The organism is Pseudoxanthobacter sp. M-2 (genome assembly GCF_046156265.1).
Classification (GTDB): Bacteria; Pseudomonadota; Alphaproteobacteria; order Rhizobiales; family Segnochrobactraceae; genus CAMDHY01.
Window position 1 is genome coordinate 1 of the sequence record NZ_JAWDIR010000005.1, and the last position, 56,946, is coordinate 56,946.

The 56,946-nt window shown below is 71.0% G+C and carries 50 protein-coding genes (1 of these 50 only partly in view); 23 read left to right on the plus strand and 27 right to left on the minus strand.

From position 1 onward, the window contains the following. Positions 1-17: 17 nt before the first annotated feature. Entirely contained in the window at positions 18-1,070 is a 1,053-nt protein-coding gene (locus RUR49_RS03375; RefSeq protein ID WP_409144877.1) for an ABC transporter substrate-binding protein, read from the minus strand. Positions 1,071-1,198: 128 nt separating this feature from the next. Beyond that, complete coding sequence (locus RUR49_RS03380; RefSeq protein ID WP_409144878.1) at positions 1,199-1,747, minus strand: cupin domain-containing protein; 549 nt, start codon at positions 1,745-1,747, stop codon at positions 1,199-1,201. 152 nt (positions 1,748-1,899) lie between these two features. On the opposite strand from RUR49_RS03380, the gene hisD reads away from it, so the two are divergent. Further along, positions 1,900-3,198 carry a histidinol dehydrogenase gene (gene hisD / locus RUR49_RS03385; protein WP_409144879.1) on the plus strand — a complete coding sequence of 433 codons (1,299 nt, stop codon included), beginning with the start codon at positions 1,900-1,902 and terminating at the stop codon, positions 3,196-3,198. A gap of 44 nt (positions 3,199-3,242) precedes the next feature. Here the strand turns inward: hisD and RUR49_RS03390 are convergent, their stop codons facing one another. From RUR49_RS03390 to RUR49_RS03405, 4 genes are all read right to left on the minus strand, one after another. Continuing rightward, positions 3,243-4,202, minus strand: coding sequence for a helix-turn-helix domain-containing protein (locus tag RUR49_RS03390; RefSeq protein WP_409144880.1), 960 nt, complete (start codon positions 4,200-4,202; stop codon positions 3,243-3,245). 130 nt (positions 4,203-4,332) lie between these two features. Next, positions 4,333-5,226, minus strand: a complete 894-nt coding sequence (locus RUR49_RS03395) for a DeoR/GlpR family DNA-binding transcription regulator (RefSeq protein WP_409144881.1) — start codon at positions 5,224-5,226, stop codon at positions 4,333-4,335. 488 nt (positions 5,227-5,714) lie between these two features. After that, positions 5,715-6,659, minus strand: a complete 945-nt coding sequence (locus tag RUR49_RS03400) for a phosphotransferase (protein WP_409144882.1) — start codon at positions 6,657-6,659, stop codon at positions 5,715-5,717. Continuing rightward, a complete protein-coding gene (locus RUR49_RS03405; RefSeq protein ID WP_409144883.1) occupies positions 6,659-7,615 on the minus strand; it encodes a phosphotransferase family protein in 957 nt (318 codons plus the stop codon). Before RUR49_RS03405 ends, RUR49_RS03400 begins: the two co-directional genes overlap by 1 nt. 310 nt (positions 7,616-7,925) lie before the next feature. Between RUR49_RS03405 and RUR49_RS03410 the strand changes: the two genes are divergently transcribed. From RUR49_RS03410 to RUR49_RS03420, 3 genes are read left to right on the plus strand one after another with little or no spacing between them, the layout of a single operon-like run. Then, on the plus strand, positions 7,926-9,326 hold the full coding sequence (locus RUR49_RS03410) for an amidase (protein WP_409144884.1): 1,401 nt from the start codon (positions 7,926-7,928) through the stop codon (positions 9,324-9,326). A gap of 35 nt (positions 9,327-9,361) precedes the next feature. Further along, positions 9,362-10,606 (plus strand): allantoate amidohydrolase, encoded by a 1,245-nt coding sequence (locus tag RUR49_RS03415; RefSeq protein ID WP_409144947.1) that lies wholly within the window; start codon positions 9,362-9,364, stop codon positions 10,604-10,606. 30 nt (positions 10,607-10,636) lie between these two features. Beyond that, positions 10,637-12,781, plus strand: coding sequence for a N,N-dimethylformamidase beta subunit family domain-containing protein (locus RUR49_RS03420; protein ID WP_409144885.1), 2,145 nt, complete (start codon positions 10,637-10,639; stop codon positions 12,779-12,781). Positions 12,782-12,815: 34 nt separating this feature from the next. On the opposite strand, the gene RUR49_RS03425 is transcribed toward RUR49_RS03420, so the two are convergent. Continuing rightward, on the minus strand, positions 12,816-13,826 hold the full coding sequence (locus RUR49_RS03425; RefSeq protein ID WP_409144886.1) for a fumarylacetoacetate hydrolase family protein: 1,011 nt from the start codon (positions 13,824-13,826) through the stop codon (positions 12,816-12,818). After that, positions 13,823-15,139 carry a homogentisate 1,2-dioxygenase gene (hmgA, locus tag RUR49_RS03430; protein WP_409144887.1) on the minus strand — a complete coding sequence of 439 codons (1,317 nt, stop codon included), beginning with the start codon at positions 15,137-15,139 and terminating at the stop codon, positions 13,823-13,825. Before hmgA ends, RUR49_RS03425 begins: the two co-directional genes overlap by 4 nt. 127 nt (positions 15,140-15,266) lie before the next feature. Here hmgA and RUR49_RS03435 point away from each other — a divergent pair, with 127 nt between their 5' ends. After that, positions 15,267-15,746 (plus strand): MarR family winged helix-turn-helix transcriptional regulator, encoded by a 480-nt coding sequence (locus tag RUR49_RS03435; protein WP_409144888.1) that lies wholly within the window; start codon positions 15,267-15,269, stop codon positions 15,744-15,746. Between the two features lie 70 nt (positions 15,747-15,816). Here RUR49_RS03435 and hemN read toward each other — a convergent pair whose 3' ends face one another. After that, positions 15,817-17,196 (minus strand): oxygen-independent coproporphyrinogen III oxidase, encoded by a 1,380-nt coding sequence (gene hemN / locus RUR49_RS03440; RefSeq protein ID WP_409144889.1) that lies wholly within the window; start codon positions 17,194-17,196, stop codon positions 15,817-15,819. A 315-nt stretch (positions 17,197-17,511) separates the two neighbouring features. On the opposite strand from hemN, the gene ccoN reads away from it, so the two are divergent. The 9 genes from ccoN (at position 17,512) to RUR49_RS03485 (ending at position 26,750) form a co-directional block, all read left to right on the plus strand. Next, the gene (gene ccoN / locus RUR49_RS03445) at positions 17,512-19,167 is read left to right on the plus strand and encodes a cytochrome-c oxidase, cbb3-type subunit I (protein WP_409144890.1); all 1,656 of its coding nucleotides are present in this window, start codon (positions 17,512-17,514) and stop codon (positions 19,165-19,167) included. 12 nt (positions 19,168-19,179) lie between these two features. After that, entirely contained in the window at positions 19,180-19,911 is a 732-nt protein-coding gene (gene ccoO / locus RUR49_RS03450) for a cytochrome-c oxidase, cbb3-type subunit II (protein ID WP_409144891.1), read from the plus strand. Positions 19,912-19,923: 12 nt separating this feature from the next. Beyond that, the gene (locus tag RUR49_RS03455) at positions 19,924-20,079 is read left to right on the plus strand and encodes a cbb3-type cytochrome c oxidase subunit 3 (RefSeq protein ID WP_409144892.1); all 156 of its coding nucleotides are present in this window, start codon (positions 19,924-19,926) and stop codon (positions 20,077-20,079) included. Between the two features lie 4 nt (positions 20,080-20,083). Further along, positions 20,084-20,962, plus strand: a complete 879-nt coding sequence (gene ccoP, locus RUR49_RS03460; RefSeq protein WP_409144893.1) for a cytochrome-c oxidase, cbb3-type subunit III — start codon at positions 20,084-20,086, stop codon at positions 20,960-20,962. Between the two features lie 75 nt (positions 20,963-21,037). Continuing rightward, a complete protein-coding gene (ccoG, locus tag RUR49_RS03465; protein ID WP_409144894.1) occupies positions 21,038-22,525 on the plus strand; it encodes a cytochrome c oxidase accessory protein CcoG in 1,488 nt (495 codons plus the stop codon). Positions 22,526-22,533: 8 nt separating this feature from the next. After that, positions 22,534-23,073 (plus strand): FixH family protein, encoded by a 540-nt coding sequence (locus RUR49_RS03470; protein ID WP_409144895.1) that lies wholly within the window; start codon positions 22,534-22,536, stop codon positions 23,071-23,073. Then, positions 23,070-25,352, plus strand: coding sequence for a copper-translocating P-type ATPase (locus RUR49_RS03475; RefSeq protein ID WP_409144896.1), 2,283 nt, complete (start codon positions 23,070-23,072; stop codon positions 25,350-25,352). Before RUR49_RS03470 ends, RUR49_RS03475 begins: the two co-directional genes overlap by 4 nt. Before the next feature lie 28 nt (positions 25,353-25,380). Further along, entirely contained in the window at positions 25,381-25,593 is a 213-nt protein-coding gene (gene ccoS / locus RUR49_RS03480; protein ID WP_409144897.1) for a cbb3-type cytochrome oxidase assembly protein CcoS, read from the plus strand. Further along, positions 25,590-26,750, plus strand: coding sequence for a hypothetical protein (locus RUR49_RS03485; RefSeq protein ID WP_409144898.1), 1,161 nt, complete (start codon positions 25,590-25,592; stop codon positions 26,748-26,750). The genes ccoS and RUR49_RS03485 overlap by 4 nt, the downstream gene beginning before the upstream one ends. 36 nt (positions 26,751-26,786) lie before the next feature. Here the strand turns inward: RUR49_RS03485 and RUR49_RS03490 are convergent, their stop codons facing one another. The 3 genes from RUR49_RS03490 to RUR49_RS03500 all read right to left on the minus strand — a co-directional run bounded on the left by RUR49_RS03490 (position 26,787) and on the right by RUR49_RS03500 (position 29,309). Then, positions 26,787-27,170, minus strand: a complete 384-nt coding sequence (locus tag RUR49_RS03490) for a response regulator (RefSeq protein ID WP_409144899.1) — start codon at positions 27,168-27,170, stop codon at positions 26,787-26,789. Between the two features lie 113 nt (positions 27,171-27,283). Further along, positions 27,284-27,934, minus strand: coding sequence for a response regulator FixJ (gene fixJ / locus RUR49_RS03495; protein WP_409144900.1), 651 nt, complete (start codon positions 27,932-27,934; stop codon positions 27,284-27,286). Further along, the gene (locus RUR49_RS03500; RefSeq protein ID WP_409144901.1) at positions 27,924-29,309 is read right to left on the minus strand and encodes a sensor histidine kinase; all 1,386 of its coding nucleotides are present in this window, start codon (positions 29,307-29,309) and stop codon (positions 27,924-27,926) included. Before RUR49_RS03500 ends, fixJ begins: the two co-directional genes overlap by 11 nt. A gap of 353 nt (positions 29,310-29,662) precedes the next feature. Between RUR49_RS03500 and RUR49_RS03505 the strand changes: the two genes are divergently transcribed. Both RUR49_RS03505 and RUR49_RS03510 read left to right on the plus strand, forming a co-directional pair. Continuing rightward, positions 29,663-30,346 carry a helix-turn-helix domain-containing protein gene (locus RUR49_RS03505; RefSeq protein ID WP_409144902.1) on the plus strand — a complete coding sequence of 228 codons (684 nt, stop codon included), beginning with the start codon at positions 29,663-29,665 and terminating at the stop codon, positions 30,344-30,346. 125 nt (positions 30,347-30,471) lie between these two features. Next, positions 30,472-33,090: a GNAT family N-acetyltransferase gene (locus tag RUR49_RS03510; RefSeq protein ID WP_409144948.1), complete on the plus strand. Its 2,619-nt coding sequence runs from the start codon at positions 30,472-30,474 to the stop codon at positions 33,088-33,090. Between the two features lie 11 nt (positions 33,091-33,101). Here RUR49_RS03510 and RUR49_RS03515 read toward each other — a convergent pair whose 3' ends face one another. Continuing rightward, positions 33,102-34,082: an aldose epimerase family protein gene (locus RUR49_RS03515; RefSeq protein WP_409144903.1), complete on the minus strand. Its 981-nt coding sequence runs from the start codon at positions 34,080-34,082 to the stop codon at positions 33,102-33,104. Positions 34,083-34,267: 185 nt separating this feature from the next. On the opposite strand from RUR49_RS03515, the gene RUR49_RS03520 reads away from it, so the two are divergent. Further along, the gene (locus tag RUR49_RS03520; protein ID WP_409144904.1) at positions 34,268-34,822 is read left to right on the plus strand and encodes a GNAT family N-acetyltransferase; all 555 of its coding nucleotides are present in this window, start codon (positions 34,268-34,270) and stop codon (positions 34,820-34,822) included. Positions 34,823-34,839: 17 nt separating this feature from the next. Here RUR49_RS03520 and RUR49_RS03525 read toward each other — a convergent pair whose 3' ends face one another. From RUR49_RS03525 to RUR49_RS03555, 7 genes are all read right to left on the minus strand, one after another. Then, positions 34,840-35,454 carry a LysE family translocator gene (locus RUR49_RS03525; RefSeq protein ID WP_409144905.1) on the minus strand — a complete coding sequence of 205 codons (615 nt, stop codon included), beginning with the start codon at positions 35,452-35,454 and terminating at the stop codon, positions 34,840-34,842. A 146-nt stretch (positions 35,455-35,600) separates the two neighbouring features. Further along, entirely contained in the window at positions 35,601-36,944 is a 1,344-nt protein-coding gene (locus tag RUR49_RS03530; protein ID WP_409144906.1) for a M16 family metallopeptidase, read from the minus strand. A gap of 35 nt (positions 36,945-36,979) precedes the next feature. Continuing rightward, the gene (locus RUR49_RS03535) at positions 36,980-38,443 is read right to left on the minus strand and encodes a M16 family metallopeptidase (protein ID WP_409144907.1); all 1,464 of its coding nucleotides are present in this window, start codon (positions 38,441-38,443) and stop codon (positions 36,980-36,982) included. Positions 38,444-38,796: 353 nt separating this feature from the next. Beyond that, positions 38,797-39,519 (minus strand): hypothetical protein, encoded by a 723-nt coding sequence (locus RUR49_RS03540; protein ID WP_409144908.1) that lies wholly within the window; start codon positions 39,517-39,519, stop codon positions 38,797-38,799. Between the two features lie 130 nt (positions 39,520-39,649). Next, entirely contained in the window at positions 39,650-40,171 is a 522-nt protein-coding gene (lspA, locus tag RUR49_RS03545; protein ID WP_409144949.1) for a signal peptidase II, read from the minus strand. A 5-nt stretch (positions 40,172-40,176) separates the two neighbouring features. Further along, positions 40,177-41,577, minus strand: coding sequence for a leucyl aminopeptidase family protein (locus RUR49_RS03550; protein ID WP_409144909.1), 1,401 nt, complete (start codon positions 41,575-41,577; stop codon positions 40,177-40,179). 205 nt (positions 41,578-41,782) lie between these two features. Beyond that, positions 41,783-41,926 carry a hypothetical protein gene (locus RUR49_RS03555; protein WP_409144910.1) on the minus strand — a complete coding sequence of 48 codons (144 nt, stop codon included), beginning with the start codon at positions 41,924-41,926 and terminating at the stop codon, positions 41,783-41,785. A gap of 186 nt (positions 41,927-42,112) precedes the next feature. On the opposite strand from RUR49_RS03555, the gene RUR49_RS03560 reads away from it, so the two are divergent. Continuing rightward, the gene (locus RUR49_RS03560) at positions 42,113-42,835 is read left to right on the plus strand and encodes an alpha/beta fold hydrolase (RefSeq protein ID WP_409144911.1); all 723 of its coding nucleotides are present in this window, start codon (positions 42,113-42,115) and stop codon (positions 42,833-42,835) included. A 34-nt stretch (positions 42,836-42,869) separates the two neighbouring features. On the opposite strand, the gene RUR49_RS03565 is transcribed toward RUR49_RS03560, so the two are convergent. The 5 genes from RUR49_RS03565 to RUR49_RS03585 form a co-directional block, all read right to left on the minus strand. Then, a complete protein-coding gene (locus RUR49_RS03565) occupies positions 42,870-43,634 on the minus strand; it encodes a hypothetical protein (protein ID WP_409144912.1) in 765 nt (254 codons plus the stop codon). A gap of 139 nt (positions 43,635-43,773) precedes the next feature. After that, positions 43,774-45,273: a phosphomannomutase/phosphoglucomutase gene (locus RUR49_RS03570; RefSeq protein ID WP_409144913.1), complete on the minus strand. Its 1,500-nt coding sequence runs from the start codon at positions 45,271-45,273 to the stop codon at positions 43,774-43,776. Positions 45,274-45,490: 217 nt separating this feature from the next. Next, complete coding sequence (pyk, locus tag RUR49_RS03575; RefSeq protein ID WP_409144914.1) at positions 45,491-46,927, minus strand: pyruvate kinase; 1,437 nt, start codon at positions 46,925-46,927, stop codon at positions 45,491-45,493. Then, positions 46,924-47,400, minus strand: coding sequence for a DUF1036 domain-containing protein (locus tag RUR49_RS03580; protein WP_409144915.1), 477 nt, complete (start codon positions 47,398-47,400; stop codon positions 46,924-46,926). The genes pyk and RUR49_RS03580 overlap by 4 nt, the downstream gene beginning before the upstream one ends. A gap of 215 nt (positions 47,401-47,615) precedes the next feature. Then, on the minus strand, positions 47,616-48,518 hold the full coding sequence (locus RUR49_RS03585) for a DMT family transporter (RefSeq protein ID WP_409144916.1): 903 nt from the start codon (positions 48,516-48,518) through the stop codon (positions 47,616-47,618). A gap of 139 nt (positions 48,519-48,657) precedes the next feature. Here RUR49_RS03585 and RUR49_RS03590 point away from each other — a divergent pair, with 139 nt between their 5' ends. Both RUR49_RS03590 and RUR49_RS03595 read left to right on the plus strand, forming a co-directional pair. After that, positions 48,658-49,470 carry an N-formylglutamate amidohydrolase gene (locus tag RUR49_RS03590; RefSeq protein WP_409144917.1) on the plus strand — a complete coding sequence of 271 codons (813 nt, stop codon included), beginning with the start codon at positions 48,658-48,660 and terminating at the stop codon, positions 49,468-49,470. A 40-nt stretch (positions 49,471-49,510) separates the two neighbouring features. Continuing rightward, positions 49,511-49,819: a DUF1244 domain-containing protein gene (locus tag RUR49_RS03595; protein ID WP_409144918.1), complete on the plus strand. Its 309-nt coding sequence runs from the start codon at positions 49,511-49,513 to the stop codon at positions 49,817-49,819. Between the two features lie 339 nt (positions 49,820-50,158). On the opposite strand, the gene truA is transcribed toward RUR49_RS03595, so the two are convergent. Both truA and RUR49_RS03605 read right to left on the minus strand, forming a co-directional pair. Next, positions 50,159-50,944, minus strand: coding sequence for a tRNA pseudouridine(38-40) synthase TruA (truA, locus tag RUR49_RS03600; protein WP_409144919.1), 786 nt, complete (start codon positions 50,942-50,944; stop codon positions 50,159-50,161). A 128-nt stretch (positions 50,945-51,072) separates the two neighbouring features. Then, a complete protein-coding gene (locus RUR49_RS03605; protein WP_409144920.1) occupies positions 51,073-51,768 on the minus strand; it encodes a TetR/AcrR family transcriptional regulator in 696 nt (231 codons plus the stop codon). Positions 51,769-51,879: 111 nt separating this feature from the next. Here RUR49_RS03605 and RUR49_RS03610 point away from each other — a divergent pair, with 111 nt between their 5' ends. The 3 genes in view from RUR49_RS03610 to RUR49_RS03620 are tightly spaced (at most 52 nt apart) and all read left to right on the plus strand, a layout consistent with a single transcriptional unit that may run on beyond the window. Further along, positions 51,880-53,148 carry an efflux RND transporter periplasmic adaptor subunit gene (locus tag RUR49_RS03610; RefSeq protein WP_409144921.1) on the plus strand — a complete coding sequence of 423 codons (1,269 nt, stop codon included), beginning with the start codon at positions 51,880-51,882 and terminating at the stop codon, positions 53,146-53,148. 8 nt (positions 53,149-53,156) lie between these two features. Next, positions 53,157-56,306: an efflux RND transporter permease subunit gene (locus RUR49_RS03615; protein WP_409144922.1), complete on the plus strand. Its 3,150-nt coding sequence runs from the start codon at positions 53,157-53,159 to the stop codon at positions 56,304-56,306. Positions 56,307-56,358: 52 nt separating this feature from the next. After that, positions 56,359-56,946 carry the 5' end (the start) of an efflux transporter outer membrane subunit gene (locus RUR49_RS03620; RefSeq protein ID WP_409144923.1) on the plus strand. Its footprint extends 1,017 nt past the window's final position, so only the first 588 of its 1,605 coding nucleotides appear in the window; the start codon lies at positions 56,359-56,361; its stop codon lies beyond the right edge, outside the window.

Genomic DNA, 56,946 nt, shown 5'->3' on the forward strand with positions numbered 1-56,946 from the left:
GCCGGGATGCGTCGCCGTTACTGGGCGAGCCAGGCGTTGAAGCGCTCGGTCAGCGCCTCGGAGTTGTCGATCCAGAAGTCGACGTCGAGCGAAACGGCGCCCTCGAGGTTCTTCGGATCGGTCGGCAGCTCGGGCTGCAGGTCGGCCGGCACCATTGCCGCGGCGTCCTTGTTGGGCAGGCCGTAGGCAACGAACGGCGGCAGCTTCGCCTGGTTCTCCGCCTTGCTGGCGAAGGCGATGAAGTCCATGCCGGCGTCCTTGTTCTCGGCGTCCTTGAGGATCACCCAGCTGTCGACGGCATAGATGCTACCCGGCCAGACCACCTTGAAGTTCTTGCCCTCGGTCTTGTTGATGCCGGAGATGCGGCCGTTGTAGGCGGCCGTCATCACCACTTCGCCGGAGGAGAGCAGCTGCAGCGGCTGCGCGCCGGACTCCCACCAGATCATGTGCGGCTTGATCTCGTCGAGCTTCTTGAAGGCGCGGTCGACGCCCTCCGGCGTGCCGAGCACGTCGTAGAGCTCATCGGGCGTCACGCCGTCGGCGAGCAGCGCGAACTCGAGGGCGTACTTGGCGCCCTTGCGCAGGCCGCGCTTGCCAGGGAACTTCTCGACATTCCAGAAGTCGGCCCAGGAGGCGGGAGCCTCCTTCAGCTTGTCGCCGTCATAGGCGAGCGCCGTCGTCCAGACGATCGCGCCGACGCCGCAGTCGCTGACGGCTGACGGCAGATAGAGGTCCTTGCCGCCGAGCTTGTCCCAGTCGAGCTGCTCGTACATGCCGTCGGCGCAGCCGAGCGCGAGCTCTTCGGCCTCCACCTGCACGACGTCCCAGTTCGGCTGGCCGGCCTTCACCTTGGCAGCGATGACGCCGTAGCCGCCGTCCCAGCTCTCGTCGAGCACCGGCTTGCCCGAGAGCTCGGCGAACGGCTTGAAGTAGATCTCGCGCTGGGCGTCCTGGTAGTTGCCGCCCCAGGAGACGACGGTGAGGTCGCGCGCCTCAGCAGCGGCGAGGCCGAAGCCGATCGTGCCGGCGAGCAAGGCGGCGAGCAGTTTGGTGGGTCGGGTGGTCGGCATCGCGGTGTCCCCTTCTTGTCGGCCGTCCGTTGGCGGAGGCCTCTGGTTGGAAGGCAATCATACTTGCAGGGAGAGGAAAGGCGCTCTCTTCGTCATGGTGAGAATTATCACCAGGGTCGTGTCGTGAATCAGTAAGTCGGTGGCGTGATCGCACTCAGGATCTCGCTCCGCCCATCGGCGACATTGCGGAAACGGTGCGGGATGCGGCTGTCGAAGTAGTAGCCGTCGCCCTCCTTCAGCACGCGCGCCTCGCTGCCGACGGTGAGCTCGACGGCGCCCCGCGTCACCATGCCAGCCTCCTGGGCGGCGTGCGAGAACGCCTCCCCCGTGTCGGCGCCGGGGGCGTAGGTCTCGTGCAGGACCAGCAGCTGCCGGTTCGGGTGGTTGACCCCGATCATCCGGTAGGAGATCGCGTCGACCTTGCCGATCTCCACGAATTCCGAAGCCGCGTAGAAGGGCGCATAGGGCAGGGCCGACTGCAGGTCGGAGAAGAAGCCGGTGAGCGTTGTGCCCAGCGCATCGAGGATGGCGGAGAGGGTGTCGATCGAGGGGCTCATGCGGTCGCGCTCGATCATCGAGATCGAGGAGTGCGAGATGCCCGAGCGGGCGGCGAGCTCGCGCACCCCGAGGCCGCGCCGCCGCCGCATCTCCTTCAGCTTCGCTCCGATCTGCGGCACCGCATCCCTCCCGCACCGACGAAGAGACTAGAAGCGGTCGAAATACTAGACAAGCCTCGTCGCGCCGATTGCCGCCCGGCCCGCCTCTCCCGATGCTCCCCGCCACGCGCCGCCGCTTCTCGCGCGGCCAACGGCTGAAAAGAGCACCCCTCATGTCGACCACGTCCTCCCGCCGTCCCGTCGGCGCCACCCACCTCAAGGCTCCCGCTCCCGACGCCGCCGGCGACACCGGCGCCATCGAGGCGACGGTGAAGCGCATCCTCGCCGACGTGAAGGCGCGCGGCGACGCGGCCGTCCGCGAGTACGCGAAGCAGTTCGACAAGGTGGACCTCGAGCGCTTCGAGGTCAGTGACGCCGAGCGCAAGAGCGCCGTCGCCGGCCTCGACCCGCAGACGCGCCGCGACACCGAGTTCGCCATCGAGCGGGTGCGCGCCTTCGCCGAGGCGCAGCGCGCGACGATCCTGCCGCTCGAGGTCGAGACGCTGCCGGGCCTGCACCTCGGTCACCGCGTCATCCCGATCGAGACCGTCGGCGCCTATGTGCCGGGCGGGCGCTACCCGATCCTCTCGGCGCCGGTGATGACGCTGGTGCCGGCGAAGGTGGCGGGCTGCGACACCGTCATCGCCTGCCTGCCGCCGACGGCACACGAGGCGATGATCGCCGGCTGCCACCTCTCGGGTGCCGACCGCATCTTCCGCGTCGGCGGCGCCCAGGCGATCGCCGCGATGGCCTTCGGCACCGAAACGATCCCGGGCGTCGACAAGATCGTCGGCCCCGGCAACGCCTACGTCAACGAGGCGAAGCGCCAGGTGTTCGGCCCCGTTGGCATCGACCAGCTCGCCGGCCCGAGCGAGATCTTCGTCGTCGCCGACGCGACCGCCGACGCCGAGATGATCGCGACCGACCTCCTCGCCCAGGCCGAGCACGACATCCACACCCGCGTCGGGCTGATCACCACCGATCGCGCTCTTGCCGAGGCGACGATCGCCGCCGTCGAGCGCCAGCTCGAGGGCCTTTCGACGGCGAACGTTGCCGGCCCGGCCTGGCGGTCGAACGGCGAAATCGTCGTCTGCGACAGCGAAGAGGCGATGATTGCCTATTCCGACTTCATCGCCGCCGAGCACCTGCAGGTGCACACGGCCGATTCCCACGCCACCGCTGCCAAGCTGCGCAACTACGGCTCGCTGTTCATCGGGCCGCTGTCGAGCGTCGTCTATTCCGACAAGTGCTGCGGCACCAACCATACCCTGCCGACGATGGCGGCCGCCCGCTACACCGGCGGCCTGTGGGTCGGCTCCTACGTGAAGGTGTGCACGCACCAGTGGCTCGACGAGCGCGGCGTTGCCGCCGTCGCGCCGCCGGCGATGCGCCAGTCGGCCACCGAGGGCATGGAGGGCCACCGCCGCGCCGCCGCCTTCCGGCTGTCGCGCGGGCAGCTTCTCGCCCGCTGAGGGGCAGGCGGCCGGACGAGAGCCCGGCCGCATCGCCGTTCGCCTCAGGCGGTGAGCGCCCGCTCGCGCACGTCGACGAGCGGGCGCACGGCGCCCGAGCGCGGCCGCCCGCCGGCCCGGCTCGCGCCGGCGGCGAGGCTGCGCTCCGCCCCGAGGCGCGCCTCGCTCGGCGGCATGCCGAAGTGCTGGTTGAAGCTGCGCGAGAAGTGCGAGGTGTTCTTGAAGCCGACGCGGTAGGCGATCTCCGAGATCGTCAGCGTCCCCTTCGGATCGCCGACCAGAAGCTCGTAGGCGCGCTGCAGCCGCTTGTTCTGGATGAACTGGCTCACCGTCGTCTGGTGGTCGGAGAACAGGCTGTAGAGGTAGCTGAGCGAAATGCGGTTGTCGGCGGCGATGCGGCGCGGGTTGAGGTCGACGTCGCCGAGCCGCGCCTCGATGTAGTCGAAGATGCGCCGCCGCAGCCGGTAGCGGGTCTGGCGCGCCGCGCCCTCGGCGTCGCGGTGCTCCGAGCCGATGACGAGGGCGAACATCGCCACCACTTCGGTCGCCAGCGCCTCCGGGTTCGGCGGGGCGTGCTCGGCGAAGGTGGCGGCGAGGCTGATGACGAGTTCGAGCGCCAGCTGCGCCATCTGCTTGTTGGGGGCGAAGCGGCCGCCGAGGTGCTCGTCGATCGCCGGCAGCCGGCCCCGCAGTTCGCCCGCCGGTAACCGCACCAGCCAGTGGAACAGGCCCTCATCGGCGGCGATCTCGCAGAATTCCGATCGGCTGAGCAGCACGTACTCGCCCGGCTCGACGACGCCGTTGCGGCCGGCATGGCTGAAATAGTGGCGGTGGCCGACCGGGATCACCAGCGCGATGGTGTCGTCCGGCTCGCGCTCGATCTCGGCGCGGTCACGGATGGCGTGGCGCTCGGTGCTGCGCACCAGCGTGATCGAGATGCGTCCGATGCGGCGCTCGTGGGAGACGGCGCGCGCCGGCCAGGGCGAGGTCGAGGCGATCGTCATCGGATGGACCTCCGGGCACGGGTTTGAGGATGGGCATGGCGGCCGCCGGCCGGGACGGCCGCGCACGGCGACCGGTCTCGGGGCCACTGTCCTGCGGTGGTGCGTTTCCCGGTCTTGGTCTTTGCGGTGGTCATGACTGCGCCCCGCGGGTTCCGGCGGCGAGCTCGCCCGCCGCCTCGTCGCCGCTCGCCAGCACCACCTCGACGCTTGCTCGCTCCAGCGTGCGCGCCAGCGTGCCGGCGGGCCGCTGGTCGGTGACGACCTTGTCGATCTCGTCCCAGGGGGCGTAGACCGACAGCGCCGGCTGGTTGAACTTGCTGTGGTCGGCGACGATGATCGATTCCGCCGAGCGGGCGATCATCGCGCGGAACACCGCCGCCGCCTCGTCGTCGGCCTCGTTGGCGCCGTGCAGGCCGATGCCGGTGGCGCCGACGATGGCGCGGTTCGCCTCGAAGCCGGCCAGATGCGCGACTGTCTGCGCGCCATAGACGTAGGCGTCGCGGCCGTTGAAGCGGCCGGGGCAGACGAGCACGCGGATCGCCGGGTTGGTGGCGAGCGTCGTGGCGATGTTGAAGGCGTGGGTGATGACGGTGATGTGGGTCTGGCGCGCCGCCAGGTGCCGGGCGACCTGCAGCGTCGTCGAGCCGGCGCCCATCATCAACACCTCGTCGGCGCCGATCATGTCGGCGACGGCGGCGCCGATGGCGCGCCGCTCGGCCACCAGCATCCGCTCGCGCTCGCCGAGCGCCGGCTCCAGCGCGAAGGGGCGCGCCGCGCCGCCATAGGTGCGGTTGATCAGGCCGCGCTCGCCGAGCTCGACGAGATCGCGCCGGATCGTCTCGCCGGAAACACCGAGATGGGAGGCGAGCTCGGAGGCGCGCAACAGCGGCGAGGCGCTGAGCTCGGCCATGATGCGGGCCTGCCGGGCCGTCTTGCCCAGCCGGTGCGCCGGCCGCTCGTGCCGGCCGAGGACCTCATCCGGGTCGGTCTCGACGATCGTCGGCTTGAATCCGGGCTCGACCACGGGACGGCCTCCTGGCGCAGCACAGGCCCGCCTCGAGGGCTGCTCCGGAACGCGGACGCACGGGATCCCTGTCGCAAGGACGGCGGCGCGAGCCACTCCCTGCGATGCGGAATACCGATCGCGTGCTGAATTCCGAGGCGTGCCGCAAAGGCAGGCACAATGAGTGTGTCGCAAGATGTGGAACTTGTCCACATCGAACGTGGAGGGACGCACGATTTATGTGGGAGATGCGGCAGATGGCGGCGGAGGTTGTGGCGCTGGTCGCCGACTCGCGCATCGGTGGCGGCTTCCACGCGCGCGCGGGCAGCCGTTCAACCCCGATCGACGATGTGTCGTGGGAAAGGTGGTGGCTGAGACTCCGTCGGGGGAGGGGCTATCACCGCCCGACTGGGGCGAACAGTCTGTGGACAGATAGTTGCTCTAAGCTCCACACTTTGTGGAACCTTCCACAGTCTGCTCGGGTCCGCCCCCTCAGCAGGGTGCCACGCTCAGAGCTTCCTGAGCCAGGCGTCCCAGCGGTAGTCGTGGATCATGTCGCGGGCGCGCATGTATTTCCACACGCCATACTTCTGGTAGTCGAAGTCCCAGCTGTTGAGCTTGCGGTTGACGATCGCCCACGACGCCCACTTGATGTCGGCGAGCGCCCGGCAGACCATCACACGGGCGAACATCTGCGGCTTCACCTCGCCGTAGTACTGCTCGATCAGCTGTTCCGTCAGCGCCTCGTCGTAGAACATCTCGGCGAAGAGGACGCCGAGCTCATAGGCGCGCTCGTTGTTGGAAGCGAACTCGTAGTCGATGAGCCGCATCGACTCCCCCGAACGGACGAGGAAGTTGCCGGGCATCGGGTCGTTGAAGCAGGGCACGAGGTCGATGCCCGACGCGAGCATCGCCGCCTTCGCGCGTCGGTACTGGTGGTCGAGCCAGGCGAAGTCCTCGGGCAGGTGGCTGCCGAGTTCGTGCGCCTGCTCGAAGTGCTCCTCGATCATGTCGAAGATCGTCTTCGTCAGCGAGAGCTTCGGGCCGCCGTGCAGGCGGCGGTAGAGGTCCATCACCGCGCCCTGCACGTCCGCCACCTGGAAATCGGCGTTGGTGCAGGTGTGGTAGCCCTCGAGGAACTCCGCCACCTCGACACCGTCGGCCGGGTCGAAGAACACCACCTCCGGCCCGAGCCCCAAGGCGTGGGCGTTGCGCGCCGCCTCGTTGGCGGCGAGCCGGTCGATGAACATCTCGCTGCCCTTGCCGGGCACCTTGACGAAGTAGGCGCGCGGGTCGCCGTCGATGCGCACCCGCCAGTTCTTGTTCATCAGCCCGCCGACCAGCATGGCGTAGCGCACCTCGCGCCCGCGCCAGCCACCGATGCGGCCGACCACCGCCTCGAGATCCATCTCGTCGGGGTTCGTGGCCTCGCCGAGGCGCCGCTCGCTCGCCATCAGACCCTCCTCAGGCGCTCGGCGAAGCGCGTCTCGCGCACGCCGATCCGGCAGCGCACGAAGCGCCAGCTCGCATATTTGTGGAATTCCAGCGTCTTGCGGGGCGACACCGCGGCCGTCAGGCAGCCGAGCAGCCCCCAGCGCAGGTCGTCGGCGATGCCGTAGAGCCAGGCCCGGTTGAACGCCGCCTCGTCGAAACCGCCGGTCAGCCGCGCGAAGGTGTCGCGCGCCTCCGGCTCGAAGGCGTGTGCCTCGATCAGGAACGAGCCGAGGTCTTCCAGCGGATCGGCGTTGGTCGCCCGGTCGAAGTCGACGAGACGAACGGCGCCGCTCTCGTGCAGCATGATGTTGGAGACGTTGCCGTCGCCGTGGATCGGCACCGGCGCGCCGGCGGCGGGCCGGATCGCCTCGGCGGCGAGCCGCAGGCTGTCGACCATCCACTCGGTATCGCTCGGGATCGCCGCATCGCTCTCGCGGCAGCCGGCATAGAAGCGCTCGATCTCCGCGAACACGCCCTCGGTGCGCGGCAGTGCCGGCAGCGCCTGGAAGGCGCGGCGGGTCTCCAGCACCCGGTCGAGCGTGGCGGCGTCGTACATCGCCTCCAAGGTCGCCGTACGCCAGCCCTCGGTGAGGTCCTCCATCACCAGCACGCCGGCCTCGGCGTCGGCGAGCAGCACCTTCGGCCCGAGCCTCGCCTCGCCGGCGGCTGTGGCGGCCGCGAAGGCGCAGTCGAAGTCGATGGTGGCGCGGCCGTCCGGCGCCATCAGCTTGACGAACAGGGTCTCGCCCGCCGCGTCGCGCACGCGCAGCGGCGCGGCGTCGGCGCCGCGCCAGCTCGGCGAGGCGAGCACCGGGATCGCCGCCTCCACCGTCACCGGCCGGTCCGCCCACCCGGGCACCGCGGCCAGCGCCGCCGCGACGCGGGCGGCGTCGCTCGTCTCCTCGCTCAAGTCCATCTCCTCGCCCGTCTCGTTCCGCCGTCGCGCCGGCGCGCGGCCGATGCCCGAGGCACCGGCCGGCGCACCGCGTCATGCCAGTGTCACTGTCGCGAGGAACGCCGGCAAGCGGGATGCCTGCCGCTCCACTTTCTCTTTGCCGAGAGATTTGGCGGCTACCGGCCCTCTCTCGCGCACCGATAATCGCCCGGCACCGAGCGGAGAGGCGGCCCTGCCCGCCGCAGTCGACCCGACGCCCGCCCCGTTTCACGCCCTCGCCGCCGGTCGGGGACGCCACAGCTCCCCGGAGTGTCCCGATGAGTGCCCGCCGATGACCGCCCACGACCTCGCCGCCTTCAGCGCCGGCAGCCTTACGGATGCCTATCAGCGGGGCGCGCTGTCGCCGGTCGAGGTGCTGGAGGCGACGCTCGCCCACACCGAGGCGGTCAACCCGGTCGTCAACGCGCTGTTCTCCGTGCGGCCGGAGGAGGCGAGGGCGGCCGCCCGCGCGTCCGAGACCCGCTGGCGCGCCGGCACGCCGCTCGGCCCCCTCGACGGCGTACCGACGACGGTCAAGGACAGCGTGGCGATGGTCGGCTGGCCCTACTTCCACGGAATCGGCGCCAACCGCGACGCGCCGGCCTCCACCTTCGATTCCCCGCCCGCCGCCCGCCTGAAGGAGGGTGGCGCCGTCATCTTCGCCAAGACGACGATGCCCGACGGCGGCCTGCTCGCCGCCGGCGTCTCCTCGCTGTTCGGCATCACCCGCAATCCCTGGGGCCTCGCCTTCAACACCGGCGGCTCCAGCGCCGGCGCCGGCGCCTCGCTCGCCTGCGGCCTCGGCGTCGTTTCGGTCGGCTCCGACATCGCCGGCTCGGTCCGCCTGCCGGCCGGCCATTGCGGCCTCGCCGCCCTGAAGCCGACGCAGGGCCGCATCGCCCACCTGTCGTCCGACATCATGCGCTCCGCCGGCCCGATGGGGCGCACGATCGGCGACATCGCGGCGATGCTCACCGTCATCGGCCAGCCCGACAGCCGCGACGCCTGGTGCCTGCCGGGCGAGGGCATCGCCTACCAGGACCGCCTCGACCGCGACCTCACCGGCGTGCGCATCGGCGTCCTCACCGACATGGGCTTCGGCCCGAAGGCGGAGGCGGCCGTCATCGCCGTGGTGGAGGCGGCCGGCCGCGCGCTCGCCGGGATGGGCGCCATCGTCGAGCCGATGCCGGCGCTGATGGACTTCGACGCCTATGCCGCCATCGACCGCGTGCTGCAGGTACGCGGCCTCGCCGAATACCGCGCGCTGCCGCCCCACGGCCCGGGCGACGTCACGGCGACCGTGTTCGACTGGTGCAAGCCGGCCGAGCACTACACGGCACTCGATCAGAGCGCCGCCATGCTGGAGATCGCCCGCATCCGCGCCCGCGTCTTCGCTGCCTGCGACGGCTTCGACTACGTCATCTCGCCGACGCTGCCGATGGTGAACTTCGCCGCCGAGGCACCGTGCGTCGATCCGGCGGTGCCGCTCGGCCACGCCACCTTCACCGCCCTGTTCAACCAGACCGGCCAGCCCGCCTCCTCCGTCTGCTTCGGCTTCGACGACCGCCGCCTGCCGATCGGCGTCCAGGTCGTCGGCCAGCGCTTCGACGATCTCGGCGTCCTGCAGGTCAGCCGGGCGCTGGAGACGGCCCGGCCGGCACCGATGGACTGGCCGGTCGAGCCGCGGGCGTGAGCGCGGCGGAAACGGGAGAACGTGCCGTGGCCAAGATGATCGGCGACGACCTCCGGGCCGAGTTCCACCGCCTGTTCGCGGCGATGGCCAAGATCGGCGCGACACCCGCGGGCGGCGTCCGCCGGCTGACCGGCACGCCCGAAGACGGGGTCGCCCGCGATCTCCTCGCCGAAACGTTCACCGCCGCCGGCGCCGAGGCGATCGCAGACACCGTCGGCAACCAGTTCGGCCTGTTCCGGCTGCCCGGCGCCGGCGACACCGCCGTGCTCTGCGGCTCCCATCTCGACAGCCAGCCGACCGGCGGCAAGTTCGACGGCACCTACGGCGTGCTCGCGGCGCTGGTCGCCGCGCAGGCGGTGCAGGCCCGGCTTGCCGCCGAGGGGCGCACCGCGAGCCACCACCTCGCCGTCGTCAACTGGACGAACGAGGAGGGCGCGCGCTTCCAGCCGAGCCTCACCGGCAGTTCCGTCTTCATCGGCTCGCTCACGGCCGAAGCGGCGCTGGCGCTGGCGGACGGCGACGGCGTCACCCTCGGCGCGGCGCTCGACGCGATCGGCTGGCGGCGCCACGGAGCGCTGCCCGTCCGCCCCGTCCGCGCGGTCGAGCTCCACGTCGAGCAGGGCGCCGTGCTGGAGACCGCCGGCGTGCCGATCGGCCTCGTCACCGGCGCCTGGGCGACCCGCAAGCTCTGCCTCGCCTTCATCGGCGAGCCCTCCCACACCGGCCCGACGCCGATGGCGCGCCGCCAGGACGCGCTGCGCGCCGCCGCCCGCGCCATCGAGGCCCTCTACGGCATCGTCGAGGCGGACGGGAAGGGCGCCCACGCCTCCGCCGCGCGCCTGACGATCGCGCCCAACTCGCCGAACGTGGTGGCGAGCGAGGTGCGCGTCTGGTTCGAGCTCCGCCACCCGGAGCAACCGGTTGTCGACGACATGGCGGAGCGCTTCCTCGCCGCCGCCACTGCGGCGGTCGCCCCGCTCGGCGTCGCGGTGGAGACCGCGATCGACGAGCGCCGGCCGGCGCTGCCGTTCGATGCGGCCGGTGTCGAGACGGTCCGCGCCGCCGCGGCGTCCCTCGGCCTCGCCGCCACGGAGATGATGACGGTCGCCGGCCACGACGTGCTGGCGCTGCAGCGCAAGATGCCGGGCACGCTGATCTTCGTGCCGAGCGAGGGCCTCAGCCACAACGAGCGCGAGTTCACCAAGGCCGCCGATCTCGATCGCGGCCTCGACGTGCTCGCCGAGACGCTCTGGCGGATGGTCACTGCCGCCAACGTCTGACCCGCCGAGAACAAACCGAGGAGCGCCACGATGGACTTCCAGGCTTACTTCGAGGAGTGGTCCCGCCGCCCCGGCGACACCGTGCGCATGGCCGTCAGCACGGCCCACCCAGAGGTGAAGGCGCGCTTCGTCCGCGTCGTCACCGGCCCCGGCGCCAAGGGCGAGCAGAAGGTCGGCACGGTCGAATTCCCAGCCGTGCTCGACACCACCTTCGCCGGCCGCGAGCAGACGACCGTCGTCGGCTCCTATGCCCGCCTGCCGCTGCCGCCTGCCGGCTGGACCGACGCCCTCACCATCCACTGCTGGATCTGGCCGACGGTGCCCGAGCGGCCGCAGGCGCAGACGGTGTGGTCGCTTCCCGGCCTCAGCCTCGTCGTCTCCAATGGCGGGCTCACGGTCATCGCCGGCGGCGCCGTCGCCGCCACCGTCACCGGCCTGCGCGGCCGCGCCTGGTATTCGGTCACCGTCTCCGCCGGTCCGGCCGGGATCGCGCTCGACGTGTCCGAGGTCGGCGCGCTCGTCGGCGGCACCTTCTCCGCCAAGGGCGCCGGCGCCGCACCCGCGGCCGCGTCTGAGCTCCTGCTGTCCGCCTCCGACATCGACGCGACCGGCTCGCCCGTCGCCCCCTTCAACGGCAAGATCGACAGCCCGCGCCTCTTCGCGGCCGTCGTCTCGCCGTCGGACCTCGGCGCCGGCGGCGACCCCGTGCCGCCGATCGCCGCCTGGAAGTTCGGCGCCGACTGGGCCTCCCGCACGATCGCGGTCGCCGCCGGCCAGTGCCCGCCCGGCGAGATCGTCAACGGCGCCGAGCGCGGCGTCACCGGCCACAGCTGGGACGGCGAGAGTGACAGTTTCGCCGAGGTGCCCGAGCAGTACGCCGCGCTGCAGTTCCACGACGACGACATGGTCGATTCCAACTGGGATTACGACCTCGAGTTCACGCTTCCCGCCGACCTGAAGAGCGGCCTCTACGCGGTGCGGCTGGAGGCCGGCGGCAAGGTCGACCACTGGCCGCTGTTCGTCATGGGGGCGAAGGGGGAGAAAGCGCCGGTCCTCTTCCTGCTTCCGACCAACACGCTGCTCGCCTACGCCAACGACCACCTGGCGAACCTCGATTTCTCCTCGGTGATGCCGCACGAGAAGGTGGTGCCGGCCGAGGAGGAGTACCTCTTCCACCACAAGGAGCCCGGCCGCTCCTGCTACGACACCCATTCCGACGGCAGCCCGGTGCGCTACTCCTCGCGCCGCCGGCCGATCTTCAACATCCGCCCGGGCTTCCCGAACTGGTTGACCGGCTCCTACCGCCATTTCTCCGTCGACGTCTACTTCGTCGAGTTCCTCGAGAAGCTCGGCGAGGGCTGGCACATCGCCACCGACGAGGACCTCGAGCGCGAGGGCGTCGAGTTTCTTTCGAACTACAAGGTCGTGCTGACCGGCTCCCACCCCGAATACTGGACGCAGATCGGCCGCGCCGCCATGGACGGCTACCTTCGCGCCGGCGGGCGGCTCATGTATCTCGGCGGCAACGGCTTCTACTGGGTGACGAGCCGCGATCCCGAGCGGCCGTGGGTCATCGAGGTGCGCCGCGACAACTCCGGCACGCGCTGCTGGGACGCGCCCTATGGCGAGCGCATGCACGTGATGACGGCGGAGGCCGGCGGCCTCTGGCGCAATCGCGGCAAGGGCCCGAACAAGCTCGTCGGCCTCGGCTTCGCCGCCGAGGGCTGGTCGAAGGCGGCCGGCTACCGCCGCCATCCCGCGAGCTACGAGGGGGTGGGAAAGGTCTTCTTCGCCGGTATCGGGGAGGAGGTGGTCGGCGACTTCGGCCACATCCTCGACGGTGCTGCCGGCGACGAGGTCGACCGCTACGACGTCAAGCTCGGCAGCCCGGCCCACGCCACCGTGCTCGCCACCTCCACTCCCCTCGGCAACGAGTACCAGCTCGTCATCGAGGACCAGATCCTGGCGCTCCCCGAGCAGGGCGGCGCCCAGCGGCCGGACGCGGTCCGCGCCGACATCGTCTACTTCCCCGTCGGCGACAAGGGCGGCGCGGTGTTCTCGGTCGGCTCGATCACCTGGGCCGGCTCGATGGCCTGGAACGACTTCGACAACAACACCGCGAAGCTGACGGAAAACGTCGTTCGGGCCTTCATCAGGGACGACCTGCCGGCCTGAGCGCCCCGAGAGGGCTCGAGGCCGGCAGCCGGCCTCAGCCCCGCTCCACCACCTGCTCGATCGCGCCGAAGATCGAGTGGCCGGCCTTGTCCTTCATCTCGATGCGCACCGTGTCACCGAAGGCGAGGAACGGCGTCTTCGGCGCGCCGGAGAGGATCGTCTCGACCGTGCGCTGCTCGGCGAGGCAGGAGTAGCCGACGCCGCCGTCGGCGATCGGCAGGCCGGGCCCGCCGTCGGCGCCCTTGTTGGAGACGGTGCCGGAGCCGACGATCGCGCCGGCCGACAGCGGCCGCGTCTTCGCCGCGTGGGCGACGAGGGTCGGGAAGTCGAAGGTCATGTCGACGCCCGCCTCGGCCCGGCCGAACGGCTTGTCGTTCAGCGTCACGAGCAGCGGCAGCGACAGCTTCTCGCCGTTCCACGCGCCCTCGAGTTCGTCGGGCGTGACGGCGACCGGCGAGAACGCCGAGGACGGCTTCGACTGGAAGAAGCCGAAGCCCTTGCCGAGCTCGGCCGGGATGAGGTTCCTCAGCGACACGTCGTTGACGAGCATCAAAAGCCGGACGGCGGAGCCCGCCACCGCGCGGTCGGCCCCCATCGGCACGTCGCCGACTACCACCGCCACCTCGGCCTCGAAGTCGATGCCGTAGTCCTCGCTCGCCATGCGGATCGGCTCGCGGGGGCCGAGAAAGGCGTCGGAGCCGCCCTGGTACATCAGGGGGTCGGTCCAGAAGCTTTCCGGCATCTCGGCGCCGCGCGCCTTCCGGACGAGTTCGACGTGATTCACATAGGCCGAGCCGTCCGCCCACTGGTAGGCGCGCGGCAAGGGCGACAGCGCGTCGTGCTCGTGGAAGCGCTCGCTCGGCACGGCGCCGAGTTCGAGATCGTGGGCGAGGTCGGCGAGCCGCGGCGCCGCGTGCTCCCAGTCGTCCAGCGCCGCCTGCAGCGTCGCCGCGATCGGCCGGGCGGAGATGCAGCGGGTGAGGTCCCGCGACACGACGACGAGCATGCCGTCGCGGGTGCGGTCGCGCAGGGTGGCGAGCTTCATGCGGGGTTCCACTCCGGGCGGGCGGGATCGAAGTTGCGGTCGAGGCCGTCCCAGCAGGCGGCGTAGTCGGGCTGCAGGGTCGGCAGGCGGGCGGCGAACTCGGTCAGTTGCTGGGCGTAGCGGGTCTCGAACATGAAGGCCATCGTACCGGAAAGCTTCACCGGCTTCAGGTCCGCTGTGCTCGCTTTCATAAACGCTTCCGTGTCCGGCCCGTGCGGCAGCATGCAGTTGTGCAGGCTCATGCCGCCCGGCACGAAGCCGGTCTCCTTGGCATCGTAGCGGCCGTAGATGAGCCCCATGAACTCGCTCATGATGTTCATGTGGTACCAGGGTGGCCGGAACGAGTGTTCCGCCACCATCCACCGCTCCGGGAAGATGACGAAGTCGATGTTCGCCGTCCCGGCCTCGCCGGATGGCGCCGTCAGCACCGTGAAGATCGACGGGTCGGGGTGGTCGAACAGCAGCGCGCCGACCGGCGAGAAGGTCCTGAGGTCGTATTTGTACGGCGCGTAGTTGCCGTGCCAGGCGATGACGTCGAGCGGCGAGTGGCCGATGTCCGTGACGTGGAAGGCGCCGCACCACTTCACCGTCAGCCGGCAGGGCGTTTCCTTGTCCTCGTAGGCGGCGACCGGCGTCTTGAAGTCGCGCGGGTTGGCGAGGCAGTTGGCACCGATCGGGCCGCGCTCCGGCAGGGTGAACTTCGCCCCGTAGTTCTCGCAGACATAGCCGCGCGACGGGCCGCCGAGGGGCTCCACCTTGAACTTCATGCCGCGCGGGATGATGGCGATGTCGCCGGCGCCGATCTCCATCAGGCCGAGCTCGGTGAACAGCCTGAGCGCCCCCGTCTCCGGCACGATCAGGAGCTCGCCGTCGGCGTTGTAGAAATAGTCGTCCACCATCGGCGCGGTGACGAGGTAGACGTGCGCGGCCATGCCGGTCTGGGTGTAGACGTCGCCGGCCGTCGTCATCGTCCTCATTCCGGTGACGAAGGTGAGCGCCTCGTCGGGCATCGGCACCGGGTCCCAGCGGAACTGCGCGAGCGGCAGGCCGTGGCGGACGATGTGCGGCGCCGTCTTCCAGTGCGGCACCTCGATCTCGCGGAACTGGGTGGCGTGGCGCACCGACGGCCGCATCCGGTAGAGCCAGGAGCGCTCGTTCTGGCCGCGCGGCGCCGTGAACGGCGAGCCCGAGAGCTGCTCGGCATAGAGCCCGTAGGCGCAGCGCTGCGGCGAGTTCTGGCCCTGCGGCAGGGCACCCGCCACCGCCTCCGTCTCGAAGTCGTTGCCGAAGCCCGGCATGTAGCTGAGCGCCATCGCGTCCTCCGTCCCGTCCGTCGAACCGCTCCCGCCGCGACCCTTGCGGGCGGGCGATCCGGCGCGCTATCGTTCCGGAAGATATCATCTCATCTGCAACGATCGTCAAGCCGGGAGGGCGCGCGCGGTGACCGACGGGGAGGGGCCCGGCCTCGATCTCGACCGCTTCCTGCCCTACCAGGTCAGCCTGCTGGCGGCCCGGCTGAGTGCCGCGCTGTCACGCGTCTATGCCGAGCGCTTCGGCATCTCGATCCCGGAGTGGCGGGTGATCGCCCACCTGTCGCAGCACCGCAAGGTGTCGGTGCGCGAGGTGCAGGCGCGCGTCGGCATGGACAAGTCGAAGGTCAGCCGCGCCGCCGCGCGCCTGGAAACCGCCGGCCTCGTCGAGAAGCGCGTCAACCCCGGCGACCGCCGCCTCGTCGAGCTGTCGCTGACCCGCAAGGGCCGCCGGCTGTTTGCCGAGATCGCGCCGCTGGCGCTCGCCTTCGAGGCCGATCTCGTCGCCGCCCTGCCACCGGCGGAGGCCCAGGCCTTCCGCACCGCGGTCGCCGCGCTGCTCGCCCGCACCGAGGGCGTGGCAGTCTCCCCCGAGAGTAGCGAGGGCTAGACAAGGCCGCCGGCTCGACCATTCATTGCATCGTCAACGAACGGTCCCGCGGGCGCCGATTCCTCCCCGCTCACACCGCTGCGGCGTGGCGCTGCGGCACGTCGCGGCGATAGCCGTCGAAGACCGCGCAGACGTGGCGCACGAAGGCGCGCGCCTCCACCGGAATCGCGAGCTTCCAGCCTGTGCGCACCACGAGGCCGTCGGCCGCCAGCCGGTCGATCGCCGGCAGCGAGGGGGCGAACCGCGACGGGCAGCGCCGGTGCGCCACCGCCACCTCGGCGAGGTCGACCGCGAGCGAGCACATCAGCCGCTCGATCACCGCCGCGTCGAGGCGGGTGTCGGCGTCGACCTCGGCGCCGCGCGCAGTGGCGAGATGGCCCTCGCGGATCGCGGTGCGCCACGGTCCGACGGTGGCGTGATTCTGCACATAGCCGCCCGGCCGGCCGACGCCGCCCGGCAGCGAGCCGATCGCCGACGGCCCGAAGGCGACAAGCGCCGAGGCGCGATCGGTTGTGTAGCCCTGGAAGTTGCGGTGCAGGTCGCCCTCGGCCGCGGCCAGCGCCAGCGGGTCGTCCGGGCGGGCGAAGTGGTCGAGACCGACGAGCACGTAGCCGGCAGCCTTCAGCTCCGCGGTGCTGCGCTCGGCGAAGGCGAGCCGCTCCTCCGTCGAGGGCAGGGCCGCCTCGGGGATCAGCGCCTGGTTGCGCTTCATCCACGGCACGTGGGCGTAGCCGAACAGGGCGATGCGGTCCGGCGCCATCGCCACAACCGCGTCCAGCGTGCGCGAGAAGCCGTCCGGCGTCTGGTAGGGCAGGCCGTAGACGAGGTCGACATTGACGCCGGCAACGCCGGCGGCCCGCAGACCCGCGATCGCCCCCCGCGTCTCCTCCACCGTCTGGATGCGCCCGATCGCCTTCTGCACGACGGGATCGAAGTCCTGCACACCGACGCTCGCCCGGTTGACCCCAAGCGCGCGGAAGGCGGCGAGATGCTTTTCGCCGACCCGCCGCGGGTCGATCTCGACCGCGATCTCGGCGTCGGGGCGGATGTCGAAGCGCTCCTTCAGGAGGGATCCGATCCACTCCATGTCGGCGCCCGACAGCGTCGTCGGCGTGCCGCCGCCCCAGTGGATGTGGCTGACCGGGCGCCGAACGCCGCCGCGGCCGGCCAGGCGATCGGCGACCAGGCCGATCTCGAGCGCCAGCACCTCGACGAAATCGGCGACGGGGCCGTAGCGCTTCACCGCCGTCGTCGTGCAGCCGCAGTAGTGGCAGAGCTCGGCGCAAAACGGCACGTGCAGATAGAGCGAAAGATCGGTCTCCGCCGGCAGCGCGTCGAGCCAGGCGCTGTACGTGCCGGCGTCCACATCGGGACCGAACTCGGCGGCCGTCGGGTAGCTCGTGTAGCGGGGCAGCTTCGCGGAGGCGTAGCGGGCGGCGTTGCGGACCATGGGGACCTCCGCGTCGGCGAGGACCGACGGCCCCGGCAGGGCGCCGTCGCAGGCACGGCGCAGGATCGCGCCGTCACCATCCTCGAGAGGCTCCGGCCGCGCGGCACTCCCCGCATTGATGCGGATCAAACCCGTCGCCGCGACGAGGCCGGCCGCGCCGCACCACAGCTGCGTCGGCGCGTCGCGGTCTTCGCATGTGCAGCATGCGGCCGGCTTGACCTGGATCAATGAGAAGGAGGCGCGCCGGGCAGAGGGTGCACGCGAGGGTTCCGGCGCAGCAGCCGGAGCCGCCGTGACGCACGAGGATCACTTGCGATGGCGACTTCCAGCACCGGCCGCAGGGGACTGAGCATCGGCGAAGGCCTCACTATCGCGGCTCTCATCGGGCTCGCGATCCTGTCGCTGTTCGCCGCCGCCAAGGCCCATACCCCCGCCTATGCCTTCCACGCCTATCTGTTCATGGCGGCGAGCGCGTGGGGCATCTTCAAGCTGATCGACCGCTGGTTCTCGAAAGAGGGCGGCGTCGAGCCCCGCGAGATCGGCGGCAAGCCCAACTACAACTTCGGCCCGGTGAAGTTCGCCACGATCGCCGCGATGTTCTGGGGCATCGCCGGCTTCACCGTCGGCGTCTGGGCGGCGCTCGAGCTTGCTTATCCGGCGCTGAACTTCGGCCTCGAGTGGATCTCGTTCGGCCGCATCCGGCCGCTGCACACCTCGGCGGTGATCTTCGCCTTCGGCGGCAACGTCCTGATCGCGACGTCCTTCTATGTCGTGCAGCGCACCTCGCGGGCCCGCCTCGTCGGCGACATCGCCCCCTGGTTCGTCGTCCTCGGCTACAACTTCTTCATCGTCATCGCCGGCACCGGCTACCTCCTCGGCATCACCCAGTCGAAGGAATATGCCGAGCCCGAGTGGTACGCGGATCTCTTCCTCACCGTCGTGTGGGTGACCTATTTCCTCGTCTTCCTCGGCACGATCATGCGGCGCAAGGAGCCGCACATCTACGTCGCCAACTGGTTCTACCTCGCCTTCATCCTCACCATCGCCGTCCTGCATCTCGGCAACAACGCCGCCGTTCCGCTCTCGCTCTATTCGCCGAAGTCCTACATCGTCTGGTCCGGCGTCCAGGATGCGATGGTGCAGTGGTGGTACGGCCACAACGCCGTCGGCTTCTTCCTCACCGCCGGCTTCCTCGCCATCATGTACTACTTCATCCCGAAGCGGGCGGACCGGCCGGTCTATTCTTACCGGCTGTCGATCATACACTTCTGGGCGCTGATCTTCCTCTACATCTGGGCCGGTCCGCACCACCTGCACTACACGGCGCTGCCGGACTGGGCGCAGACCCTCGGCATGACCTTCTCGATCATGCTGTGGATGCCCTCGTGGGGCGGCATGATCAACGGCCTGATGACGCTCTCGGGCGCATGGGACAAGCTCCGCACCGACCCCGTGCTGCGCATGATGGTGGTCTCGGTCGCCTTCTACGGAATGTCGACCTTCGAGGGGCCGCTGATGTCGATCAAGTCGGTCAATGCGCTGTCGCACTATACCGACTGGACCATCGGCCACGTCCACTCCGGGGCGCTCGGCTGGGTCGGCTACATCTCCTTCGGCGCGATCTACTGCCTCGTGCCGTGGCTGTGGCACAAGCGGGAACTCTATTCCTTGAAGCTCGTCAACTGGCACTTCTGGATCTCGACCATCGGCATCGTCCTCTACATCTCGGCGATGTGGGTGTCCGGCATCCTCCAGGGCCTGATGTGGCGCGCCTATACCTCGCTCGGCTTCCTCGAATACTCCTTCATCGAGACCGTCGAGGCGATGCACCCCTTCTACGTCATCCGGGCGATCGGTGGCCTGCTCTTCCTGTCCGGCGCGATCGTGATGGCCTTCAACATCTGGAAGACCATCACCTCCGCCGCGCCGGAAGAGGCCGGCTCCGCCGCCGCCCCGCAGCCCGCCGAGTAAGGAACGAGAGCAATGTCCGTCTGGGTTCGTCACCAGGTTCTCGAGAAGAACTCGATCCTGCTCATCATTGGCGTGCTGATCGTCATCTCCATCGGCGGCCTCGTCGAGATCGTGCCGCTCTTCTATCTGAAGAGCACGATCGAGCGCGTCGCCGGGGTGCGGCCGTGGTCGCCGCTGGAGCTCGCCGGCCGCAACATCTACGTCCGGGAGGGCTGCTACAACTGTCACTCCCAGATGATCCGGCCGCTGCGCGACGAGGTCGAGCGCTACGGCCCGTACTCGCTCGCCGCCGAGAGCATGTACGACCGGCCGTTCCAGTGGGGCTCGAAGCGCACCGGCCCGGATCTCGCCCGCGTCGGTGGCAAGTATTCCGACGCGTGGCACCAGGAGCACCTGCACGCGCCGTCCTCGGTGGTGCCCGGCACCGTGATGCCGGCCTATCCCTGGCTCGCCGAGCGCCGCCTCGATGACCGCTACATCGCCGACGACCTGAAGGTGCAGGCGGCGCTGGGCGTGCCCTACACGCCGGAGATGATCGAGAACGCCCAGAAGGACCTGCGTGCGCAGGCGACGCAGGACGCCGACTCCGAGGCCCTCGCCGAGCGCTATCCGAAAATCCAGGTGCGCGATTTCGACGGCAATCGCGGCCGCATCACCGAGGCCGACGCGCTGATCGCCTACCTGCAGGCCCTCGGCACCTTCGTCGACTTCAAGCTCTACGACGACAAAGCCAACCTCCGCTGAGGCGACCCGGTCATGTCCGACACCTACCGCATGCTTGCCGAGTTCGCCCAGTCCTGGGGACTCGTCTACTTCGTCGTCGTCTTTCTCGCCGTCCTCGCCTACGCGCTCTGGCCTTCCCGCAAGGCCCAGTTCGACGAGGCGGCGCGCCTGCCCCTGAGCGAGGACTGATCCGATGGTCGACCACACCGGTCCCGAAGTCGACGCCGCAACCGGCGTCTCCACCACCGGCCACGAGTGGGACGGCATTCGCGAGCTCAACAATCCGCTGCCGCGCTGGTGGCTGTGGGTCTTCTACGCCACGATCGTCTGGTCGGTCGGCTACTGGGTCGTCTATCCGAGCTGGCCGCTGGTCTCGGGCTATGCCGGTGGCGTGCTCGGCTGGTCGTCGCGGGAGTCCGTCGACGTCGCGCTCGCTGCCCTGCAGACCCAGCGCGGCGCCACCCTGCAGCGGCTCGCCGACACGCCGGTCGAGCAGGCGAACGCCGACCCGGAGCTGCTCGCCTTCTCCCAGGCGCTCGGCCGCGCCGCCTTCGGCGACAACTGCGCGCCCTGCCACGGCGCCGGCGGCGGTGGTGCCCGCGGCTATCCCAACCTCGTCGACGACGAGTGGCTGTGGGGCGGCTCGCTCGAGCAGATCCAGCAGACGATCACCCATGGCGTCCGCAACGCCGACGCCGACAGCCGCCAGGGCGAGATGCCGGCCTTCGTGCGCGACGGCATGCTGCCGGCCGAGGAGGTCCCGGTGGTCATCGAGTACGTCCGCCAGATTGCCGGCCTCGACGTGCTGCCGGAGGCCGATCTCGCCAAGGGCAAGGAGATCTTCGAGGCGAACTGCGCCGCCTGCCACGGCGCCGAGGGTCACGGCAACCAGGAGCTCGGCGCGCCGAGCCTCGTCGATCCGATCTGGCTCTACGGCTACGACCGCAAGGACATGACCGAGACCATCCGCAACGGCCGCGGCGGCGTCATGCCGACGTGGGTCGATAGGCTCGACCCGACCACCATCAAGGCTTTGACGATTTACGTACACGCCCTCGGTGGTGGCGCCTGACGGCGCCGCCGCCGGTGGGCGGTCCGGCCGGGTGCGGGGGTGCCCGGCCGGACACCTCTTCTGGAGACTGGTTTCATGACCGCCATCGTCGTCGACCATCGCAAGGGCAAGGCTGGCCCCGGCCCGGCCGAGCCGCCCCCCGGCGACGACGCGCCCCTCTATGAGGCGCGGCGCAAGATCTATCCGCAGTCCGTCTCCGGCACCTATCGGCGGGTGCGCTGGATCGTCCTGCTCGTCACCCTCGGCATCTACTACCTCTTGCCGTTCGTGCGCTGGGACCGTGGCCCGAACGCCCCCGACCAGGCCGTGCTGATCGACCTGCCGGCCCGGCGCTTCTACTTCTTCTTCATCGAGATCTGGCCGCAGGAGATCTACTTCTTCACCGGCCTGTTGATCCTCGCGTCGATGGCGCTGTTCCTGATGAACGCGCTCGCCGGCCGGGTCTGGTGCGGCTACCTCTGCCCGCAGACGGTGTGGACCGACCTGTTCCTGGCGATCGAGCGGCTCTGCGAGGGGGACCGGCGCGAGCGGATGCTGCGCGATTCCCACCCGCTCACCGCCGGCGGCGTGGCCCGCAAGTCCGCCAAGCACACGCTCTGGCTCATCACCGCCTGGTGGACCGGCGGCGCCTGGGTGCTCTACTTCGCCGATGCGCCGACGCTGGTGGTGGAACTCGCCACCGGCGAGGCGCCGCTGATCGCCTATGCGGCGATCGCCACGCTCACCTTCACCACCTATTCCCTCGCCGGGCTGATGCGCGAGCAGGTCTGCCTCTACATGTGCCCGTGGCCGCGCATCCAGGCGGCGTTGACCGACGAGGACGCCCTCAACGTCACCTACCGCGTCGATCGCGGCGAGCCGCGCGGTTCGCTCAAGAAGGCCGCCGCCCTGCGTGCCGCCGGCCAGCCGGCGGGCGACTGCATCGATTGCGGCCAGTGCGTCGCGGTCTGCCCGACCGGCGTCGACATCCGCGACGGTGCCTCGCTCGGCTGCATCCAGTGCGGTCTCTGCATCGACGCCTGCGACACCGTCATGCGCCGTGTCGGCCAGCCCGAGCGGCTGATCGCCTACGACACCGATCTCAACATCCAGCGGCGCCTGCGCGGCGAGCCCGAGCAGTTCCGGCTCATCCGGCCGCGCACCATCCTCTACAGCGCCATCATCGTCCTCGTCGGCGCCATCATGGTCTACGCGCTCGCGGTACGCAGCCCGGTCGGCGTCGCCGTCCAGCACGACCGCAACCCGGTGGCGGTGATCCTGTCCGACGGCGAGGTCCGCAACGGCTACGCGCTGCGGCTCGTCAACAAGGCGGCGGTCGAGACCACCTTCCTCGTCAGCGTCGCCGGCCCCGCCGGCGCCCGTCTCGACATCGTCGGCGGAACGCTGGAGGAGGGGGGTGCCGTCAGCGTCACCGTCGGTCCCGACCAGACGCGCGAGCTGCGCGCCCTCGTCACCGCCGCGCCGCTGCCCGGCAAGGATACGTCGGCGCCGATCGTCTTCCGGGCCGTCGATGCCGTGACCGGCATCACCGCCGCCGTCGACGACACCTTCCGGATGCCGTGAGGACCATCATGCCCGTCGCCCTTCCCATTGCCGCGCCGCCTCCCGCCCCCCGCGAACGCCGGCTCACCGGCCGCGTCGTGCTTGCGAGCCTCGTCGGCTTCTTCCTCGTCGTCGCAGGCGCCAACGCCGTGATGATCACGGTGGCGCTGACCACCTTCGGCGGGGCGCGCACCGATTCCTCCTACCGCGCCGGCCAGCGCTACGCCGCCGAGCGGGCCGCCATGGAAGCCCAGGACGCCCTCGGCTGGACCGTCGATACGTCCCTGATGACGACGGTCTCGACTGCCGATGCCAGCGCGCCCGAGCGCGTGATCACGGTGACGGCAGTGGACGCCGACGGCCTGCCCCTCGCGGGACTGGTGGCAACGGTCCGGCTCGAGCATCCGGCCGATACGCGCCGCGACATCGTGCTCGACCTGGTCCCCGCGGGCGCCGGCGCCTTCAGTGGGACGGTCAACGCTGCCCACGGCCAGTGGGACCTCGTCGTCGAGCTCGCCCGCGACGGCGCGCCCTCCTTCCGCTCGACCCGTCGGATCTACGCCCCATGACCACGGCCGTCGCCACCGCTCCGTCGCCGCCTGGCGGCGCCGACCCGTCCGCCTTCGTGCGGCGGCGGGCGGACGGTGGCGCACGGCTGGAACTCGTGCTCGAGCACGCCGACTGTGCCGCCTGCGTCGTCGACGTCGAGGCGGTGGCGGCAGCGGTGCCGGGCGTCGCCTCGGCGCGCCTGAACGTCACCGACCGCCGCCTCGCCATCGACTGGCAGGGCGAGGCGGTCAATCCGGCGGAGCTCGTACGCTCCCTCGCCGAGGCCGGCTACGAGGTCCATCCCTTCGAGCCCGGGCGGCCGGAGGCAGCGGAAGCGCGCGAGATGCGCCGCCTCGTGCGCGCGCTCGCCGTCGCCGGCTTCGCGGCGATGAACGTCATGCTGCTGTCGGTGTCAGTCTGGGCCGGCAACGCCTCCGACATCTCGCCCGAGACGCGCGACCTTTTCCACTGGATCTCGGCCCTCATCGCGCTGCCCGCCGCGGCGGTGGCGGGCGAGCCCTTCTTCACGAGCGCGTTCGCGGCGCTGCGCCGCCGCACCACCAACATGGACGTGCCGATCTCGATCGGCGTCGTGCTCGCCCTCGGCGTCTCCGTCTACGAGACCGCCACCTCCGGCCTGCACGCCTATTTCGACAGCGCCTTGATGCTGTTGTTCTTCCTGCTCGCCGGCCGCGTGCTCGATCAGGCGATGCGCCGGCGCACCCGCGCGGCGGCCGCCAACCTCGCCGCGCTGCACGCCGAGACGGCCACCCGCCTCGACGCCGATGGCAGCCTCACCGCCGTGCCGGCGCGCCTGCTCGTGCCGGGCGACGCGGTGCTGGTGCGGCCGGGCGAGCGGGTCCCGGCCGACGGCCTCATCGAGGTCGGCCTCGGGGCGCTGGACGAGAGCGGCCTCACCGGCGAGACGGCACCGCGCCGGGTCGGGCGGGGCGACCGCGTCCACGCCGGTGCCCTCGCCCTCGATGCCGCGCTCACCGTGCGCGTGCGGGCGAGCGGCGCCGACACGCTGCTCGCCGAGATCGAGCGGCTGATGACGGCGGCGGGCGAGCGGCGCGGCGCCTATGTCCGCCTCGCCGACCGTGCCGCCCGCCTCTATGCGCCGGTGGTGCACGCCACCGCCCTCATCGCCTGCCTCGGCTGGCTGGCGCTCGGCGCCTCCCTGCATTTCGCCGTGCTGATCGCGGTGGCCGTCCTCATCATCACCTGCCCGTGCGCGCTGGCGCTCGCCGTGCCGGCCGTGCAGGTGGTCGCCGCCGGTGCCCTGTTCCGCCGCGGCGTGCTGCTCGCGAGCGGCGACGCGCTGGAGCGCCTCGCTGCCGTCGACACCGTCGTCTTCGACAAGACTGGTACGTTGACCGTCCCAGAGCCGCAGCGCCTCGCCGTCGTCGCCGACGGGCCGGACGACGGCCTCGTCGCCCTCGCGGCGCGCCTGGCGCTGTCGAGCCGCCACCCGCTCGCCGCCGCGTTGGCCGGCGCCGCCTCGGGCCTCTCGCCCATCGACGGTGTCACCGAGGAGACCGGCCGCGGCGTCCACGCGCTCGTCGACGGCGTCGACGTCCGCCTCGGCAGCCCCGCCTTCTGCGACGTGGAGGCTCTGGCTGCGACGGCTCGGGCCGCCCATCCGACCGCCTCGCTGATCGCGGTGCGCGCCGGTGGGCGCGCCGCCGTGTTCGCGGTGCCGCAGATGCTGCGCGCCGACGCCCGCAAGACGGTCGCCGACCTCGTCGCCGCAGGTTTCGACGTCCGGATCCTGTCGGGCGACCGGCCGGAAGCGGTGGCGCCGGTCGCCGCCACCCTCGGGCTTGCGGGCGACGTCGCCCAAGGCGGCCTGACGCCGGCCGACAAGGTGGCCGCGATCGCGGCCCTGCGCGCCGCCGGCCGCCGCGTCCTGATGGTCGGCGACGGCCTCAACGACGCGCCGGCGCTCGCCGCCGCCGACGTCTCGCTCGCCCCCGTCACGGCGGTGGACCTCACCCAGGGCATGGCGGATGCCGTCTACCTCGGCCGCGGCCTCGGCCCGGTGGCGGAGACGCTCGCGATCGCCCACCGCGCCCGCCGCCGCATGGTCGAAAACCTCGGCCTCGCCGTCGTCTACAATCTGATCGCCGTGCCGCTCGCCGTCGGCGGCTTCGTGACGCCGCTCGTCGCCGCGCTGGCGATGTCCGGTTCGTCACTGCTGGTGACAGTGAACGCGCTCCGCGACCGCGCCGCCGCGCCGCCGCGGGCCGCATCGCCGGCCCGCCCGGTTGCTCGGATCGCCGGGGAGGCGCTGCCGTGATCAGTCCCGTCATGCTCAAGGTGCTGCCGTGACCGTGCTCCTGGTACTCGTGCCGCTCGCGCTGCTGCTCGGCCTCGCCGGGCTGTTCGCCTTCCTGTGGTCGCTGCGCTCCGACCAGTATTCCGATCTCGACGGCGCTGCCGTGCGGATGCTGGCGGACGACGATCTCGCCGACGGTGAAACACCCGACGCCCGCCGCGCCGTCCCGGTCCGCGTGCCGTCCGAGGAGCGGAAACGGTGAGCATCGCCTCCGAACGGGGCGCCAGCCAACCCGGCGCCGCGGCCGAGCAGAGCCGCCCCGGGCGCCTCGCCTGCCTCTGCCCGCCGCTCGGGGCCTTCACGCGCACCGGTTCCGCCGGGGCGATCGCCCTCGTCGCGGGGGCCGGCTTCGCCTGCCTCGCGCAGGTGCTCGTCTACGGCACGCTGCCGCTCGCCGGCGCGATGTTGTCGCGCGATATCGTCGAGGCGTCGCTGCCGATGGCGGTCTGCCTCGCCGGGGCCGTCGTCGCCAGCCTGCCGGGCGCCTGGCTCCTCGATGCCTTCGGTCGCCGCGCCGCGCTCGCCACCGGTGCGAGCCTCGGCGCCGCTGGCGGCACGACAGTCGCCGTCGGGCTGCTCATCCTGTCGCTGCCGGTGGTCCTCGTCGGCGCTTTCTGGCTCGGCGTCGCCCAGGGCTTCGCCATGCTCTACCGCCACGCCGCGGCCTCCGGTGCCGGCGACCGCCGGCGCCAGGTCGCGGCCGTGCTCGGCGTCGGCGTCGCCGCCGGCCTCGGCGGCCCGGCGCTCGCGACCTTTGCCGAAAGCCTCGTCGAACCGTTCACCCTCGTCGGCGCCGCGCTGGCGGCGGCGCTCGCGAGCGTCGGCGCGCTCGCAGCCGCTTTGGCCGAGCCAGGCGCGCCCGCGGATAGCGTTCCGGCCGCCCCGGCCGCGTCGGCGGCGACCGCCCCCCTCTTCGGCGCCCGCTTCCTCGCCGCGACCGCGATCGGTGTCGTCGCGTGGGCGATGATGGCATCGGCGATGACGCACGCGCCCATGGCGCTGGTCGATTGCGGCGTCACCGCGGCCGCCACCTACGGCATCGTCGCCTGGCACGTCGTCGCCATGTACGGCCCGGCGGCGGCCATCGGCCTCCTCGGCCTGCGCCTCGCGCCGTCGACGGCGGCGGGTGCCGGCCTCGCGCTGCTCGCGGCGGCCTTTGCGGCGATGATGGTGCTCGAGCCGGCTGTCGGCCAGGCGTCCGGCCTGATCCTGGTCGGGGCGGGCTGGTCGCTCGCCACCCTCGGCGCGACGCTGATCCTGCACGCCGGAGCGCCGCCGCGCCGCCTGGCGCTGGCGCTCCACGACGGCGCGCTGTTGTCGGCGGCACTCGTCGCGGCGCTCCTGGGCGGGCTGATCTAGCTCAACGCGCACGCGGGGTCGGCCCGGGCGGCCGGCTCAGACGTCGTCGGCGAAGGCCTGCCGGATGCCGTCGCTCAGGGATGAGCCGAGGAGCGGCTTCTCGACGATCGGCACGCCCGCCGCACTCGCCCGGCGGATCACCGCGGCCGTCGGCGTGCTGGTGATCAGGATCGCCGGCATCTCGACCTGCCGGGCCCGCAGCCGGTCGATGACCGACAGCCCGTCGTCGCCGGGGATGTGGAAGTCGACGACGAGGCAGCCGACGTTCGGCAGCGCCATGTCCGACAGGATCGCCTCACCGTCGGCATAGGTGCGCACCCGGTAGCCCTCGACCTCGAGGGAGAACCTCAGGCTGCCCAGCACGTCCGGATCGTCGTCGACGACCAGGACGGTCAGGGCTGCCGCGTCTGTCTGGCTCACGTTCGTGATCATGCCTGGGACCGGTCGCAGCGAGCCGTGCAGGGTCGACGGTCGCAATCCTAGCTTCCGGGACGGCGCGCCGTCCCGCCTTGATCTCGATCAATCCGCGCGCGTCAGGCCGGAGGCTCGGCGGAGACGACGCCGGCCGCCAGGGCGAGGCGAACGAGGTGGGAGAGGCTGGTCGCCTGTGTCTTCGTCATCAGGTTCGCCCGGTAGACTTCGACCGTGCGGGGGCTGATGCCGAGCTGGCGGGCGATCGCCTTGTTCGAGCTGCCCGCCACCAGCCCGTCCAGCACCTCGCGCTCGCGCGGCGAAAGCCCCGTGAACCGCAGGCAGGCGGCGGTCCGCTCCCCGGCGGTGCGGTCACCGCTTCCGGCCTCCGCATCGCGCTGGACCTCGGCGAGCGCGGTGCGCACCGTCGTGATCAGCGCGTCGTCGCGGTAGGGCTTCTCGAGGAAATCGCGCGCTCCGGCCTTCATCGCCTCCACCGCGAGCGCGATGTCGCCATGACCGGTGATGACGACGATCGGCACCGTCGCTCCGCGCTCGCGCAGCGCCTGCAGGAGCTCGATGCCGCTCATGCCCGGCATGCGCACGTCGGTGATGATACAGCCGCGCAGCTCGCCGGTGTCCGCGTGGGCGAGGAAGGCGTCGGCCGAGGGGTGGCCAGTTGCGGCGATCCCCTCGGTCTCCAGCAGGAACAGCAGCGAGTCGCGCGCGGCATCGTCGTCGTCGATGACGTGGACCAAGCCCTCAGGACCCATCGTCGCGCATCTCCTGTGCCGCTTTGAGGGTGAATCCGAACCGTGTGCCGCCGCTTTCACCCGGCTCAGCCCAGATCGAGCCCCCGTGTGCCTCGACGATAGTACGCGAAATCGACAGGCCGATACCGAGGCCCTGCGTCTTCGTTGTCGCGAACGGCTGGAACAACCGCTGGGCGATCTCCGGAGCGAGGCCGGTGCCCGTGTCGCTCACCGTCACCGCCACCAGCCCGTCGTCGGCGGCGGCTGTCGCGATCGTCAGGTCGCGTCGCGGCGTCGCCTCCATCGCTTCGACCGCGTTGCGTACGAGGTTCAGCAGCACCTGCTGCACCTGCACCTTGTCGGCGATCACCCACTCGCAGGCGGGATCGAGGGCGAACCGGACCCGCACGCCGTGCTCCTTGGCGCCGACGAGGGCGAGCGCGCTCGCCTCCTCGATCAGCTTCGGCAGGTGCTCGATGCGCTGTTCGGTGTCGCCACGCTCGACGAAGCCGCGCAGCCGCCGGATGATCTCGCCGGCCCGCAGCGCCTGGTCGGCCGCCTTGTCGACGGCACCGCGCAGCCGCTCCGCCTGCGGGCTCTCGTCGCCCTCGAGCAGCCGCCGCGAGCCCTTCAGGTAGTTGGCGATGGCCGACAGCGGCTGGTTGAGCTCGTGCGCGAGCGTTGAGGCCATCTCTCCGAGCGCCGTCAGCCGCGAGACGTGGACGAGTTCGGCCTGCAGTTCCTGCAGGCGCGCCTCCGTCCGCTGGCGTTCGGTGAGGTCGCGCACGAAGCCGGTGAAGAATCGGCGGTTGCGCGAGCGCATCTCGCCCACCGCGAGTTCCATCGGGAAGGTCGTGCCGTCGCGTCGCGCCCCGACGACGACGCGCCCGATGCCGATGATGCGTCGCTCACCGGTGTCGAGGTAGTGGCCGATGTAACCGTCGTGAGCGGCGCGGTGCGGCTCCGGCATCAATATCGAGACGTTCTGGCCGATCGCGTCCTTCGCCTGGCGGTCGAACAGCCGCTCCGCCGCGACGGAGAACTCCTGCATGACGCCCTGCTCGTCGATGACGATCATGGCGTCCGGCACCGTCTCGAGGATCGACCGCAAGTGTGCCTCGCGATCCTGCAGGTCTGTGGTCCGCGCCTCGGCGTCGGCGCGCGAGCGCATCAGCCATTCGCCGCCGATGGCGAGGCCGCTGCCGATCGCCGCGAAGGCGATCGCCTCCAGGAGGTCCGGTGTCGCGGCGGGCATCGGCGACATCGCCAGCCCCGCGGCGAGGCTGAGCGCCGTCGCGAGCGCCCCTGGCCAGAGGCCGCCGTAGCCGGCGGCGAGCAGCACCGCCGGAACGAAGAACAGGAACGGCGACCGGCCTTCCAGCACCGGTTCCAGCACGAGGCGGAACGCCGCGGTGCCGGCGACGATGGCGACGGCGCCTCCGAGGGGAACGACGATCGCGCTGAGATCCGGGCGCGGCCGAAGCGCCCCGCCAACCGTGCGACGATCCCCCGGGCGCTCACGCTCGGGTCGTGGGGCCCATCCACCGGATGGAGCACTGCCGTGGGGGCCGTCCGCCTGCTTCACGGATGAACCAATAGCCTTCCGGTACGACGGGCGCCATGCGGCGCGGCGGCCGGGCCGCCTCCGGTAAAACCCTTAAGGGATTTCCCGTTCGGGGAGCCAACGGAATTTCGTCCGCGACGCACAGCCCGTACTCCGTGAACATCCGCTTCACGAGGAGACGAGCGATGCACGGACTGAGCGTCTCGACCCCGCACACCGACATCCGCCCGATGCTGCGGTCGGCCCCGTCGCAACCGCTGGTCCACCTCGCCGACGGCCTCGATCTGCCCGGCGTCGCCATGCCGTTCCTGCGCAACGAGGAAATCTACGGACAGGACGAGCCGGCCGACTTCGTCTACCGCGTCATCTCCGGCACGGTGCGGACCTGCCGCCAGCTCGCCGACGGGCGCCGCCAGGTCGAGGCGTTCCACCTGCCGGGCGACGTCTTCGGCCTCGAGTGCGGCGATGTCCACTACGCCTCCGCCGAGGCCGTGGTCGATTGCGAGGTCGCCCTCGTCCGCCGCTCGGCGGTGGAGAGTGCCGCCCAGCGGGACGGCACCGCCGCCCGCGCCCTCTGGCTGCTCGCCACCGGCGATCTCGAGCGCGTCCGTCGCCTGACGCTTACGCTCGCCCGCAAGGGTGCCACCGAGCGGGTGGCGAGCTTCCTGCTCGCCCTCTCGGCGCGCGGCGACGGCGACGTCGTCGATCTGTCGATGTCGCGCAACGACCTCGCCGACCATCTCGGCCTCACCATCGAGACGGTGTCGCGCACCTTCACCCAGCTCGAGCGCAGCCGGCTGATCGAGCTGCCGTCGCCGCGCCGGGTGGTCCTGCGCGACCGCCGCGCCCTCACGGCGCTGGACGGCTGATCGTCTTCGGACTGCCGCGCGGATCGGCTATCCTTCGCCTTGCGCGCGCCGATCGGGCGCGTGGCTGAGGTTTCGTCCTGAGCATCCGCAACTTCGACGCCCTGTTCGCCCCGAAGACGGTCGCGCTGATCGGCGCGAGCCACGAGCCGCGCACGGCCGGGCGGGTGCTCGCCGACAATCTCTATGCCGGTGGCTTCGCCGGCCCGATCCTCACCGTCAGCGGTGCCGGTCGCGCCATCCGCTCGACGCTCTCCTATCGATCCGTGGCCGAGCTGCCGGTGACGCCGGATCTCGCCGTCATCGCCATGCCGCCGGCAGCCGTGCCCGGCCTCGTCGCCGAACTCGGCGCGCGCGGCTGCCGGGCGGCGATCATCGTCGGCGACGGTCCCAGCAGCGGTGCCGAGGCGGCGGCGCTGCAGGCGGCGATGCTCACGGCCGCCCGCCCGCACCTCATGCGTCTCGTCGGGCCGAACAGCCTCGGCGTCGTCTCGCCCGCAGCGGGCCTCAATGCCAGCCTCGCGCCCGCGGCGCCGGCGGCCGGCGACATCGCCTTCCTCACCCAGTCCGGCACGGTGATGACGTCCGTGCTCGACCGCGCGGCGGCGCACGCGATCGGCTTCTCGCACGTCGTCTCGCTCGGCGGCATGGCCGACGTCGACTTCGGCGACATGCTGGACTTCCTCGCCGGCGACCGCCGCACCCGCGCCGTGCTGATGTATGTCGAGGCGATCACCGACGCGCGCAAGTTCATGTCGGCCGCGCGCGCCGCCGGTCGCCTGAAGCCCGTCGTCGTCGTCAAGGCCGGCCGCAGCAGCGGTGGCGCCCGTGCGGCGCGCTCCCACACCGGCACGCTCGCCGGCACCGATGCCGTCTACGAGGCGGCCTTCCGGCGTGCCGGCCTGCTGCGGGTCGGCGACCTGCGCGAACTCTTCGAGGCCGCCGCGACGCTCGCTGGCGGCCGGGCTGTGGCGGGCGACCGGCTCGTCGTCGTCACCAACGGCGGCGGCGTCGGCGTCCTCGCCACCGATGCACTGGAGGCCCAGGGCGGCCGCCTCGCCGAGCTCACGCCGGAAACTCTGGCTCGCTTCGCCGCTGGCGAACCGAGCGGCGGCGGAAATCCCGTCGACCTCGGTGCACGCGCCGACCGGGCCCGCTACGAGGCGGCGGTGGCGGCCGCGCTGTCGACCCCGGAGGCCGACGCGGTGCTGGTGCTGAACGCCCCCACCGCGCTCGCCGACGGGACCGAGGCGGCGGACGGCGTCGTCGCCGCCCTCGCCGCCGGGCCGCCCCGGCCGACGCTCGCCTGCTGGCTCGGCGAGGCGACGGCGCGTGCGGGGCGGGCGCGCCTTGAGGCGGCGCGGGTGCCGACCTATTCCACGCCCGACGCCGCCGTGCGGGCGTTCATGCACCTCGTCGCCCACCGCCGGAACCGCGCCCTCCTGATGCAGGTGCCCGAAGCCGCCGCGCGCGCCACCGCCGCCGCGATCGAGGCCGCGCGCACCACCGTCGAGGCGGCCATCGCGGCAGGGCGCTCCGTTCTCACCGACGCCGAGGCGATGGCGGTGCTCGCCGGCTTCGGCATCCCGACGGTGGCGACACGCATCGCCGCGGCCGATCCGCTGGCTGCTGCGGAAGAGGCCGCCCGGATCGGCTTCCCCGCCGTCCTGAAGATCCTGTCGCCCGACATCGCCCACAAGTCGGAGGTCGGCGGCGTCCGTCTCGCCCTGGGGGACGCGGCCGCCGTCGAGGCGGCGGCGCGCGAGATGCTCGCGACCGTCGCCGCCCGCGCGCCGGGCGCGCGCGTCGACGGCTTCGTGGTGCAGGCGATGGCGCACCGGCCGCGCGCCCACGAACTCGTCTGCGGCCTCAGCGAGGACGCGACGTTCGGGCCTGTGGTGCTGTTCGGCGCCGGCGGCACTGCCGTCGAGGTGCTCGACGACCACGCGATCGGCCTGCCGCCCCTCGACCTGATGCTGGCACGCGAAATGATCGGCCGCACCCGCGTCGCCCGCCTGCTCGCCGGCTACGGCGACCGCCCGCCGGCCGACCTTGAGGCGGTCGCCGCCGTGCTGGTGGCGCTGTCGGAGCTCGCCGTCGCCCTGCCCAACGTCGTCGAGCTCGACATCAACCCGCTCGTCGCCGACGCTGACGGCGTGCTGGCGCTCGACGCCCGGATCGTCGTCGCCCCCGTCGCCGCCGGCCGCCGGCTCGCCATCCGCCCCTATCCGCGCTCGCTCGAGCGGCGCGTCGGCATCGACGGGAACGAGAGCTTCGAGGTGCGGCCGATCCGGCCGGAGGACGCGCCGGCGCTCGCCGAGATGGTCCGCCTGTCGACGCCGGAGGACCTCAGGCTGCGCTTCTTCGCCCCAGTCATGGAGCTTTCGGCCGAGCGCGCCGCCCGTCTCACCCAGATCGACTACGACCGCGAGATGGCGCTGGTGGCGGTGGCGGCCGACGCCGCCATCGTCGGCGTCGTCCGGCTCATCGCCGATCCGGAGAACGACACGGCCGAATACGCCGTCATGGTGCGCTCGGACATGAAGGGGCGGGGCCTCGGCTCGGCGCTGATGGAGGCGATCCTCGACTATGCCCGCGCCCGCGGCACGGCCCGCGTCGTCGGCTCGGTGCTGCGCGAGAACACCTCGATGCTCAGGCTCTGCACCGATCTCGGTTTCACCATGCGGCCGGATCCCGACGATCCCGGCGTCGTCGCGGTCGAGCACACGCTGCAGCGGGGCGCCTGACGGCTGCCGCGTCAGGTCTCCGGCGCGAAGGCGTACTCCGTCACCTGCCGCCAGGTCTCGCCCGGTCGCAGCACCGGCGAGGGGAAGTGCGGCTTGTTCGGTCCGTCCGGGAAGGTCTGCGGCTCGAGGCAGAGGCCGGCGTGCGGGAAGAACGGCACGCCGAGGCCGCCGCCGTCATAGACCTGCAGGCCCGGCGCCGTCGTCCGACAAGTCAGCACGAGCCCGCCGCCGATGACGGTGGCCGCGGGATGCAGCCCGTCGTCCGCGGGCGTCGCGTCCAGCACGTAGTTGTGGTCGAGGCGCGGACCGTCGGCGAGGCGGCGGGGCTCGCGAAGATCGAAGGGGGTGCCCGCGACCGGGGCGATCTCACCGGTCGGGATGAGGTCGGCATCGACCGGCGTGATGTGTGCTGCGTGCACGGCGAGGCGGTGCTCCAGCACGGCGCGGCCGGGCGCCAGCGTGAAGTAGGAATGGTGGGCGAGGCCGACCATCGTCGGCGCGTCGGTGGTCGCCGTCATCGTCACCCTGAGCGTCGCAGGCGCCGCGAGCGTGTAGGTCACGCGCGCCGTCAGCGTGCCGGGATAGCCCTCCTCGCCATCCGGCGAGACGATCTCGAAGGTCGCGGACGTGGCATCGGAGGCTACCAGCCGCCACGGCCGGTGCGAGAAGCCGCGCAGCCCGCCGTGCAGGTGCGTGCGGCCGCGCTCGTTGAGCCCGAGCTGGTAGGTCCGGCCGTCCAGTGTGAAGCGGCCGCCGCCGATGCGGTTGGCGTGGCGGCCGGCGGTGGTGCCGACATAGCCGGGATTGTGCAGGTAGCCGGCAAGATCCGGGTAGCCGAGCACCACCGGCCGCGGCCCCTCCGGCGCCGGAACCGTCAGCGACTGGACCGACGCACCGAACCCGATCACCGTCGCCGCGGTCCCGTCGGCCAGCGACAGCGCGACTGCGGCGATCTCGACGCCGTCGATGGTTCCGATGGTGGAGACGGTCATGGGCGGGTTCCGTGGCGGCCGGATGGCGGCTGCGCCGTCCGGCCGGATCTTTCCGGGCGGCGCAGCCGGCGCGCAGCCTAGAGCGGCGCCGGCAGCCCCGCCAACGGGATTTTACCAACCGGTGAAGACGGTTCGGCTAACCTTGCGGGACCGCCGCGATGGACGGTGGGTGAGGGGAGCACGCCATGACGCGGGCAGGCGCAGCGCCGGACGAGATCGACCCGAAGATCCGGCGGGCGGAGCCGGGCGATCTCGCCGCCATCGAGCGCATCATCTCGGCCGCGTTCACCCCCTACATCCCGCGTCTCGGCCGACCGCCGGGGGTGATGAAGAACGACTATGCCGCCTTCATCGCCGCCGGCGCCGCGTTCGTGCGGATGGGCGATCCGGTGGGGACTGCGGGCGGCGAGCGGCTGAATGGAGCGAGCGACGGCCCGGCCGCGGAACGGGGCAGTGGCGAAGGCCCCGTCGAAGGCGTCATCGTGCTCGTCGACGAGGAGGACGTCCTCTATGTCGACACCCTCGGTGTCGACCCGGCGGCGCACGGCCGCGGCCATGGCCGCGCCCTACTCGACTTCGCCGCTGCGGAAGCGCGCCGTCGTGGCTTTCCGGCGCTCCGGCTCTGCACCAATCTCGTGATGCACGAGAATCTCACCTTCTACCGCCACCTCGGCTGGCGGGAGACCCACCGCGGTACCCAGGCGGGCTTCGAGCGGGTGTTCTACCGCAAGGAGGTTTGATTGGCGGGGCCACGCCCTCAGCCGCGGCGCGCCAGGGCGAGGCCGAGCCCCGCGCCGATCAGCGCCCCGCCCGTCAGCCGGTTGCGCAGTCGCCCGCGCCCCGCGAGTAGCCGACGGCCGCGTCCCGCGAAGACGGCCCAGAGCGAGTCGCCCGCCGCTGCCACGATCACGAACGTCGCAGCGAGCAGCACGAGCTGCGGTCCGGCGGGCTCGGACGGCTCGACGAACTGCGGCAGCAGGGCGCCGTAGAACAGCAGCGTCTTCGGGTTGGTGAACGACACCAGCACGCCGCGCAGGAACGCCGCGCGGTCAGGACGCGCCGAGGGTCCCACGTCCGCAAGGTCGCCCGCCGGGGCCCGCCAGAGGCGCACGCCGAGGAAGACCAGATAGGCGACACCGATCCAGCGCAGCCATTCGAAGATGTCGGCCAGCACCGTCATCGCCGTCGCCATCCCCGCGACGACCAGCGCCAGTTGCAGGACCATCGCGGCCGAGGTGCCGGCCACGGTCACCAGTCCCGCGCGCGGCCCGCGCGCCAGGGCGTTCGCGACGATGAGCGCGACGTTCGGGCCCGGAATGGCGACCAGCACCAGCACCGCCGCCACGAAGCCGAGATAGAGATCGAGGGACATGCGGCCGCTACCACAAGCATTGCGGCGGCGAGTGTGGGCGCCTCACGGCCAGCGGCGCAAGACGGTCCGTCGACACATCAAAGAAAGGGGCGTCCTCCGGTGGAGACGCCCCTTCACATCACCAGTCTCAGGCGTCTGACGCCCCGTCAGGACGCCTTCGGGCCGACCGTCACCACCGTCAGGTCGCCGGCGTCGAGCAGGCGCTTGGCGACGCGGCGCAGGTCTTCGAGCGTCACCGCCTCGATCAGCGCGTTGCGCTCGTCGATGTAGCTGGCGTCGAGGCCGTCGAGCTGCAGCCCGACGAGCTGCGAGGCGATCTTGCCGGACGAGTCGAAGCGCAGCGGGAACGAGCCGGTGAGGAAGCGCTTGGCGTCGGCGAGCTCCTGCTCGCTCGGGCCGGTGGTGGCCATCCGGCGCACTTCCGTCTCGATCAGCCCGACCACCTCGGCGGTCTTGTCGGCGCTGGTGGAGGTGCCGCCGGCGAACACGCCTGCCTGATCGTAGGGCAGCAGGTAAGTGTAGATCGAGTAGGCGAGGCCGCGCTTCTCGCGCACTTCCTCGAACAGCCAGGAGGTGAAGGTCCCGCCGCCGAGGATGTGGTTCATCACGAAGGCCGGGATGAAGTCCGGGTCGCTGCGCAAGAGCCCCGGGCCGCCGAAGCGGATCACCGTCTGCGGGCTCTCGAAGGTGTCCTCGGCGCGGGCGCCCGACTTCGGCGCCGTCGGCGGCACCGGCGTCAGCTCCGCCGTCTGCGGCAGGCCCCCGAAGGTCTTGTCGAGGAGGGGTGCGAGCGTCGCCGCGTCGATCGCGCCGACGACGCCGATGACGAGGTTGTCGCGGGCGAAGGCGCGGCCATGGAAGGCGGCGAGGTCGTCGCGGCCGAGGGCCGTGACGGTCGCCTCGGTTCCGTTCGCCGGGCGTCCGTAGGGGTGGCCGGCGAAGGCCGTCGACGCCCACAGGCGGCCGGCGATCGAATCAGGGTCCCGCTCGCTGCGGCGCAGCGACGAGATCGCCTGGGTGCGCATCCGCGCGATCGGCTCGGCGTCGAAGCGGGGCGCGGTCAAAGCGAGGCGCAGCAGATCGAAGGCGGCGTCGCGGTTCTCCGACAGCGTCGTCAGCTCGCCGTGGAAGGCGTCGCGTCCGGCGTCGAACGACAGGCGGACGTTGAGGTCGGCGAGGCGGGCCTGGAAGGCGCCGGAATCAAGGTCGCCGGCGCCCTCGTCGAGCATCGTCGACAAGAGGTTGGCGACGCCTTCCTTGCCCTCGGGGTCCTGGACGGAGCCGGCCCCGTCGAAGGCGAAGTCCATGGCGATCAGCGGCACGGTGTCGTCGGAGACGAGCCAGGCCTCGATGCCGCCGGGGCTGACCACCTTCTCGATGGTCATGGCGGCGGCGGGGCCGGCCCACAGGAAGGCGGCGGCCATGACGGGCAGCGCCGCGCGCGTCGCCGGACGGGCGAGACGGGAGACGAGATGCACGATGTTGGACATGAGGATCATCCGATGCGTGCGGAAACGGGATTGCGTCACGACTTCGACGGCGTGGCGGCCGGCGGCGTCGCCGGGCCTTCACCGCCGCCGTCGGCGGCGGTGGCGGCCGCCTTGGGCAGCAGCCGACCGATGACGGCGCGATCCGGGTCGAGGCGCTGCGCCGCGGCCTTCACGGCGTCGGCGTTGACCGCCTCGATGCGCGACGGCCACGTCTTGGCGTCCTCCACCGTGCCGCCGGTCGTCAGCGCGACGCCAAAGATGCGGGCGAGGGTGGACTGGCTGTCCTGGGCATAGACCGCGTCGGCGACGATCGTGCGCTTCGCCCGCGCCAGTTCCTCGTCGGTGACGCCGTTCGCCGCCACGTCGGCGAGCACGGCCAGCAGGCGCGCTTCCATCGCCTCGACCGTCTGGCCATCGCGTGGCACCGCGTAGAGGGTCACCTCGCCATCGTCGAGATTGGAGCCGCGATAATAGGCGCCGGCCGACACCGCCGGGCCGTCGTCGCGGACGAGCTGGCGATAGAGCCGGCTGGTCGAACCGCCGCCGAGGACCTCGGACAGCACCTCGAGCGCCTCCGCCTCGCCAGGCTCGCCGGTCGCGTAGCTCGGGGCGGTCCAGGCCATGCGCGTGCTCGCCTGGGCGACGCGCTCGTCGGAGAGCGTGACGACGCGCTGGGCGGGCAGCGACTGCACCTGCGGCCGGATGCGCGGGCCGGGTTCGGCGCGCCGCGCCACCTTGCCGTAGGTCTCCTCGGCGAGCTTGCGAACCTCGGACGCATCGACGTCGCCGGCGACGACGAGGACGGCATTGTTGGGGGTGTAGTAGCGGTCGTAGAAGGCGATCGCGTCGTCGCGGTTGAGCTGCTCGATCTCCGAGCGCCAGCCGATCACCGGCACGCCGTAGGGATGGTTGACCCAGAGCGCGGCGTCGAGGGCTTCGCCCAGCTGGGCGGAGGGCTCGGAATCGGTGCGGCTCGAGCGCTCCTCCAGCACCACCTGGCGCTCCGGCAGAACCTGCTCGTCGGTGAGCACCAGGTTCGCCATGCGGTCGGCCTCGAAGCCCATGACGAGGGGCAGCTGCTCCTTGGCGATGCGCTGGAAATAGGCGGTGTAGTCGTTCGAGGTGAAGGCGTTCTCCTCGCCGCCGACGTCGGCGACGGCTTTCGAGAACATGCCCTCGGGATGAGTTTTGGTCCCCTTGAACATCAGGTGCTCGAGGAAGTGGGCGATGCCCGACTTGCCCGGCTGCTCGTCTGCCGAGCCGACCTTGTACCAGACCATGTGGGTGACGACGGGGGCGCGGCGGTCGGGGATGACCACCACCTGCAGGCCGTTGTCGAGGGTGAAGCTCTCGGCGGCGGGGGCGATCTCGGCGGCGGCGAAAGCTGCGCTGGTGAACGCGAGCGACGGCACGAAGCCGGGGCCTGACAGGCCGGAAAAGGCGAACGGCGCCGTCGCCAGCAGGGCGACCACAGCGAGGCGGCGGATGGGATTCGTCACGGGGCGATCTCTCCACGCGGAAGGGGACGGTGCGGTACACGGCCGCCATTTGGGCGGCGCGGCGCGCGTCCTTGGCCAACGGTATAGGCGCCGGATCGGCGGCGACCACTGAACATTCGGTAATGTTGCGGGTCGCGGCGCATCGGTCGCGCCTCGAGGGGACGCACGCTCATCTTCCGCCCGACGACGGCGGCGGGCAGCCGACCGGTTGACGCTGGCGGCAAGTCATCGCAGGCCGGACAACGCATCCGGTGTCCGCGACCGTCGGGACCTGTCGCTCGACGGTGGGCCGAAGCAGGGCCGTCTAAGGTCCCGAATCTCGCGACGCGTTGCCGACGTCGGAACGAAGCTGGTCAGTTGCCGGCGACGCCCGGGATCTGGCGGTTCGCCATGCGCGGATCGCCGATGCCGTCATTGACCGGCTTGCCTTCCGTCGGGTCGGCGGGCATCGCCGCCGTCGCGGCCGGGGTGCGATACTCCTCCGGCGGCTCGATCAGGTACTTACGCGTCGGCGCCTGGCCGATGTCCGGGCCACCGGAGCTCGGCGAATTCACCTTCAGCGTCTGCAACTCGGTCTGGGTCAGGCGTTCCCCGCCGGTGCGCTTCGTCGAATCCGTATTGTACGCCTGTGCCCCCGCCAGGCCACCACCCGGGATGCGGCCGGCCTGGACTTCCGCCGAGGTCAGGCGGTCGCCGGAGTGCATCGCCTCGCGCAGCACCTCTCCCGGATCCTTCTGGCCGGCAGCGCGCGACGCCGCCGCGACTTCCTCCGGGTTCGTCGGCCACTCCGTGCCGGCGGTGGCGCCGGGGCTCGATTCCGGCGGACGCAGGTCCGTCGAGGGCGGCACGACGATCGGTGAGCGCGGCGCATACTGGATCGAATTGGACGGCGGATCGACGATGCCGGCGCCGGTGAGCAGCCGATGCATCAGCGGCTGGCCCTCCTGGGTCTGCGCCGACGTGCCGTCGTCGTAATAATCCTGCGGCCCGCCGACGCAGCCGGCAGCGAGGCCGCCGAGGGCGAGAATTGCGAGCGCACGGGTCGTCAGCGCGCGGGTCGTCTTCGTGATCGCCATGCCGGACTTCACCGTTCCGCTTCGTCCACCGCAGCGCCAACGGCGCCGGACGTACTCTTCTCCGACGCTTGCGACGCCGGGATTCGACGGCGCCATCAAGACACCGGTTTTGCGGCAGCTTTGGGACCGCTCAGTCCCGTCCGTCCGCCCGCTCGCCCGTTCGTCCGCCGCGCAGCGCCTCGAGCACGATCAGCGCCGCCCCGGCGACGATCGCCGCATCGGCGACGTTGAACACGTACCACGAGAAATCTGCCACATGAAAATGAACGAAATCGACAACGGCGCCGTAGACGACGCGATCGACGCCGTTGCCGACAGCACCACCGACGACGAGCCCGAGGGCGATCGCCGACAGCCGGCTCGTCGTGCGCACCATCCAGGTGGCGAGTGCGATGGTGGCGACGACGGTGACGCCGACGAGCAGCCAGCGGCCGAGGTCGGAATCCTGCTGGAACAGCCCGTAGGAGACGCCGCGGTTCCACACCAGCACGAAGTCGAGGAACGGCGTGATCCGGATCGGACCGGTCGCCTCCAGCGCCAGGTCGTCGAGCACCCAGAGCTTGGTGGCGAGGTCGACGATGAACACCAGCGCCGCGACGCCGATGCCGACCTTCAGATGCGGGCCGATGCCGCGCCGCGCCGCGCCGTCCACAGCGCTCAAGCGCCCGCCCCGTAGCGCGCCTTGAAGAGGGCGTAGAGGGCGCGTGCCGAATGGGCCTCGCCGCCCTCCGGCCGGCCGGGCTTCGCCGACGGCACCCAGGCGAAGACGTCGAGGTGGGCCCAGGTCTTCGCCTTCTCGACGAAGCGCGACAGGAACAGCGCCGCGGTGATCGAGCCGGCGAAGGCGCCGCCGGAGATGTGGTTGATGTCGGACACCTTGGAGTCGAGCATCTTCTCGTAGGGCCGCCACAGCGGCATCCGCCACAGCGGGTCGCCGACGGCGGTGCCGGCCGCCAGCAGCGCCTCGGCGAAGCCGTCGTCGTCGGTATAGAGCGGCGGCAGGTCGGGCCCGAGCGCCACCCGCGCCGCCCCGGTCAGCGTCGCGAAGTCGACGATCACCTCGGGCGCCTCCTCGTCGGCCAGCGCCAGTGCGTCGGCGAGGATGAGGCGGCCCTCGGCGTCGGTGTTGCCGATCTCGACCGTGATGCCCTTGCGGCTCCGATAGACGTCGCCCGGCCGGAAGGCGTTGCCGGAGATCGAATTCTCCACCGCCGCCACCAGCAGCCTGAGCCGCACCGGCAGGCCGGCGTCCATGATCATGTCGGCGAGCGCGATCGCCGCTGCGGCGCCGCCCATATCCTTCTTCATCAGGAGCATGGAGGCGTCGGGCTTGATGTTGAGGCCGCCGGTGTCGAAGGCGACGCCCTTGCCGACCAGCGTCACCTTCGGGTGCGCCGGATTGCCCCAGGTGAGGTCGACGAGGCGCGGCGCCCGCGTGCTGGCGGCGCCGACGGCGTGGATGAGCGGGAAGTTCCGGGCGAGCAGGTCCTCGCCGACGATCGTCTCGAAATCGGCGCCGTGGCGCTCGGCCAGCGCGCGGACGGCGTCGGCGATCTCCGCCGGCCCGAGATCGTTCGCCGGCGTGTTGACGAGATCGCGGCCGCGGAAGACCGCATCGGCGATGCGGGCGATCTCCGCCCCGTCGGCGCCCTCCGGCAGGACGAGCCGTGGCGCCGTCTTGCGGCGGCTGCGGTAGCGCTCGAAGCGGTAGGAGCCGAGCGCGAAGGCGAGGGCCGCGGCCGCCGGATCTTCGAAGCCGGACGCGAGCGTGTAGGTGCCGGCCGGCAGGGCAGTGGCGAGCACACCGGCGGCGAGCGGGTCGACGGCGGGGATGCGCCCGGCGGCCTGCGGCTTGCCGAGACCGAGCACCGCGGCCACCGGCCGGCCGGTCTCGCCCGGCAGCGCCACGACCGCCCCGGCGCCGGCCTCGAAGCCGGTGGCGGCGAGCCAGGCGGCGGCGGCCGGCGGCAGCCGCGCCGCCAGCGCCTCGATCCCGTCCGGGCGCACGGCATGGACGGGGACCGCATCGGCGGTCGGCGGGGCGAAGCAGTCTGGCATGGGGCGGGTTCCGGCGCGGCGGGGAGGGCGTGTCGCGGCGGAAGGTAGAAAGCGGGCGGCCCCTCGGCAAGCGCCGTCGCGCATCGCGGACCGGGCAGAGGAAGCCGCGGTGCGCTCGGCCGGGACGGGGAGGGCCTGCGATGGGCCGCTGGACGGGGAGGGGAGGGGGAGCGTGCTCAGGCCCGCGCAGCGGGCCGTCAGGGCCTCAGAAGAGGTAGCCCATCAGGTCGACGATCGGGCCGCCGACGGCGACCAGCGCCACCAGGATGGCGGTCGCGATCAATCCGGCGACGAGGCCGAACTCGGCCGTCGCGCGCTGGGCGGTCACCGGCTTGACGCGGGCCTGCATGCCCCTGATCCCTGTCTTGCGCTCGTGCATCCACGACCTCTGGCGCCGTCGCCGTCGTTGCGGTCTGCCCCGGAGCCGTGCAGCATCCTCGCCGCCGCCCCTTGCCAGCACGTTAAGGCCGCCAGATCGCCGCCGCGGGGCTGCGACAGGGTTAACGGGGGGTTGTCGGGGGAGTGGAGGCCAGGCTTGCTTCAGCGACGGCTCGTCCTGCTGCCCGGTCTCGACGGGTCCGGCCGGCTGTTCGGACCGTTCAGCGATAGCGTCTCGGACTTCCTCGAGCCGACGCCGCTTGCCTATCCGCCCGATCGTCGGTGGGGTTACGACGACCTTCTGCCATTCGTGATCGCGCGGCTGCCGCCCGGCAGCAGTATCGTTCTCGGCGAGAGCTTCTCCGGGCCGCTGGCGGTGATGCTGGCGGCCGCGGCGCCCGGCCGCGTCGCAGCCGTCGTGCTCGTCTCCAGTTTCACGCACCTGCCGGTGCCCCGGGCCTTTGCGACCCTCGCCCGGTGGGCCCCTGCCTCCCGCTCTCCGGCAGGTGTCATAGAGTTCGTCCTCACGAGCTCCGGCACGCCGCCGGCGATGCGCGACGAACTGCTGCGGCAAGTCCGGTCGCTCTCGCCACGACTGGTGGAGCGCCGCCTGCGAGCGGTCTTCGAGACCGATACGGCCACGATGCTTGCCGGCCTTGCCTGCCCTGTTCTCGCCATCCACGGGCGCGGGGATCGCCTCGTCCCGCTCTGGTGGGCGAAGCGTGATCTCGGCCGCCACCGGACCGTCGCGTTCCGGGTCGTCGAGGGACCGCACATGCTGCTCCAGACGTCGCCAGGGGCCGTCGCAGCGGTCCTTCTCGACTGGAGCGGATCGGGCGCGAGGACCGCCTCGCCTCGCGATGGCAGAGGTACAGGCTGACGCCGCCCGCGCGTGGTTCGGCGCGCGAACGTGCTCAATTGTCGAGGGCGAGGAGAATACTGGTGTCTGTCACCCAGCCGACGACCGGCTCCTTCGCGCCGCCGGTGGCGGTCACGAACACGTCCTTGCACTTGGGCTGCGCATTCATGGCCGCCTTGGCGTCACGCAGGCTGCGATCGCGACCCACGAACCCGAGCCGCGTGACCTTCTCGCCGAAATCGACCCGCTTCATGAGATCGCCGAGGGTTGCCGCCGGATCGGGTGCCGTCTGTGTGTCCACCTCCGGCGGCGAGCGGAACTGCGCGATGAGAGAGCCGTGGACCATCGCGGCGGCGCTGCCGTCGGCGTTCAGGATCGGCAGTCGCGTCACGTTGGCCTTCACCAGTAGCGCCTCGAGTTCCGCCAGGGGGACGGTCTTCAAGTCCTGATCCGCCTTCAGGTCGAAGGTGGTCATCTCCCCGCGCGGGATCATCTTGTCGACGACTTTCACCCCGTGGAGCTTATCGTCCGGCGTCAGCCGCTGGATCGTCTGCTGCAGGGATCGCGAAGCCGACTCGAAGTTTTCACGGGAGTAGAAGAAGGCGAGCAGCGTTCCCACCCAGGTTCCGACGAGGGTTGTTATAGTCGTGAACACAAGCTCAGCGCTGAAAGCCTTCGTCATAAGCGTATAGATTGCGACAAAGGCGAGCAGCCCGAACGAGGCGCCGAGGACCAGGAAACCGAAGGTCCGCTGCGATTTGGCGTGTGCGAGGGCGATGGTCGCCTGATGTTCCGCGCTGGTAGCTGCTGTCTCCGACATTCGAAAGCCTCCCCCGCTGGCCCCCGGCGCTTGGCACCGTGAGATCGGGATTAAAAGCCTATCGGAAGGGTCACGCAACCAAAAATTGACATATCTGATTACATTGCATCTAAAAGTTGTAGTCATGGGAGCGCCGCCCTCAGATCGTCTGGTTGTACGCCCCCACCTCGGCGTTCTCGCGCAGCACGCCGTCCACCGCTGCGAACATCTCCCGCATCCGTGCCTCGGACACCGGGCTCTCCACGACCACCACGAGCTCCGGCTTGTTGGACGACGCCCGCACCAGGCCCCAGGTGCCGTCCTCCGTCGTCACCCGCACGCCGTTGACGGTGACGAGGCTCGCGATCGGCTGGCCGCCGACCGGCGCACCGGCCGCCTGCAGCGCCTCGAAGCGCGCCAGCACCCGCTCCGCCACCGCGTACTTCACCTCGTCGGCGCAGTGCGGCGACATCGTCGGCGAGCCCCACGTCTTCGGCAGCGCCCGCTCGAGGTCCGACAGCGACTTCTCCGGGTTGCGGTCGAGCATGTCGAGGATGGCGATCGCCGAAACGAGCCCGTCGTCGTAGCCGCGTCCGATTGGCGCGTTGAAGAAGTAGTGGCCGGACTTCTCGAAACCGGCGAGCGCCTTGGTCTCATTCACCCGCCGCTTCATGTGCGAGTGGCCGGTCTTCCAGTAGTCGGTCGTCGCGCCGGCCGCCGCGAGCACAGGGTCGGTGGCGAACAGCCCGGTCGACTTCACGTCGACGACGAAGCGGGCACCCGGGTGCTCGTGGGCGAGGTCGCGGGCGAGCATGACGCCGACCTTGTCGGCGAAGATTTCCGCCCCGGTGTCGTCGACGACGCCGCAGCGGTCGCCGTCGCCGTCGAAGCCGAGGCCGACGTCGGCGCCCGTCTCCAGCACGGCATCGCGCATGGCGTGCAGCATGTGCAGGTCTTCGGGGTTCGGGTTGTAGCGCGGGAAGGTGTAGTCTAGCTCGGTGTCGAGCGGCACCACGTCGACGCCGAGCCGCTCCAGCACCTCCGGCGCAAACGCCCCGGCCGTGCCGTTGCCGCAGGCGCAGACGGCGCGCACCCGCCGCTTCAGCCTGGGCCGGCTGGTCAGGTCGTCGATGTAGCGGGCGCGAAAACCCTCGACGAAGCGGTAGCCGCCGCCAGTCCGCGTCTGGAAGGCGCCGGTCAGCACGATCTCCTTCAGCCGCCCCATCTCGTCGGGCCCGAAGGTGAGCGGCCGGCTCGCCCCCATCTTGACGCCCGTCCAGCCATTCTCGTTGTGCGAGGCGGTGACCATCGCGACGCACGGAACGTCCAGCGCAAACTGGGCGAAATAGGCCATCGGCGTCATCGCGAGGCCGATGTCGTGCACCTCGATGCCCGCCGCCATCAGGCCGTTCACCAGCGCCTGCTTGATCGAGGCCGAATAGGACCGGTAGTCGTGGGCGGTGACGAGCTCGGGCCTGACGCCGAGCTCGTGGATCAGCGTGCCGAGCCCGAGCCCCAGCGCCTGCGCCCCCATCAGGTTGAGCTCGGAGCCGAACAGCCAGCGCGCGTCGTACTCGCGAAACCCCGTCGGCTTCACCATCGGCTCCGCCTCGAAGGCGTAGGTGTTCGGCACGAGAAACGGCTTCGGCGTCGGGAACATGCGGTGGGGCTCCTGCGTGCGACGGAGAGGATGTGCCTGTCGGCCCCCACTCCCAGCCCTCCCCCGCGAGGGGGGAGGGTTCGCGATTCAGTTGGGGCACTGGATTGCCACAAGAACGACGGAAACCCTCCCCCCTCGCGGGGGAGGGTAGGGAGGGGGGCCGCGGGCGAGGCGTCAGCTAGGGGTGAGGGCGCCCCCACGGAGACGTCGGCTTCCACTATCCCCCCGACGACCCGTCGGCGCTGACGAAGGCGAGCCTGAGCAGGTTGGTCGCGCCGGGGGTGCCGAACGGGACGCCGGCCATGATTAGGATGCGCTGGCCGGGCTTGGCGAAGCCTTCCGCGACGACGACCCGGTTCGCCTTCTCGACCATGTCCTCCGGGTCGCGGGCGTCGTCGCCGACGACGGCGTGGACGCCCCAGACCAGCGACAGCCGGCGCGCCGTCTGCGGCACCGGCGAGAGGCCGATCAGCGCCGAGGCCGGGCGCTCGCGGGCGGCCCGCATCGCCGTCGTGCCCTTCGCCGTGTAGCAGACGATGGCGGCGACGTTCAGCGTCTCGGCGATCTGGCGGGCAGCGGCGCAGATCGCGTCGTTGCCGGTCGCCTCCGGCTCGGGCCGCTGCGCCTGCAGGATGCCGCGATAGACGCTCTCGCGCTCCACCGCCTCGGCGATCCGGTTCATCGTCGCAACCGCCTCCACCGGGAAGGCGCCGGCGGCCGACTCGGCCGACAGCATCACCGCGTCGGCGCCCTCGAAGACGGCGGTCGCCACGTCCGACACCTCGGCGCGCGTCGGCACCGGTGCGGAGATCATCGATTCCAGCATCTGGGTGGCGACCACCACCGGCCGGCCGGCCTTGCGGGCGGCGCGCGAGATGCGCTTCTGCAGGCCCGGCACCGCCTCGAGCGGCATTTCCACGCCGAGGTCGCCGCGCGCCACCATCAGCGCATCGGCGAGCTCGATGATCTCGTCCAGCCGCTCGATCGCCTGCGGCTTCTCGATCTTCGCCATCACCAGGGCGCGGCCGCGGGCAATCTTGCGCACCTCGGCGAGATCATCCGGGCGCTGCACGAAGGAAAGCGCGATCCAGTCGGCGCCGGCATCGAGAGCCGCGTCGAGGTCGCTGCGGTCCTTGGGCGTCAGCGCGCTCACCGGCAGCGTCGTGTCGGGACAGCTGACGCCCTTGCGGTCGGAGAGCTTGCCGCCGATCTCGACCTTTGTGACGGCGCGCTTCGGGCCGGCCTTGGTGACGACGAGCCGGACCTTGCCGTCGTCGAGCAGCAGGCGGTGGCCGGGGGCGAGCGAGCGCAGGATCTCGGGATGCGGCAGGTACACCCGGCCGACGTCACCGGGCTTGTCGTCGCTGTCGAGCACGAAGGTGGCGCCGTCGCCCAGCGTCACCGGTCCCTCGGCGAAGCGGCCGATGCGCAGCTTCGGCCCCTGCAGGTCGGCGAGGATGCCGATGGGGCGGCCGACGGTCTTCTCGACCTCGCGGATCAGCCCGACGAGGCGGCGCAGCGCCTCGTGGCTGGTGTGGCTCATGTTGATGCGGAAGCAGTCGGCGCCGGCGCGCCAGAGCCGCTCGATGACGTCCCGTTCCGAGGAGGCTGGCCCGAGCGTGGCGAGGATCTTCGCCCGCCGCTCGCGCTTCATTGGCCGCCGGTCCCGCTCGTCGGCTTCTCGGTGAGCTGAACGGTCCAGTTGCGCTGGTCGCCGGTGTCGACCTCGAAGAAACCGGTGCGCTCGAACCCGCGGGCGAGGCAGTCTTCCGTTCCCTCGATGGTGAATTCCTTGCCGCGCGTGCACATGAACGTCTGGCCGCCCCACTCGCCACCGTTGTCGTAGTCGACGGCATAAATGTAGAAGTAGCGGGAGTTGAGGGGGCCGCTGACGACCACTTCGCAGCTGTTGCCGGGGATGTTCCACCATCCCTCGGTGACCCAGCTCGCTTCGTTCTTGTAGCCGATGGAGACGCCGACGTTGCCGGCGGTTTTGTTGCAGAGGCGGAAGTCCGCGTGGGCCTGCACCGTCCCGGCCAGCACGGCACCGAAACCGACGAGCGAAAGGGTGATGAAGCCTGCGATGTGGCCTCGGCGACGGGTTCCCCTTCCCGTGAAGCCGCCCATTTTCATCGTGTCATCCGACCTGCGGAAATGGCTTATTTGGTACATGCGCGCTTCGTCTGTCTTTGTCAACGAATGGCCGCCGTCACGCGGTCCAAAGCCGTCCGACCGGTGGAAAACCGGCGGCGACGCTGGACTGGAACGGGGCCGCCAGGGAACGGCGGAGCGAACGTGTCGCGGAGGATTGCGGCATCGATGCGTCGGATCAAGAGGCGATTTCACTGATTCGTGAGGGGGCGGGGCCGTGGCCGGGCGATCCAGATGCCCGCCAGGATGGTGGCGCCGCCGATCGCCTGCAAGGGCGACAGCGCCTCGGAAAACACCAGCCAGCCCAGCACCGCTGCCGCCACCGCCTCGAGGAAGATCACCAGCGAGGAGAACGCCGCCGACAGGTGGCCGAGGGCGTAGGCGAGCAGGCCCTGGCCGCCGACGTGGCTGACGAAGGCGAGCATGAACAGGGCGCCGGCGCCGGCGAGGGTCGCCGGCCAGAGGTCGTTCTCGAGCGTCAGGGCGGAGGCGAGCAGGATCGCCGCCGTGACGAGCGAGGAGCGGAACAAGAGCAGGCCCGACGGAGTCGTGCGGCGCGCGACGCGGACCGCCAGGAAATAGGCGCCGAAGAACACCGAGGTGATGACGCCGTAGAGGTCGCCCAGGAGCCGCTCCGGCGCGAAGCTCCAACTCGCCCCGACGAGGGCGACGGCGCCCGCCACGCACAGCACGATGCCGAAGATGGTCGTCCGCTCGACGCGCTCGCCGATCAGCAGGCTCGAGCCGAGCGCCACCCATACCGGCGCCAGCGTCGCCAGCAGGGTGGCGTTCGCCATCGTCGTGTTGAAGATCGCGAGGTGCCAGAAGAACAGGTCGCCGGCGAACATCACCCCGGCCACCACCGTCGCCGGCCGCCACGGCGCCGAGCCGCCGTCGAGACGCGCCCAGATCCACAGGAGCGGCAGTGCAAGCCCGACGCGCCAGAAGGCGCTCGTGTAGGGCCCGACCTCGGCGAAGCGGACGAACACCGGCGAGATGCCCATCGCCAGCGCGCCCCCGACCAGCGCCGCATAGGCGGCGATGGCGCGGGCCGCCGGAGCGGAATGGGGGCGGGCGGGTTCGGCGCTCGTCACGGCAGGATCGTCGGGTTCCAGGGGAGGAGGGCGTCCGCCGCAGCGGGGCGTGAAAGGGGGCGGGATAGCTATGGCACGCGGCCGCCGCTGTCACTATGGTTCGCCCTTCCCGCCGTGCGACCCGTTGCCGAGAGCCGCCGTGACAGCCGTAACCCCGGACGCCTTCCCGCCCGTCGAGCGCATCGACGGCGACCCCGCCTGTGGCATCCTCATCCTCTGCGACCACGCCTCGAACGCCCTGCCGCCCGAGTACGGCACGCTCGGACTAGACCGGCGCGAGCTCGAGCGGCACATCGGCTACGACATCGGCGCCGCCGCCGTGACGCGCGGCCTCGCCCGCCGCCTCGGCGCCCCCGCACTGCTCACCACCTATTCCCGCCTCCTCATCGACCCGAACCGCGGCGACGACGACCCGACGCTGATCATGCGGCTGTCGGACGGCGCCGTCGTGCCGGCGAACGCCCGCCACACGGCCGAGGAGCGCGAGGCGCGGATCGCCCGCTTCCATCGCCCCTACCACGCCGCCATCAAGGCCGAACTCGACGTCATGGCGGCGCAGGGCCTGGTGCCGCTGATCGTTTCCATCCACTCGTTCACGCCTGTCTGGCGCGGCACGCCGCGGCCATGGCACGTCGGCATGCTGTGGGACACCGACCCGCGGGCGGCGATCGCGATGATCCGTGCCTTCGAGCGCGATCCCACCCTCGTCGTCGGCGACAACGAGCCCTATGACGGGGCGCTGCGCAACGACACGCTCTACGTCCACGGCAGTGCCCGCGGCTTCCCGCACGTCCTCGTCGAGGTCCGCCAGGACCTCATCGCCGACGAAGCGGGCGCCGAGGCCTGGGCGGCGCGGCTCGAGCCGATCACGTGCGAGCTTCGCGCCGACCCCGAAATGGGCACAGTGCGCCACTACGGATCACGGGCGGGCGCGCTGCCCGTCGACGCCTGATCTGACGCAGCGAGAAGACCCCCGGGCGAGGAGGCCACCCATGACGGATCTCGACGAGACCACCCGCACGGCGCTCGAGGCGGCCGCCTTCCGCCGGTTGCTCGAGCATCTCAACACGCGCACCGACGTGCAGAACATCGACCTGATGAATCTCGCCGGCTTCTGCCGCAACTGCCTGTCGAACTGGTACCGCGAGGCCGCCGAGGCGAAGGGCATCGAGATGACCAAGGACCGGTCCCGCGAGCTCGTCTACGGCATGCCCTACGAGGAGTGGCGGGCAAAGCACCAGACCGAGGCGTCGCCGGAGCAGAAGGCAGCCTTCGCGAAACAGGGCGGCGGCGGGCACTGAGGGGCGGCCGAGCAAAAAGGCGCCCGCTCCGGTGCACGCCCGTTGGCTCCCCCGCCTCCCGTTCGGCGTCCGCACCTCGCCTTCGCCGTTCTGCGCCTCCCCCTCGGTAGTTATTCCCGGCCTTGTGCCGGGAACCCATCCCTCTCCCCGATCCCGGCGTCGGCGACTTTGCCGGCGTTGCATGGGTTCCCGGCACAAGGCCGGGAATGACCTTGTGTTGGGGGCCGCCTTTGCGGCCACCTGACCCTACGCCCGGCCTCCGGGCTGCCCCGGCGACGACCCAGCCCTTTGCCCTGCCTTCGGGCCGCCCTGCTGCCACCGGCCCGCTGGCCGTTCGCCTCACTCCTTTCCGTCGGCTCCCGCCTCCGGCACCACCTCACCCGCCCCCGGATACACCACCCCGGTCAGATACAGCCCGTCGGGCGGGGCCACCGGGCCGCAGCGGGCGCGGTCGCGGGCGTCGAGGGCAGCGCGCAGGTCGGCTGCACTCCAGCGGCCCTCGCCGACCTGCACCAGCGATCCCACCAGCGAGCGCACCTGATTGTGCAGGAACGAGCGCGCCGCCGCCTCCACGGCGATGCGGTCGCCGTCGCGCGTCACCGACAGCACGTCGAGCGTCCGCACCGGGCTGTTCGCCTGGCAGGCGGCGGCGCGAAACGTGGTGAAGTCGTGTCGGCCGAGAAGCCCCTGCGCCGCCGCGTGCATCGCATCGGCGTCGAGCCGGCGCGGCACGTGCCAGACGCGGTGGCGGTCGAGGGCCGGCGGCGCGCGGCGGTCGAGCACCAGGTAGCGGTAGCGCCGGCCGATCGCCGAGAAGCGCGCGTCGAAATCGTCCGCCACCCGCTCGGCCAGAAGCACCGCCACCGGGTGCGGACGCAGATGCGCGTTCAGCGCGTCGCGGATCCGGTCGGTCTGCCAGTCGCGGGAAAGGTCGAGGTGGGCGACCTGTCCCGTCGCGTGCACGCCGGCGTCCGTCCGCCCGGCGCCACGCACCCCCGGCCGCTCGCCGGTGAAGGCGAAGACGGCGTCCTCCAGCACCCCCTGCACCGACAGCCCCTCCGCCTGCCGCTGCCAGCCGACGAAGGGCGTGCCGTCATATTCGAGCGTGAGCTTGGTGCGGGGCATGCGGGCGATCTTGGGCGAGGAGGGAGGAGCGGCAGGGCCGTCGGTGACAAGGCGCTGTGCGGGAGACGAAAGCTGAGGGGACGAGTTGCCGGATCTCGTCCGTCCCGCCCGGTCCGACAGGTCTCAATTCACCGACCGTTGTCGTCAAGGCCCTGACGTCCATAAGGCTCCGGCTGCACGGCCACCCCACCCAGAAACACCCTGATGCACTCGCGGACATAGCTGCGGCGCCGCTGCGCGCCCGGCCACTCGACCGTCCCCGGACCGGTCTGTGTCACCGACCCGATCACCATGTCCATCAGCATGCGCGCGGCATTGCGGGCATCCGGCACCTCGATTCGGCCGAGCGCGCGCTGGTGGGCAATCCAGTCGCCGAGCAGGCTCAACGTGATGTCGCGCCCGAACCTCTCGGAAATCGCCTTGAGCTCCGGACTGACCGCCGCCTCCACGAACAGAAACTGCAGGAAGGCGAAGCGCTCCCGATCGGCGTCCTCGTCGATGTCGTTGAAAAAGATCCGGTCCAGGGCCTGCGCGAGCGGGAGGTGATCATAGTCGCCGGGCAAGGCGATCATCTTCTCGCGATGGGTCTCGACGATCGCGGTGATGAGGTCGGTCTTGCTGGGAAACAGCCTGTACAGCGTCCGCTTGGAGAGCTGGCAGCGGGCCGCGACGGCGTCCGTCGTCAACTGCGCATAGCCGAGTTCCCGGAACATCTGCAGCGCCTCGGCGACGATCTCCTTCCGGCGGGTCGCGTCGGGGGCCGTCTTCGGTCGTCCCCGGGAACGGCGAACGGGCGGCTGCGCGTCGGACGGGCTCTCTGACACCTCGACTGTTCCCTCCCTACTGCCGACGCGACCCATCCGGCCGCCCGAATTGACAGGACCATAGGGCAGAGAATATGGGTACTCAACGGTACCTTATATGGGGAACTCGTTTTGGCGGCACATCGCTTCGAGCGTTCGGCGCTTCTCGCCGCCACGTTCGCCCTCGTTCTCGGACTGGTCGGTTGCGACGAGCGCGACGCAGCGGCGCCGCCGGGGCCGGGAGCGCAAGGCCGCCCGCAGGTGGGCGTGGTGACGGTGCGTCCGCAATCGGTGGCGATTACCGCCGAGATGCCCGGGCGCACCACCGCCTCGCTGGTTGCCGAGGTGCGCCCCCAGGTCAACGGCATCATCAAGGCCCGACTGTTCGAGGAAGGCTCGGAGGTGCAGGCGGGCGACGCGCTCTACCAGATCGACCCGGCGAGCTATCAGGCGACCTATGACAGCGCCATCGCCGCCCAGCAGAAGGCGGAGGCCGCGGTGCCGAGCGCCCAGTCCAAGGTCGAGCGCTATCAGGGGCTCATCAAGCAGAAGGCGGTAAGCCAGCAGGATTACGACGACGCCGTCGCCTCGCTGGCGCAGGCCAGGGCCGAGGTCGCCGCCGCCAAGGCGGACGTGGAGACCGCCCGCATCAATCTCGACTACACCCGCATCACCGCCCCGATCGGCGGGCGCATCGAGAAGTCCTCGCTCACCCCGGGTGCGCTGGTCACGGCGCGCCAGGACACCGCGCTCACCACCATCCGCACGCTCGACCCGATCAATGTCGACGTTACCCAGTCGAGCACGAACCTTCTCAATCTGCAGCAGGCGATCCGCGACGGACGGATCAAGGTCAGCGGCGAGAACGTGAAGGTTCGGCTCAAGCTCGACAATGGCGAGACCTATGCCCATCCGGGCGTCCTCGAGTTCTCCTCCGCCTATGTCGACCAGACCACCGGCACCTACGGCGTGCGGGCACAGTTTCCCAATCCCGACCGGCAACTGCTGCCCGGCATGTATGTGCGTGCCCTTATCGAGGAGGGTGTCGCCCCCGACAGCTTCCTCGTTCCCCAGCGCGGGGTGACGCGCAACACCAAGGGCGAGCCCGTCGCCCTCGTCGTCAACGCCGACAACAAGGTCGAGCAGCGTGTGCTCTCGGTCTCGCGCAGCGTCGGCAGCAACTGGCTGGTCGAGACCGGTATCGGGGACGGCGACCGCGTCATCGTCGAGGGCAGCCAGTTCGCCCGCCCGGGCCAGGACGTCACCCCCATCGACGTGGTGGTCGACGACACCACCGGCGAGGTGCGCGAGCGCGGGCAGCAAAGCCCGGCGCCGGCCGCCACGAGCGGCGAGGCGGCAGCAGCCGCGGCCGCCGGCGCCTCGAGCACCAAGTCGAACTGAGGCGCCCCATGTCCCGCTTCTTCATCGACCGCCCCGTCTTCGCGTGGGTCATCGCGCTCTTGATCATGCTCGGAGGCGTGCTGGCGCTGTTCTCTCTGCCCATTGCGCAATATCCGCAGATCGCACCGACGACCGTCAGTATCACCGCCTCCTATCCAGGGGCCGACGCCCAGACGGTGGAGAACTCGGTGACCAAGGTCATCGAGCAGGGAATGACCGGCATCGACAATCTCGACTACATGTCGGCGACCTCCACCTCGACCGGCCAGTCGACGATTACGCTCACCTTCACCAGTACAGCCGATCCCGACATCGCGCAGATGCAGGTGCAGAACAAGCTGCAGCTCGTCACCTCGCAGCTGCCGAGCGTCGTGCAGACCAACGGCATCTCCGTCGACAAGGCCTCCGACGGCTTCCTGATGGTGATCGGCTTCGTGTCGAGCGACGGGCGCATGTCGTCGACCGACGTGTCGGACTACGTCGACTCCACGCTCAACGACACGCTCCGGCGCATCGAGGGCGTCGGCTCGACGACGCTGTTCGGATCGTCCTACGCGATGCGTGTCTGGCTCGATCCGGAGAAGCTCTCGAAATACCAGCTCAACCCGGGAGACGTTTCGAGCGCCATCGAGGCGCAGAACACGCAAGTCTCCGCCGGACAGCTGGGCGGCCTTCCGGCGCGCGCGGGCCAGCAGCTCAACGCCACGGTGACGGCGCGCTCGCGTCTGCAGACGCCGGAGCAGTTCCGCAACATCATCCTCAAGAGCACCACCGACGGCTCGCTCGTGCGCATCAACGATGTCGCGACGGTGGAGCTCGGCGCGGAAAGCTACACAACCTCCTCGCGCTACGACGGCAAGCCGGCGGCGGGCCTCGCCATCAACCTGGCGACGGGTGCAAACGCCATCGCCACGGCGGAGAAGGTCAAGTCCGTCATCGAGCGGATGAAGCCGACCTTTCCGGAAGGCGTCGAGGTCGTCTATCCCTACGATACGACGCCGTTCGTCGTGCTCTCCATCGAAGAGGTCGTGCGCACCCTCCTGGAGGCCATCGCCCTCGTCTTCGTGGTGATGTTCGTCTTCCTGCAGAGCATCCGCGCGACGCTGATCCCTTCGCTCGCCGTGCCCGTCGTGCTGCTCGGCACCTTCGGCGTCCTGGCGCTGTTCGGCTACTCGATCAACACGCTGACCATGTTCGCCATGGTGCTCGCCATCGGCCTGCTGGTCGACGACGCCATCGTGGTGGTCGAGAATGTCGAGCGCGTGATGGAGGAAGAGGGGCTTTCGCCGAAGGAGGCGACCCGCAAGTCGATGGGCGAGATCACCGGCGCGCTCGTCGGCATCGCCACCGTGCTCTCCGCCGTATTCGTGCCCATGGCGTTCTTCGGCGGCTCGGTCGGCGTGATCTACCGCCAGTTCTCCGTCACCATCGTCTCGGCCATGGTGCTGTCGGTGCTGGTGGCGCTGATCCTGACGCCGGCCCTGTGCGCGACCATCCTCAAGCCCCCGAAACAGCACACGAAGAGCCGCGGCTTCTTCGGTTGGTTCAACCGCAATTTCGACCGCACCACCACGGCCTATCGCGCCGGGGCCGCGGGCATCCTGGCGCGCTCCGGCCGCTTCCTCGTGATCTTTCTCGCCATCGCCGTCGCCATGGGCTGGATGTTCGCGCGGCTGCCCTCGTCGTTCCTGCCCGAGGAGGACCAGGGCATCCTCATCACCATGGTGCAACTGCCCGCCGGTGCCACGTCAGACCGCACGGAACAGGTGCTCGACAAGGTCCGCAGACATTTCCTCGAGTCCGAGAAGGAGGCGGTGGAGGGTGTCTTCACCGTCAACGGATTCGGCTTCAGCGGGCAGGGCCAGAACCTCGGCATCGCCTTTGTCCGTCTCAAGCCCTTCGACGAGCGCACGTCGCCGGCGGTCGCCGCCAGCGCGGTGGCCGGCCGGGCGATGGGCGCGCTGCGGATACGCGACGCCATGGTCTTCACCCTCATGCCGCCGGCCATCCAGGGGATGGGCAATTCCGGAGGCTTCAGTTTCTACCTTCAGGACATCGCAGCCGCCGGCCACGAGACGCTGATGGCCGCGCGGAACCAGCTGCTCGGCATGGCGGCCCAGGACCGTCGCCTGATCGCCACCCGCCCCAACGGGCTGGAGGACGAGCCGCAATTCGTCGTGGACATCGACCAGGAGAAGGCGAGCGCGCTCGGCGTCTCGCTCGCCGACATCGACGCGACGCTCTCCACCGCCTGGGGCAGCGCCTATGTGAACGACTTTCTCGACCGTGGCCGGGTGAAGAAGGTCTACCTCCAGTCGGCGGCGAACTTCCGCATGCAGCCGGAAGATCTCGCCAAGTGGGAGGTGCGAAACTCCGCCGGGACGATGGTGCCCTTCGCCTCTTTCGCCGCGACGCGATGGACCTACGGCTCACCGCGGCTCGAGCGCTTCAACGGCGCCTCGGCGGTGGAGATCCAGGGACAGGCGGCACCGGGGGTGTCGTCCGGCGTCGCGATGGACGCGATCGACGAGATCGTCGGCAAGCTCCCGCCGGGCTTCGACCATGAATGGACCGGCCTGTCGCATCAGGAGCGGCTCTCCTCCAATCAGGCGGTCGCCCTCTACGCCATCTCCGTGCTCGTCGTCTTCCTCTGCCTCGCCGCGCTCTACGAGAGCTGGTCGATCCCGTTCGCCGTGCTGCTGTCGGTGCCGATCGGCATCTTCGGGGCGCTGCTCGGCGCCGAGCTCTTCGGCCAGGCCAACGACGTCTATTTCAAGGTCGGCCTGCTCACCACCATCGGCCTGTCGGCGAAGAACGCGATCCTCATCGTCGAATTCGCCATCGAGCGGCAGGCGCATGGCGCGGGCCTCGTCGAGGCGACGCTGGATGCCGCGCGGCAGCGCCTGCGCCCGATCCTGATGACGTCCTTCGCCTTCATCCTCGGCGTGACGCCGCTCGCGATCGCCAGCGGTGCCGGCTCTGGGGCACAGAACGCCATCGGCATCGGCGTCATGGGCGGCATGATCGCGGCCACCCTGCTCGGCGTCTTCTTCGTGCCGCTGCTCTTCGTCGTCGTCAGCCGCTTCCTCCGCACCAGGGCTCCCGAGGCCACGCCCGCGGCCCTGACCGGAGAGGCGAGCGACGCCCATGCCGGCTGATCCCCGTCCCAGCCTCGCAATCCTCTCCCTCCCGTCTGGTGAGCCGATGCCGATGCCGACCTCCGCCCTTCGCGCAGCCCGCGCATCGCGCCTCGCGAGTGCGCTCCTCGTCGCGGGCTTGCTCGGCGGCTGTGCCGTGGGGCCCGACTACAGCGCTCCAGCCATGCGGCTGCCGGCGAAATGGGGCATGGCGTCCCCGACGGTGGCGGTCACCGGCGAGGAGCCCGACAACCGGCCGCCGGAACTCGCCCGCTGGTGGGAGCGGCTCGGCGACAAGACGCTGAACCGGCTGATCGACGAGGCCATCGCCGGCAATCTCGACGTCGCCACCGCCAAGGCCCGGGTTCGCCAGGCGCGCGCCACGCGCCGGGAGGCGTTCGGTGCGCTGGCGCCCTCGGTCGACGGCACGGGCAGCTATACCCGCGCCGGCAACGGCAGCAACGTCTCCGATACCGGCGACGTGACGGTGTCCGGTCCCTATGATTCCTTCGCGTTCGGGGTGAATGCGAGCTGGGAGCTCGATCTCTTCGGCGCGAACCGTCGCGCGGCGGAAGCGGCGACCTATGGCCTCGACGCCGCCGAGGAGACGCTGCGCAACACGCTGCTCACCCTGATCGGCGACGTCGCGACCTACTATGTC

Excerpts from the sequence above, each read along its gene's own strand:
- RUR49_RS03400 (WP_409144882.1), bottom strand. The coding sequence starts at position 6,659 with ATGGCGAGCGAGCGGCGCCTCGGCGAGGCCACGAACCCCGACGAGATG.
- fixJ (WP_409144900.1), bottom strand. The coding sequence starts at position 27,934 with ATGGGTCCTGAGGGCTTGGTCCACGTCATCGACGACGACGATGCCGCG.
- RUR49_RS03530 (WP_409144906.1), bottom strand. The coding sequence starts at position 36,944 with ATGTCCAACATCGTGCATCTCGTCTCCCGTCTCGCCCGTCCGGCGACG.
- RUR49_RS03505 (WP_409144902.1), top strand. The coding sequence starts at position 29,663 with ATGCACGGACTGAGCGTCTCGACCCCGCACACCGACATCCGCCCGATG.
- RUR49_RS03615 (WP_409144922.1), top strand. The coding sequence starts at position 53,157 with ATGTCCCGCTTCTTCATCGACCGCCCCGTCTTCGCGTGGGTCATCGCG.
- RUR49_RS03375 (WP_409144877.1), bottom strand. The coding sequence starts at position 1,070 with ATGCCGACCACCCGACCCACCAAACTGCTCGCCGCCTTGCTCGCCGGC.
- ccoP (WP_409144893.1), top strand. The coding sequence starts at position 20,084 with ATGGTCGACCACACCGGTCCCGAAGTCGACGCCGCAACCGGCGTCTCC.
- RUR49_RS03540 (WP_409144908.1), bottom strand. The coding sequence starts at position 39,519 with ATGGCGATCACGAAGACGACCCGCGCGCTGACGACCCGTGCGCTCGCA.
- RUR49_RS03595 (WP_409144918.1), top strand. The coding sequence starts at position 49,511 with ATGACGGATCTCGACGAGACCACCCGCACGGCGCTCGAGGCGGCCGCC.
- ccoN (WP_409144890.1), top strand. The coding sequence starts at position 17,512 with ATGGCGACTTCCAGCACCGGCCGCAGGGGACTGAGCATCGGCGAAGGC.
- RUR49_RS03455 (WP_409144892.1), top strand. The coding sequence starts at position 19,924 with ATGTCCGACACCTACCGCATGCTTGCCGAGTTCGCCCAGTCCTGGGGA.
- RUR49_RS03415 (WP_409144947.1), top strand. The coding sequence starts at position 9,362 with ATGATCGGCGACGACCTCCGGGCCGAGTTCCACCGCCTGTTCGCGGCG.
- RUR49_RS03425 (WP_409144886.1), bottom strand. The coding sequence starts at position 13,826 with ATGAAGCTCGCCACCCTGCGCGACCGCACCCGCGACGGCATGCTCGTC.
- RUR49_RS03570 (WP_409144913.1), bottom strand. The coding sequence starts at position 45,273 with ATGTTCCCGACGCCGAAGCCGTTTCTCGTGCCGAACACCTACGCCTTC.
- RUR49_RS03520 (WP_409144904.1), top strand. The coding sequence starts at position 34,268 with ATGACGCGGGCAGGCGCAGCGCCGGACGAGATCGACCCGAAGATCCGG.
- hisD (WP_409144879.1), top strand. The coding sequence starts at position 1,900 with ATGTCGACCACGTCCTCCCGCCGTCCCGTCGGCGCCACCCACCTCAAG.
- hemN (WP_409144889.1), bottom strand. The coding sequence starts at position 17,196 with ATGGTCCGCAACGCCGCCCGCTACGCCTCCGCGAAGCTGCCCCGCTAC.
- hmgA (WP_409144887.1), bottom strand. The coding sequence starts at position 15,139 with ATGGCGCTCAGCTACATGCCGGGCTTCGGCAACGACTTCGAGACGGAG.
- ccoO (WP_409144891.1), top strand. The coding sequence starts at position 19,180 with ATGTCCGTCTGGGTTCGTCACCAGGTTCTCGAGAAGAACTCGATCCTG.
- RUR49_RS03420 (WP_409144885.1), top strand. The coding sequence starts at position 10,637 with ATGGACTTCCAGGCTTACTTCGAGGAGTGGTCCCGCCGCCCCGGCGAC.
- RUR49_RS03390 (WP_409144880.1), bottom strand. The coding sequence starts at position 4,202 with ATGACGATCGCCTCGACCTCGCCCTGGCCGGCGCGCGCCGTCTCCCAC.
- RUR49_RS03410 (WP_409144884.1), top strand. The coding sequence starts at position 7,926 with ATGACCGCCCACGACCTCGCCGCCTTCAGCGCCGGCAGCCTTACGGAT.
- RUR49_RS03580 (WP_409144915.1), bottom strand. The coding sequence starts at position 47,400 with ATGGGCGGCTTCACGGGAAGGGGAACCCGTCGCCGAGGCCACATCGCA.
- RUR49_RS03470 (WP_409144895.1), top strand. The coding sequence starts at position 22,534 with ATGCCCGTCGCCCTTCCCATTGCCGCGCCGCCTCCCGCCCCCCGCGAA.
- RUR49_RS03550 (WP_409144909.1), bottom strand. The coding sequence starts at position 41,577 with ATGCCAGACTGCTTCGCCCCGCCGACCGCCGATGCGGTCCCCGTCCAT.
- pyk (WP_409144914.1), bottom strand. The coding sequence starts at position 46,927 with ATGAAGCGCGAGCGGCGGGCGAAGATCCTCGCCACGCTCGGGCCAGCC.
- RUR49_RS03555 (WP_409144910.1), bottom strand. The coding sequence starts at position 41,926 with ATGCAGGCCCGCGTCAAGCCGGTGACCGCCCAGCGCGCGACGGCCGAG.
- RUR49_RS03405 (WP_409144883.1), bottom strand. The coding sequence starts at position 7,615 with ATGGACTTGAGCGAGGAGACGAGCGACGCCGCCCGCGTCGCGGCGGCG.
- ccoG (WP_409144894.1), top strand. The coding sequence starts at position 21,038 with ATGACCGCCATCGTCGTCGACCATCGCAAGGGCAAGGCTGGCCCCGGC.
- RUR49_RS03515 (WP_409144903.1), bottom strand. The coding sequence starts at position 34,082 with ATGACCGTCTCCACCATCGGAACCATCGACGGCGTCGAGATCGCCGCA.
- RUR49_RS03525 (WP_409144905.1), bottom strand. The coding sequence starts at position 35,454 with ATGTCCCTCGATCTCTATCTCGGCTTCGTGGCGGCGGTGCTGGTGCTG.
- RUR49_RS03475 (WP_409144896.1), top strand. The coding sequence starts at position 23,070 with ATGACCACGGCCGTCGCCACCGCTCCGTCGCCGCCTGGCGGCGCCGAC.
- RUR49_RS03565 (WP_409144912.1), bottom strand. The coding sequence starts at position 43,634 with ATGTCGGAGACAGCAGCTACCAGCGCGGAACATCAGGCGACCATCGCC.
- truA (WP_409144919.1), bottom strand. The coding sequence starts at position 50,944 with ATGCCCCGCACCAAGCTCACGCTCGAATATGACGGCACGCCCTTCGTC.